At 66.7% G+C, this 57671-nt stretch carries 48 protein-coding genes (2 of these 48 only partly in view); 26 read left to right on the top strand and 22 right to left on the bottom strand.

What is annotated here, in order from left to right:
- Nucleotides 1-882: the 5' portion of a malate dehydrogenase gene (locus C8261_RS07100; RefSeq protein ID WP_107492952.1), read on the bottom strand. The gene continues 108 nt to the left of window position 1, outside the view; 882 of the gene's 990 nt are visible here — the first part of the coding sequence; the start codon lies at nt 880-882; the stop codon falls past the left edge of the window.
- 216 nt (nt 883-1098) lie between these two features.
- Here C8261_RS07100 and C8261_RS07095 point away from each other — a divergent pair, with 216 nt between their 5' ends.
- From C8261_RS07095 to zapE, 11 genes are all read left to right on the top strand, one after another.
- Nucleotides 1099-1827, top strand: a complete 729-nt coding sequence (locus C8261_RS07095; RefSeq protein WP_107492951.1) for a GntR family transcriptional regulator — start codon at nt 1099-1101, stop codon at nt 1825-1827.
- 106 nt (nt 1828-1933) lie between these two features.
- Nucleotides 1934-2320, top strand: coding sequence for a succinate dehydrogenase, cytochrome b556 subunit (gene sdhC, locus C8261_RS07090; protein ID WP_107492950.1), 387 nt, complete (start codon nt 1934-1936; stop codon nt 2318-2320).
- Complete coding sequence (gene sdhD, locus C8261_RS07085) at nt 2314-2661, top strand: succinate dehydrogenase, hydrophobic membrane anchor protein (protein WP_107492949.1); 348 nt, start codon at nt 2314-2316, stop codon at nt 2659-2661. The genes sdhC and sdhD overlap by 7 nt, the downstream gene beginning before the upstream one ends.
- A gap of 2 nt (nt 2662-2663) precedes the next feature.
- On the top strand, nt 2664-4457 hold the full coding sequence (gene sdhA / locus C8261_RS07080; protein ID WP_107492948.1) for a succinate dehydrogenase flavoprotein subunit: 1794 nt from the start codon (nt 2664-2666) through the stop codon (nt 4455-4457).
- A 19-nt stretch (nt 4458-4476) separates the two neighbouring features.
- Nucleotides 4477-5187 carry a succinate dehydrogenase iron-sulfur subunit gene (locus C8261_RS07075; protein WP_107492947.1) on the top strand — a complete coding sequence of 237 codons (711 nt, stop codon included), beginning with the start codon at nt 4477-4479 and terminating at the stop codon, nt 5185-5187.
- The gene (locus C8261_RS07070) at nt 5184-5420 is read left to right on the top strand and encodes an FAD assembly factor SdhE (RefSeq protein WP_107492946.1); all 237 of its coding nucleotides are present in this window, start codon (nt 5184-5186) and stop codon (nt 5418-5420) included. Before C8261_RS07075 ends, C8261_RS07070 begins: the two co-directional genes overlap by 4 nt.
- Before the next feature lie 94 nt (nt 5421-5514).
- Nucleotides 5515-6810, top strand: a complete 1296-nt coding sequence (gene gltA / locus C8261_RS07065; RefSeq protein ID WP_107492945.1) for a citrate synthase — start codon at nt 5515-5517, stop codon at nt 6808-6810.
- Between the two features lie 165 nt (nt 6811-6975).
- Nucleotides 6976-9828: a 2-oxoglutarate dehydrogenase E1 component gene (locus tag C8261_RS07060; protein WP_107492984.1), complete on the top strand. Its 2853-nt coding sequence runs from the start codon at nt 6976-6978 to the stop codon at nt 9826-9828.
- A 24-nt stretch (nt 9829-9852) separates the two neighbouring features.
- Nucleotides 9853-11043 (top strand): 2-oxoglutarate dehydrogenase complex dihydrolipoyllysine-residue succinyltransferase, encoded by a 1191-nt coding sequence (gene odhB / locus C8261_RS07055; protein ID WP_107492944.1) that lies wholly within the window; start codon nt 9853-9855, stop codon nt 11041-11043.
- Nucleotides 11044-11125: 82 nt separating this feature from the next.
- Nucleotides 11126-12550 (top strand): dihydrolipoyl dehydrogenase, encoded by a 1425-nt coding sequence (gene lpdA, locus C8261_RS07050; protein ID WP_107492943.1) that lies wholly within the window; start codon nt 11126-11128, stop codon nt 12548-12550.
- A gap of 97 nt (nt 12551-12647) precedes the next feature.
- Nucleotides 12648-13760 carry a cell division protein ZapE gene (gene zapE / locus C8261_RS07045; RefSeq protein ID WP_107492942.1) on the top strand — a complete coding sequence of 371 codons (1113 nt, stop codon included), beginning with the start codon at nt 12648-12650 and terminating at the stop codon, nt 13758-13760.
- 7 nt (nt 13761-13767) lie between these two features.
- On the opposite strand, the gene C8261_RS07040 is transcribed toward zapE, so the two are convergent.
- Complete coding sequence (locus C8261_RS07040; protein ID WP_107492941.1) at nt 13768-13965, bottom strand: putative motility protein; 198 nt, start codon at nt 13963-13965, stop codon at nt 13768-13770.
- A 44-nt stretch (nt 13966-14009) separates the two neighbouring features.
- Nucleotides 14010-15647, bottom strand: coding sequence for a methyl-accepting chemotaxis protein (locus C8261_RS07035; protein WP_107492940.1), 1638 nt, complete (start codon nt 15645-15647; stop codon nt 14010-14012).
- A gap of 327 nt (nt 15648-15974) precedes the next feature.
- Here C8261_RS07035 and C8261_RS17300 point away from each other — a divergent pair, with 327 nt between their 5' ends.
- The 6 genes from C8261_RS17300 to moaE all read left to right on the top strand — a co-directional run bounded on the left by C8261_RS17300 (nt 15975) and on the right by moaE (nt 22689).
- Nucleotides 15975-18059 (top strand): methyl-accepting chemotaxis protein, encoded by a 2085-nt coding sequence (locus C8261_RS17300; RefSeq protein WP_107492939.1) that lies wholly within the window; start codon nt 15975-15977, stop codon nt 18057-18059.
- Nucleotides 18060-18199: 140 nt separating this feature from the next.
- Entirely contained in the window at nt 18200-20149 is a 1950-nt protein-coding gene (locus C8261_RS07025; protein WP_107492938.1) for an ATP-dependent DNA helicase, read from the top strand.
- 69 nt (nt 20150-20218) lie between these two features.
- Nucleotides 20219-20716: a molybdopterin-guanine dinucleotide biosynthesis protein B gene (gene mobB, locus C8261_RS07020; protein ID WP_107492937.1), complete on the top strand. Its 498-nt coding sequence runs from the start codon at nt 20219-20221 to the stop codon at nt 20714-20716.
- Complete coding sequence (locus C8261_RS07015; protein ID WP_107492936.1) at nt 20713-21918, top strand: molybdopterin molybdotransferase MoeA; 1206 nt, start codon at nt 20713-20715, stop codon at nt 21916-21918. The genes mobB and C8261_RS07015 overlap by 4 nt, the downstream gene beginning before the upstream one ends.
- A 30-nt stretch (nt 21919-21948) precedes the next feature.
- Nucleotides 21949-22206, top strand: a complete 258-nt coding sequence (gene moaD / locus C8261_RS07010) for a molybdopterin converting factor subunit 1 (protein ID WP_181358874.1) — start codon at nt 21949-21951, stop codon at nt 22204-22206.
- Between the two features lie 3 nt (nt 22207-22209).
- Nucleotides 22210-22689, top strand: a complete 480-nt coding sequence (moaE, locus tag C8261_RS07005; RefSeq protein WP_107492935.1) for a molybdopterin synthase catalytic subunit MoaE — start codon at nt 22210-22212, stop codon at nt 22687-22689.
- A gap of 61 nt (nt 22690-22750) precedes the next feature.
- Here moaE and C8261_RS07000 read toward each other — a convergent pair whose 3' ends face one another.
- From C8261_RS07000 to C8261_RS06965, 8 genes are all read right to left on the bottom strand, one after another.
- Nucleotides 22751-23260, bottom strand: a complete 510-nt coding sequence (locus C8261_RS07000; RefSeq protein ID WP_107492934.1) for a phasin family protein — start codon at nt 23258-23260, stop codon at nt 22751-22753.
- Between the two features lie 214 nt (nt 23261-23474).
- Nucleotides 23475-25496 (bottom strand): acyl CoA:acetate/3-ketoacid CoA transferase, encoded by a 2022-nt coding sequence (locus C8261_RS06995; protein WP_107492933.1) that lies wholly within the window; start codon nt 25494-25496, stop codon nt 23475-23477.
- A gap of 26 nt (nt 25497-25522) precedes the next feature.
- Nucleotides 25523-25957, bottom strand: a complete 435-nt coding sequence (locus tag C8261_RS06990) for a hypothetical protein (protein ID WP_107492932.1) — start codon at nt 25955-25957, stop codon at nt 25523-25525.
- Between the two features lie 268 nt (nt 25958-26225).
- A complete protein-coding gene (locus C8261_RS06985) occupies nt 26226-27644 on the bottom strand; it encodes a sigma-54 interaction domain-containing protein (RefSeq protein ID WP_107492931.1) in 1419 nt (472 codons plus the stop codon).
- A 13-nt stretch (nt 27645-27657) separates the two neighbouring features.
- Nucleotides 27658-28008 (bottom strand): arsenate reductase (glutaredoxin), encoded by a 351-nt coding sequence (gene arsC, locus C8261_RS06980; protein ID WP_107492930.1) that lies wholly within the window; start codon nt 28006-28008, stop codon nt 27658-27660.
- 7 nt (nt 28009-28015) lie between these two features.
- On the bottom strand, nt 28016-28450 hold the full coding sequence (locus tag C8261_RS06975; protein ID WP_107492929.1) for a putative toxin-antitoxin system toxin component, PIN family: 435 nt from the start codon (nt 28448-28450) through the stop codon (nt 28016-28018).
- A complete protein-coding gene (locus tag C8261_RS06970) occupies nt 28447-28686 on the bottom strand; it encodes an AbrB/MazE/SpoVT family DNA-binding domain-containing protein (RefSeq protein WP_107492928.1) in 240 nt (79 codons plus the stop codon). The genes C8261_RS06975 and C8261_RS06970 overlap by 4 nt, the downstream gene beginning before the upstream one ends.
- A gap of 85 nt (nt 28687-28771) precedes the next feature.
- Nucleotides 28772-29059 carry a DUF1330 domain-containing protein gene (locus C8261_RS06965; protein WP_107492927.1) on the bottom strand — a complete coding sequence of 96 codons (288 nt, stop codon included), beginning with the start codon at nt 29057-29059 and terminating at the stop codon, nt 28772-28774.
- Nucleotides 29060-29240: 181 nt separating this feature from the next.
- On the opposite strand from C8261_RS06965, the gene clpB reads away from it, so the two are divergent.
- The gene (gene clpB, locus C8261_RS06960; protein ID WP_107492982.1) at nt 29241-31835 is read left to right on the top strand and encodes an ATP-dependent chaperone ClpB; all 2595 of its coding nucleotides are present in this window, start codon (nt 29241-29243) and stop codon (nt 31833-31835) included.
- A gap of 62 nt (nt 31836-31897) precedes the next feature.
- Here clpB and C8261_RS06955 read toward each other — a convergent pair whose 3' ends face one another.
- The 4 genes from C8261_RS06955 to C8261_RS06940 all read right to left on the bottom strand — a co-directional run bounded on the left by C8261_RS06955 (nt 31898) and on the right by C8261_RS06940 (nt 36115).
- The gene (locus C8261_RS06955) at nt 31898-32569 is read right to left on the bottom strand and encodes a DUF6498-containing protein (RefSeq protein ID WP_107492926.1); all 672 of its coding nucleotides are present in this window, start codon (nt 32567-32569) and stop codon (nt 31898-31900) included.
- Between the two features lie 41 nt (nt 32570-32610).
- Complete coding sequence (locus tag C8261_RS06950; RefSeq protein WP_181358873.1) at nt 32611-33123, bottom strand: GNAT family N-acetyltransferase; 513 nt, start codon at nt 33121-33123, stop codon at nt 32611-32613.
- Between the two features lie 47 nt (nt 33124-33170).
- Nucleotides 33171-33866: an alpha/beta fold hydrolase gene (locus tag C8261_RS06945; protein WP_107492924.1), complete on the bottom strand. Its 696-nt coding sequence runs from the start codon at nt 33864-33866 to the stop codon at nt 33171-33173.
- A 143-nt stretch (nt 33867-34009) separates the two neighbouring features.
- On the bottom strand, nt 34010-36115 hold the full coding sequence (locus C8261_RS06940; protein WP_107492923.1) for a TonB-dependent receptor family protein: 2106 nt from the start codon (nt 36113-36115) through the stop codon (nt 34010-34012).
- Nucleotides 36116-36286: 171 nt separating this feature from the next.
- On the opposite strand from C8261_RS06940, the gene C8261_RS06935 reads away from it, so the two are divergent.
- The 7 genes from C8261_RS06935 (at nt 36287) to C8261_RS06905 (ending at nt 44859) form a co-directional block, all read left to right on the top strand.
- Entirely contained in the window at nt 36287-37405 is a 1119-nt protein-coding gene (locus C8261_RS06935; RefSeq protein ID WP_107492922.1) for a GGDEF domain-containing protein, read from the top strand.
- Between the two features lie 228 nt (nt 37406-37633).
- The gene (locus tag C8261_RS06930; RefSeq protein WP_107492921.1) at nt 37634-38242 is read left to right on the top strand and encodes a DUF805 domain-containing protein; all 609 of its coding nucleotides are present in this window, start codon (nt 37634-37636) and stop codon (nt 38240-38242) included.
- A 352-nt stretch (nt 38243-38594) separates the two neighbouring features.
- Nucleotides 38595-39734: a PQQ-dependent sugar dehydrogenase gene (locus C8261_RS06925; protein WP_107492920.1), complete on the top strand. Its 1140-nt coding sequence runs from the start codon at nt 38595-38597 to the stop codon at nt 39732-39734.
- A gap of 159 nt (nt 39735-39893) precedes the next feature.
- On the top strand, nt 39894-40757 hold the full coding sequence (locus tag C8261_RS06920) for an HDOD domain-containing protein (RefSeq protein WP_107492919.1): 864 nt from the start codon (nt 39894-39896) through the stop codon (nt 40755-40757).
- Between the two features lie 13 nt (nt 40758-40770).
- Nucleotides 40771-42426 carry a DUF342 domain-containing protein gene (locus tag C8261_RS06915; protein WP_107492918.1) on the top strand — a complete coding sequence of 552 codons (1656 nt, stop codon included), beginning with the start codon at nt 40771-40773 and terminating at the stop codon, nt 42424-42426.
- A gap of 70 nt (nt 42427-42496) precedes the next feature.
- Nucleotides 42497-43852 carry a YjgN family protein gene (locus tag C8261_RS06910; RefSeq protein WP_235864859.1) on the top strand — a complete coding sequence of 452 codons (1356 nt, stop codon included), beginning with the start codon at nt 42497-42499 and terminating at the stop codon, nt 43850-43852.
- A complete protein-coding gene (locus C8261_RS06905) occupies nt 43852-44859 on the top strand; it encodes a M48 family metallopeptidase (RefSeq protein ID WP_107492917.1) in 1008 nt (335 codons plus the stop codon). Before C8261_RS06910 ends, C8261_RS06905 begins: the two co-directional genes overlap by 1 nt.
- 7 nt (nt 44860-44866) lie before the next feature.
- Here the strand turns inward: C8261_RS06905 and ettA are convergent, their stop codons facing one another.
- The 4 genes from ettA to C8261_RS06885 form a co-directional block, all read right to left on the bottom strand.
- Nucleotides 44867-46531, bottom strand: coding sequence for an energy-dependent translational throttle protein EttA (gene ettA / locus C8261_RS06900; RefSeq protein WP_107492916.1), 1665 nt, complete (start codon nt 46529-46531; stop codon nt 44867-44869).
- 98 nt (nt 46532-46629) lie between these two features.
- Nucleotides 46630-49251, bottom strand: a complete 2622-nt coding sequence (locus C8261_RS06895; RefSeq protein ID WP_235864858.1) for an EAL domain-containing protein — start codon at nt 49249-49251, stop codon at nt 46630-46632.
- Nucleotides 49248-50285, bottom strand: a complete 1038-nt coding sequence (locus tag C8261_RS06890; protein ID WP_107492915.1) for a cytochrome-c peroxidase — start codon at nt 50283-50285, stop codon at nt 49248-49250. Before C8261_RS06890 ends, C8261_RS06895 begins: the two co-directional genes overlap by 4 nt.
- A gap of 138 nt (nt 50286-50423) precedes the next feature.
- Nucleotides 50424-53066, bottom strand: a complete 2643-nt coding sequence (locus C8261_RS06885; protein ID WP_107492914.1) for a glycosyltransferase family 2 protein — start codon at nt 53064-53066, stop codon at nt 50424-50426.
- A gap of 231 nt (nt 53067-53297) precedes the next feature.
- Between C8261_RS06885 and C8261_RS06880 the strand changes: the two genes are divergently transcribed.
- A complete protein-coding gene (locus C8261_RS06880) occupies nt 53298-53762 on the top strand; it encodes a hypothetical protein (RefSeq protein WP_235864857.1) in 465 nt (154 codons plus the stop codon).
- On the opposite strand, the gene C8261_RS06875 is transcribed toward C8261_RS06880, so the two are convergent.
- From C8261_RS06875 to gcvP, 3 genes are all read right to left on the bottom strand, one after another.
- A complete protein-coding gene (locus tag C8261_RS06875; RefSeq protein WP_107492913.1) occupies nt 53673-55370 on the bottom strand; it encodes a glycoside hydrolase family 17 protein in 1698 nt (565 codons plus the stop codon). The genes C8261_RS06880 and C8261_RS06875 overlap by 90 nt on opposite strands.
- 191 nt (nt 55371-55561) lie before the next feature.
- Nucleotides 55562-55969 carry a bacteriohemerythrin gene (locus C8261_RS06870; protein ID WP_107492912.1) on the bottom strand — a complete coding sequence of 136 codons (408 nt, stop codon included), beginning with the start codon at nt 55967-55969 and terminating at the stop codon, nt 55562-55564.
- Nucleotides 55970-56233: 264 nt separating this feature from the next.
- Nucleotides 56234-57671, bottom strand: the end of a protein-coding gene (gene gcvP, locus C8261_RS06865) for an aminomethyl-transferring glycine dehydrogenase (protein WP_107492911.1). Its footprint extends 1451 nt past the window's final position; only the last 1438 of its 2889 coding nucleotides appear in the window; its start codon lies off the right edge, out of view; it ends in the stop codon at nt 56234-56236.

Below are 57671 nucleotides of genomic sequence, written 5' to 3'. Positions count from 1 at the left end.
GTACTGGCCATCCTTGCATTCGCAGGGGAAGCCGAAGACCACGCCTTCGGGGATGCCGTAGGAGCCGTCGGAGGGCACGCCCATGGTGACCCAGTCGCTGGAGCCAAGGACCCAGTCACGGACGTGGTCGATGGCGGCGTTGGCGGCCGAGGCGGCGGAGGACAGGCCGCGCGCTTCGATGATGGCGGCGCCGCGCTTGCCGACGGTGGGCAGGAAGACGTCGTTGTTCCAGGCGTGATCGTTGATCAGTGCCTTGACGCTGTCACCGTTGGATTCGCAGAAGCGGTAGTCGGCGTACATGGACGGGGAGTGGTTGCCCCACACCACCATCTTCTTCAGCGAGGACACCGCACGGCCGGACTTGGCCGCCAGTTGCGACAGCGCGCGGTTGTGGTCCAGGCGCAGCATGCCGTGGTAGTTGGCCGGGTTGGTGCGGCCAACCTTGATGGCGGCAGCGCGGGCGATGTAGGCGTTGGTGTTGCAGGGGTTGCCGACCACCAGCACGCGCACGTCTTCCTTGGCGTTCTCGGCGATGGCCTTGCCCTGCACGGTGAAGATGGCGCCGTTGGCGGTGAGCAGGTCGGCACGCTCCATGCCGGGGCCGCGCGGACGGGCACCGACCAGCAGGCAGACGTCGGCGTCCTTGAAGGCAACGTTGGGGTCATCGGTGGCGATCATGCCGGCGAGCAGCGGGAAGGCGCAGTCTTCCAGCTCCATCATCACGCCTTTGACGGCCTTCTGGGCCTGCGGCAGGTCGAGCAGTTGCAGGATCACCGGCTGGTCCTTGCCCAGCATTTCGCCACTGGCGATGCGGAACAGCAGGCTGTAGCCGATCTGGCCGGCGGCGCCGGTCACGGCGACGCGCATGGGGGCTTTGCTCATGTAGATACTCCCTCTGGTTAAGACGGTATGATGGATTCGCGGGTGCGCCTCGAAAAGCTCGCTACCGGCGCGCGCGGCGCACGCTGTCGCGACCGGTTGTGGGCAGCCTGGCGATGGTAGAAGCAAGCGTTCCAACTGTCAATTCGTATGATATGTCTTATATAAGACATAAGACATGACGTGGACGAGTTGGAATTTTTGTGTTGAAATACGTCGATGAGCCAGGAATCGCCCACCTTCAGCCCGCTTTACCGCCAGATCAAGAGCCTGATTCTGCAGGCCCTTGAGAGCGGTGAATGGCGCCCCGGGCAGGTCATCCCCAGTGAGCAGGAGCTCGCCGCGCGCTTCAATGTGTCGCAGGGGACGGTGCGCAAGGCCATCGACGAAATGGCCGCCGACAACCTGCTGGTGCGCAAGCAGGGCAAGGGCACCTATGTGGCCTCGCACAACGACCCGCGTGCGCTGTTCCGTTTCCTGCGCCTGGTGCCGATGGATGGCGACCTGTCGCATCCGCAGAGTCTGCCACTGGATTGCTGGCGTGCCAAGGCCGGTCAGGAGGCTTCGCGCATGCTCGGCATCGAGCCCGGCGCGCCGATCATCATCCTGCGCCGTCTGCTGAAGTTCGGCGAGAAGCCGGTGGTGGTCGATGAGATCTATCTTTCCGGCGAGATCTTCCATGGCCTCTCCATGGAGGTGCTGCAGGGCTGGAGCGGCTCGCTCTACAGCCTCTTCGAGACGCGTTACGGCCTGCGCATGATCCGCGCCCAGGAGCGCATCCGCGCGGTGGCGGCCGATCGCTCCACCGCCGAGGCGCTGAAGGTTGTCGAAGGCACGCCGCTGCTGTCGGTGGAGCGCGTCACCTATACCTATGGCGACAAGCCGGTGGAGTGGCGGCGCGGGCTGTATTCGACGGCCGAGCACTATTATCTGAACGAGTTGAATTGAGTCGAAGCGGTTGTTGCGGGGGTTATCGCCCTGCGGGGCGGATATAATCCCGGTCTTTTGGGAGTAGCGGCGGAACGTTCCGTCGCGCATGATGAGGGGAAACTTCATGTCAGAAGTGACTGTGCGCAAACAGAGGCCGAAGCATCTGGCCATACACGAAATCCGGTTGCCGCTGCCGGGCTTCGTTTCGATCCTTCACCGGATCAGCGGGGTAGGGCTGTTCCTGCTGCTGCCTTTCCTGCTTTACCTCTTCGACCTCAGTCTGTCGCAGGACGGTTTTGCCACCTTCAGTGAAGTGGTTGCCCATCCGCTGGCGAAGCTGATCCTGCTGGGTCTGCTGTGGGCCTATCTGCACCACTTCTGTGCCGGCATCCGCTTCCTGCTGCTCGACCTGCACAAGGGCATCGACCTGCAGCCGGCGCGCAATTCCGCCCGCCTCGTCCTGATCGTGAGCCTTGCGCTCACCGCTGTCATCGGAGTCGCACTATGGTAAATCGCATCCTCGTCGGCGCCCACTACGGCCTCAAGGACTGGATCGTCCAGCGCGCAACGGCCGTCTACATGGCCGTGTATACCCTTGTCTTCGCCGCCTGTGCGCTCGCCCTGCCGGAATTCAGCTTCGAATCCTGGTCCGCGCTGTTCGGCAATGGCGTGTTCAAGTTCCTCACCTTCCTGTTCTTCCTGGCGCTGTTCTATCACGCCTGGATCGGGGTGCGTGACCTCTGGATGGACTACGTCAAGCCGGTCGGCGTGCGCCTGACCCTGCATGTGGTTACGATCTTCCTGCTCGTCGGCTACGCCGGCTGGGCTGCCCAGATTCTGTGGAGGCTGTAAGCGTGAACGTCGCCAAGCGTACTTTTGATGCGGTCATCGTCGGTGCCGGTGGCGCCGGCCTGCGCGCCGCGCTGCAACTTTCCGAAGCCGGCCTGAAGACCGCCGTGCTCACCAAGGTCTTCCCGACCCGCTCGCATACCGTGGCAGCGCAGGGCGGGGTGGCTGCTTCCCTGGGCAACTCCACCGAGGACAACTGGCACTGGCACATGTACGACACCGTGAAGGGGTCGGACTGGCTGGGCGACCAGGATGCCATCGAGTTCATGTGCAAGAAGGCCAATGAAGTGGTCGTCGAGCTCGAACATTACGGCATGCCCTTCGACCGTACCGACAACGGCAAGATCTACCAGCGTCCGTTCGGCGGTCACTCGATGAACTACGGCCAGGCCCCGGTGATGCGCTCCTGCGCCGCCGCCGACCGTACCGGCCACGCCATGCTGCACGCGCTGTACCAGCGCAACGTGCGCGCCAACACCCAGTTCTTCGTCGAATGGATGGCGCTGGACCTGATCCGCGACGCCGACGGCGACGTGCTCGGCGTGACCGCGCTGGAAATGGAAACCGGTGAGATCTCCATCTTCCACGCCAAGGCGACCATCTTCGCCACCGGCGGTTCGGGCCGCATCTACTACAGCTCCACCAACGCCTTCATCAACACCGGTGACGGCGTGGGCATGGCGGCGCGTGCCGGCATCCCCCTGGAAGACATGGAGTTCTGGCAGTTCCACCCCACTGGCGTGGCCGGCGCGGGCGTGCTGATCACCGAAGGGGTGCGCGGCGAAGGCGGCATCCTGCGCAACGCCTCCGGCGAGCGCTTCATGGAACGCTACGCCCCGAACCTGAAGGATCTGGCCTCGCGCGACGTGGTTTCGCGTGCGATGACCACGGAGATCAACGAAGGGCGCGGCTGTGGTCCGGACAAGGATCACGTGCTGCTCGACATCACCCACCTGTCGCCCGAGAACATCATGAAGCGCCTGCCCGGCATTCGTGAGATCTCCATCCAGTTCGCCGGTGTGGACCCGATCAAGGCACCGATTCCGGTGGTGCCGACCTGCCACTACCAGATGGGCGGCATTCCGACCAACTACAAGGGCCAGGTCGTGGTGCCGAAGGACGGCAATCCGAACGCCCCGGTGTCCGGCTTCTACGCCGCCGGCGAATGCGCCTGCGCCTCGGTGCACGGCGCCAACCGCCTGGGCACCAACTCGCTGCTCGACCTGCTGGTGTTCGGCAAGTCCGCTGGCGAGACCGTGGTCGAGGACTTCCAGTCCGGTCAGCTCAAGCTCAAGCCGCTGCCGTCCGACGCCGCCGACGTGTCGCTGGCGCGCATCGCCCGCCTCGAAGGCCAGACCAATGGCGAGAGCGTGCATGAAGTGGGCCTGGAAATGCGCCGCACCATGCAGAAACATGCCGGCGTGTTCCGCTTCGACAACCTGCTCAAGGAAGGCGTGCAGAAGATCGCCGAAGTGGCCGAGCGCGCCAAGCACACCGAGATCAAGGACAAGTCCAAGGTGTGGAACACCGCGCGCGTCGAGGCGCTGGAACTGGACAACCTGATCGAAGTCGCGCGCGCCACCATGGTGTCCGCCGAAGCCCGCAAGGAGTCCCGTGGCGCCCACGTGCGCGACGACGCGCCGGATACCGCCGAGAACCCCAACGGCCGCGACGACGCCAACTGGCTCAAGCACACCCTGTGGTACAGCGAAGGCAACCGTCTGGACTACAAGCCGGTGAACCTGAAGCCGCTGTCCGACGACGTGGAACCCATCGCGCTCGCCAAGCGCACCTACTGAGCGCGGGAGTACAAGAGATATGAGCAAGCGTACCGTTCAATTCAAGATCTACCGCTACGATCCCGATCGCGACGAAAAGCCGTACATGCAGGACATCAGCGTTGAGCTGGAGGCTTCCGACAAGAAGCTGCTCGACGCCCTGGTGCGCCTGAAGTCCGTGGATGATTCGCTGTCCTTCCGCCGCTCCTGCCGTGAAGGCGTGTGCGGCTCGGACGCGATGAACATCAACGGCAAGAACGGCCTGGCCTGCCTCACCGACATCGACGGCCTGCCGCAGCCCATCGTGCTGCGTCCGCTGCCCGGCCTGCCGGTGATCCGCGACCTGATCGTGGACATGACGCAGTTCTTCAAGCAGTACCACTCGATCAAGCCCTACCTGGTCAACAACGACCCGGCACCGGAGCGTGAGCGCCTGCAGACGCCGGAGGACCGCGAGGAACTCAACGGCCTCTACGAGTGCATCCTGTGTGCGTGCTGCTCGACCTCCTGCCCGTCGTTCTGGTGGAACCCCGACAAGTTCGTCGGCCCCGCCGGTCTGCTGGCAGCCTACCGCTTCATCGCCGACACGCGCGACCAGGCCACCAACGAGCGCCTCGACAACCTCGAGGACCCGTACCGTCTGTTCCGCTGCCACACCATCATGAACTGCGTCGACGTCTGTCCGAAGGGTCTCAACCCGACCCGTGCCATCGGCAAGATCAAGGACGCCATGGTCAGGCGGGCTGTATGACGATCGATCGGGGGCGCGTACGCTGGCAGTGCAGGCGGGCTCTGCTGGAGCTCGACCTGGTGTTTGCGCGCTTCCTCGATCGCCACTTCGATCGTCTCAGTGACGATCAACTGGCGGACCTCGACGACCTGCTGCGCTGCGACGACTACGACATCTGGGGGATGGTCAATGGCAGCAAGCCGTGTGAGGAACAACGCTGGAAGGAAATGATCGCTCTGTTGCGCGAACCCTGACGCAACGGAAGTGATCATCGACAGGGAGTCAGGCCTGCCGGCAACAGGGCGGGCAAGCAGATAGTTAAACGGGCAAGGAAGAGGGACAAAACCTATGAGCACTGAACGCATTGCAACCCTGAACGTGGATGGCAAGACCGTCGAATTTCCGGTGATGACCGGGACCCATGGGCAGGATGTCATCGACATCCGTACCCTCGGCGCCAAGACGGGTCTGTTCACCTATGATTCGGGCTTCCTGTCGACGGCCAGCTGCAAGTCCGCGATCACCTTCATCGACGGTGACAAGGGCGAACTGCTGTACCGCGGCTATCCGATCGAGCAGCTTGCCGACAAGTGCAGCTTCCTCGAAGTGGCCTACCTGCTGAAGAACGGCGAGCTGCCCAATGCAGCTCAGAAGAAGGAGTTCGAGACCACCATCAAGAACCACACGATGGTGCACGACCAGCTTACCCGCTTCTTCAACGGCTTCCGCCGCGATGCCCATCCGATGGCCATCATGGTCGGCGTGGTCGGCGCCCTGTCGGCCTTCTACCACGAGGCGATGGACTTCTCCGATCAGGAGCATCGCAACATCTCGATCAACCGCCTGATCGCCAAGCTGCCCACCATCGTCGCGATGGCCTACAAGTACAACACCGGGCAGCCTTTCATGTATCCGCGCAACGACCTCGGCTACACCGCCAACTTCATGCACATGATGTTCGGCACGCCGTGCGAGGAGTACAAGCCCAACCCGGTGCTGGTGCGCGCGCTGGACGTGATCTTCACCCTGCACGCCGATCACGAGCAGAACGCCTCCACCTCCACGGTGCGTCTGGCCGGCTCCTCCGGCGCCAACCCCTTCGCCTGCATCTCCGCCGGCATCGCCTGCCTGTGGGGTCCGGCGCACGGTGGCGCCAACGAGGCCTGCCTCAACATGCTCGAAGAGATCGGTGACGTCTCGCGCGTCAATGAGTACATCGCCCGCGCCAAGGACAAGAACGACAGCTTCAAGCTGATGGGCTTCGGCCACCGCGTGTACAAGAACTTTGACCCGCGCGCCAAGCTGATGCGCAAGATCTGCCACGAAGTGCTGGGCGAACTGGGCCTGGAGAACGACCGCCTGTTCAAGCTCGCCATGGAGCTGGAAAAGATCGCGCTGGAAGATCCGTACTTCGTCGAGAAGAAGCTCTACCCCAACGTCGACTTCTACTCCGGCATCGTGCAGAAGGCCCTGGGCATCCCGACCTCCATGTTCACCTGCATCTTCGCGCTGGCGCGCACGGTGGGCTGGATCACCCAGTGGGAAGAAATGATCACCGATCCGGAATACAAGATCGGCCGTCCGCGCCAGTTGTACATCGGCGCCGCGTGCCGCGACGTTCCGGACCTGGGACAACGTCCGTAAGAGACGATGGAGAGGGGAGGGGGCCTCACACCGAGATAGCCGCCTGGATCGGGGTGGCCGCGCCTGCGCGGTCATCCCGTTTTTCCATCGGCGTGCCATCGCATGGCAGGCTGCCGCCGCATTGCCCTGAGCAGGGAAACAAAATCACCACAGGTGGCTTTCATCATGATGAAGCAACATCTATCCACTTCGCATCTGTTCGGCAGCAACGCGCCGTTCATCGAAGAGCTCTACGAGAACTATCTCGCCGATCCGGCCTCGGTGCCGGAGAACTGGCGCGGCTATTTCGACCAGTTGCAGAGCCAGGCCGGTGCCGCGGTGCGCGACGTCGCCCACGGACCGGTGATCGCCGCGTTCGAACAGATGGCCAAGCGCGGCCCGGTGCGCACCGTCGCCGCCGGTGACGACGACAAGCGCCAGGTCAGCACGCTGCAGCTGATCAATGCCTACCGCTTCCTCGGCAACCGCTGGGCCAACCTCGATCCGCTCAAGCGTACCGAGCGCCCGCAGATCGCCGAGCTGGAGCCGTCCTACTACGGCTTCACCGAAGCCGACCTCAACAAGCAGTTCAACGTCGGCTCCTTCCACGGCTTCTCCACCGATCACGCCACCCTGCGCGAGATCCTCGAAGCCCTGCGCCAGACCTACTGCGGTTCGATCGGTTCGGAGTACATGTACATCTCCGACATCCAGCAGAAGCGCTGGATCCAGAGCCGCCTGGAGAGCATCCGCGGCACCCCGCGCTTCTCGGTGGAAATGAAGAAGCGCATCCTCGAGCGCGCCACCGCCGCCGAGACCCTGGAGAAGTACCTCCACACCAAGTACGTCGGCCAGAAGCGTTTCTCGCTCGAAGGCGGTGAGTCGACCATCGTTGCGATGGATGAGCTGATCCGCGTCGCCGGTGGCCTGGGGGCGCAGGAGATCGTCATCGGCATGGCCCACCGCGGCCGTCTCAACGTGCTGGTGAACACCCTTGGCAAGTCGCCGTCGATGCTCTTCGCCGAGTTCGAAGGCCGCGCCGGTGGCAACCTCTCCGCCGGAGACGTGAAGTACCACATGGGCTTCTCGTCCGATGTGATGAGCCCGGGCGGCCCGGTGCACCTCACCCTGGCGTTCAACCCCTCCCACCTGGAGATCATCAACCCGGTGGTCGAAGGTTCGGTGTTCGCCCGTCAGGTGCGCCGCAAGGACAGCGAGAAGAACCAGGTGGTGCCGGTGCTGATCCACGGCGACTCCGCCGTTGCCGGCCAGGGCGTGAACCAGGAGATGCTCAACTTCTCCCAGACCCGCGGCTACGGTACCGGCGGCACGGTGCATATCGTCATCAACAACCAGATCGGTTTCACCACCTCCGACCCGCGCGACTACCGCTCCGGGCTGTACTGCACCGAGATCTTCAAGATGGTCGAGGCGCCGATCTTCCACGTCAATGGCGACGACCCGGAAGCGGTGGCCTTCGTTACCGCGCTGGCGGTGGAGTTCCGCCAGCAGTTCAAGAAGGACGTGGTGGTCGATATCGTCTGCTACCGCAAGCTCGGCCACAACGAGCAGGACGAGCCGATGGTCACCCAGCCGCTGATGTATCGCAAGATCGCCCAGCATCCGGGTACCCGCAAGCTCTACGCCGAACGCCTGGTCGCCGAAGGCTCGCTGGCTGCCGACGATCCCGAGCAGATGATCAAGGAGTACCGCGAGCATCTGGACAAGGGCGAACTGCTCTACAACCCGGTACTCTCCGGTCACAACCGCCAGTTCTCGGTGGACTGGACGCCCTTCCTCAACCAGCCCTACACCGACGAAGGCGAAACCGCCATTCCGCTGCAGGAGATCAAGCGGCTGTCGGAGCGTCTGACCACGCTGCCGGAAGGTTTCGCGCTGCACTCGCGGGTCAAGAAGATCGTCGATGACCGTGCGGCGATGGGTCGTGGTGAGGCGCCGATCGACTGGGGCATGGGCGAGAACCTTGCCTACGCCAGCCTGCTGGCGCAGGGCTACGGCGTGCGCATTTCCGGCGAGGACGTCGGCCGTGGCACCTTCTTCCACCGCCATGCGGTGTTCCATGACCAGAAGCGCGAACACTGGTCCGAAGGCAGCTACAAGCCACTGGCACACATCCAGGACGGTCAGGCGCTGTTCCAGTGCTTCGACTCGGTGCTTTCCGAAGAGGCCGTGCTGGCCTTCGAATACGGCTACGCGACCACCGAGCCCAACGAGCTGGTGGTGTGGGAAGCGCAGTTCGGCGACTTCGTGAACGGCGCCCAGGTCGTCCTCGACCAGTTCATCAGCTCCGGTGAGGCCAAGTGGGGCCGTCTGTGCGGTCTCACCCTGATGCTGCCGCACGGCTACGAAGGGCAGGGGCCGGAGCACTCCTCCGCGCGTCTGGAGCGCTTCATGAACATGGCGGCGGAAAACAACTGGCAGGTCTGCGTGCCCACCACGCCCAGCCAGATCTTCCACCTCCTGCGTCGCCAGATGATCCGCAAGGTGCGCAAGCCGCTGGTGATCATTACCCCGAAGTCGCTGCTGCGCCACAAGGAGGCGATCTCGTCGATGGACGAGCTGGCCTACGGCCAGTTCCGCACCGTCATCGGCGAAACCGAGCAGCTCGACCCCAAGAAGGTCAAGCGCGTGGTGCTGTGCCAGGGCAAGATCTACTACGAACTGCTCGCCCATCGCCGCGAGCAGGGCATCAAGGACACCGCGCTGGTGCGCATCGAGCAGCTCTACCCCTTCCCGGCGGAAGAGTTTGCGAAGGCCATCAACGAGTTCCCCAATGCCAAGGAAATCGTCTGGTGCCAGGAAGAGCCGCGCAACCAGGGGGCCTGGTACTGGCTGGCCTCGCGTCAGCACCTGGTCAATGTGCTCGGCCCGAAGCGCAAGCTGCTGCTGGTCAGCCGCCCGGCTGCGGCCTCGCCGGCGGTGGGCTACTACGCCAAGCACAACCAGCAGCAGAAGGAAGTCATCGAGCACGCTTTCGGCCCGATCACCGACACCACGCCGCAGAACCCCAATCAATAAAGACACACACCGGGAGAGATACACATGCTGATCGAAGTCAAGGTACCGCAACTGTCCGAGTCCGTCTCCGAAGCCACGCTGGTGTCGTGGCACAAGAAGGAGGGCGACGCCGTTTCGCGTGATGAGAACCTCATCGACATCGAGACCGACAAGGTCGTGCTGGAAACCCCCGCGCCGGCCGACGGCGTGCTGGTGAAGATCATCAAGGTCGATGGCGACACCGTCACCTCCGGTGAGCTGATTGCCCAGATCGACACCGAAGCCAAGGCCGCCAGTGGCGCCGCCAAGCCCGCCGAGCCGGTGCAGGCGGTGACCCCGCCGCCGGCGGCTGCCCCCGCTGCGGCTGCCGCAGCCGGCACCGCCAGCCCGGCGGCCCGCAAGATCCTCGACGAGAAGGGCATTGCCGCCGGCGACGTTGCCGGCAGCGGTCGTGGCGGTCGCGTCACCAAGGAAGACGCCGTTGCCGCACAGCCCAAGGCTGCCGCTGCCCCGGCGGTGATCGCCGCGGTCGGCGACCGTGCCGAAGAGCGCGTGCCGATGACCCGCCTGCGCGCCCGCATCGCCGAGCGCCTGCTGCAGTCGAAGAACGAGAACGCCATCCTGACCACCTTCAACGAGGTGAACATGGCGCCGGTGATGGCGCTGCGCAAGCAGTACGGCGAGAAGTTCGAGAAGGCGCACGGCGTGCGTCTGGGCTTCATGGGTTTCTTCGTCAAGGCCGCGGTGGCCGCGCTGAAGAAGTTCCCCATCCTCAACGCCTCGGTCGACGGCAATGACATCGTCTACCACGGCTACATCGACATCGGCATCGCGGTCGGTTCCCCGCGCGGCCTGGTGGTGCCCATCCTGCGCAACGCCGAGTCGATGTCGGTCGCCGAGATCGAACTGAAGATCGCCGAATTCGGCCAGAAGGCCAAGGATGGCAAGCTGTCGATGGAAGAGCTTTCCGGCGGCACCTTCTCGATCTCCAACGGTGGCGTGTTCGGCTCGATGATGTCCACCCCGATCATCAACCCGCCGCAGTCGGCGATCCTCGGCATCCATGCCACCAAGGATCGTCCGGTGGTGGAGAACGGCCAGATCGTCATCCGCCCGATCAACTACCTGGCGATGTCCTACGACCACCGCATCATCGACGGCCGCGAAGCCGTGCTGGGGCTGGTGACCATGAAGGAAGCGCTGGAAGATCCGGCCCGCCTGATCCTCGACGTCTGATAACGCCGGCGGGGCGCGCAGGCACGGGAGTGCGCTCCCGTGGGGGGGCGCGCCCCGTGAGTCCTTTTAGGGAGAGAGTTCAATGTCCAAGCAATTCGACGTCCTCGTCGTCGGCGGTGGCCCCGGTGGCTATGTCGCGGCCATCCGTGCGGCCCAGCTCGGTTTCAAGACCGCGTGCTGCGAATCCAATCCGTATGCCGATCCGAAGGGCGAGCCCCGCCTCGGCGGTACCTGCCTGAACGTTGGCTGCATTCCGTCGAAGGCGCTGCTGCATACCTCGCACGTCTTCGAGGAAGCCGCTCACGGCTTCGAGGCCCAGGGCATCAGCGTCGGCACGCCGAAGATCGACGTGGCCAAGATGATCGGCCGCAAGAACGGCATCGTCGACCAGCTCACCGGCGGCATCAAGGGGCTGTTCAAGAAGAACAAGGTCACCCAGCTCAACGGTCACGGCAGCTTCGTCAAGCAGGTCGCCGACGGCTGGGAGATGAAGGTCGGCGAGGAGACCGTGGTCGCCAAGCAGGTCATCGTCGCCACCGGCTCCAAGGCGCGCCATCTGGAAGGCATTCCGGTCGACAACAAGCTGGTCTGCGACAACGTCGGCGCGCTGGACATCGATGCCGTGCCGAAGAAGCTGGCGATCATCGGTGCCGGCGTGATCGGCCTCGAGATGGGCTCGGTGTGGCGCCGCCTGGGTGCGGACGTCACCATTCTGGAGGCCATGCCCGAGTTTCTCGCCGCTGCCGACCAGGACATCGCCAAGGAGGCGTTCAAGCTTCTCACCAAGCAGGGTCTGAAGATCAACCTGGGTGTGAAGATCGGCGACGTCAAGGTGGGCAAGAAGAGCGTGTCGCTGGCCTACACCGACAAGGACGGCGCCGAGCAGAAGCTGGATGCCGACCGCCTGATCGTCTCGGTGGGTCGCGTGCCCAACACCGACGGCCTGAACGCCGCAGCCGTGGGCCTGAAGCTCAATGAGCGCGGCATGATCGAGGTGGACGACCATTGCCGCACCAACCTGCCCGGCGTGTGGGCGGTGGGCGACGTGGTGCGCGGCCCGATGCTGGCGCACAAGGCCATGGAAGAGGCGGTGATGGTTGCCGAGGTGATGGCGGGCCAGGCCGGCCACTGCAACTTCGACACCGTGCCGTGGATCATCTACACCGCGCCGGAAATCGCCTGGGTCGGCAAGACCGAACAGCAGCTGAAGGCTGAAGGCGTGGCCTACAAGGCCGGCAAGATCCCCTTCGCCTTCAACGGCCGCGCCATGGGCATGGCCGCACCGGAAGGCTTCGTGAAGATGCTCGCCGACGCCAAGACCGATCGCATCCTCGGTGTGCACATCATCGGCGCCTCGGCCTCCGAGCTGGTCGCCGAAGCCGTGGTGACGATGGAGTTCGGCGGTGCCTCGGAAGACCTGGCGCGCATCTGCCACGGTCACCCGACCATGTCGGAAGCGGTGCACGAAGCCGCGCTGGCCTGCGACAAGCGCCCGCTGCACGCCTGATTCGCCCTTCGCGAACTGGCCGGGGAGAAGTTCCGGATGCCTGGGGCATCAGGGAGCTTCTCCCTTTTTCGTCCCTGACAGCCCATCATAGCCAACCATGCCCCACCGTATCCTGAACGTTCCCGAACGCGGCATGCTCGACGCCTACGAGGCGCAGCTCGCCGCGCGCGGTTTCCAGTCCGATCCCGCGCAGCGCGCCGCGGCGCAGCGCCTGCAGCAGCTGTATGCCGAGCTGCTGGGCTTCAAGGCGGCACGGCGCAGCCGTCTGCACAAGATCTTCGTGCGTCCGCAGATGCCGCGCAGCGTCTATTTCTGGGGTGGAGTGGGGCGCGGCAAGAGCTTCCTGATGGACTGCTTCTTCGACGCCGTACCGTACCGGCGCAAGCGTCGGGTGCACTTCCATGCCTTCATGCAGGAAGTGCAGAACGACCTCAAGAACCACAATCACGAACCCGATCCGCTGCAGAAGGTCGCCGACCGCATCGCCGCCGAGGCGCGCCTGCTGTGCTTCGATGAGTTCCACGTCTCCGACATCGCCGATGCGATGATCCTCGGGCGCCTGCTCGAAGCGCTCTTCGCCCGCGGCGTGATCCTGGTGATGACCACCAACTACCCGCCCGACGGTCTCTACCCGAACGGGCTGATGCGGATCAATTTCCTGCCGACGATAGAGATGATCAAGCGTCGCTTCGACGTCATCGAGGTCGACGACGGTACCGATTACCGCCTGCGCACGCTGGAGAAGATCGAGATCTACCTGGTGCCGCACGACGATGCCGCGCAGGCCAAGATGCTCGACGATTTCCGTCGCCTTGCCGGCGGCGAGGGCGAGGGCGGCGACATCGAGGTGCTTGAACGCCGCCTGCCGGTGGTGCGCCGTGCGCCGGGGGTAATCTGGTTCGATTTCGCCACCCTGTGTGGTGGCCCGCGTTCACAGAACGACTATCTGGAGATCGCCCGCGAGCACCACACCGTGCTGCTCTCCGCGGTGCCGAAGATGAGTGCCGGGCAGGCTTCCGAAGCGCGCCGCTTCACCTGGCTGATCGACGTCCTCTACGACCACCGCGTCAAGCTGGTGATGAGCGCCGCCGTGGACGCCCCCGAGCTGTACGTCGAGGGCCACAACGCGCACGAGTTCGTGCGCACCGTCAGCCGCCTGATCGAGATGCGCACGCGCGACTACCTGGCCGAACCCCACCGCGTGGATTGAGGCCCGTTCAGGCCTTGACGTCGATGTTCTGCCCCAGATGGGGCGGGTTGGCGGGGGCCGGCGGCTGGGGCAGGGCGGCGAGCAGCTGCGCCGCGCTGGCGGCCTGCTGGTCGAGCGCCTTGCGCAGCACGCGCAGGCTCACCGCGTCACCGGTACGTGCCTGGCTGAGGTCGCTGGCAATGCTGGCGATGGTCGATACATCCATGACGGACTCCGGCTGAAACGGTTGTCAGGGCAGGGTGCTGGCGCTCAGCGCGCCAGGCGGAAGCGGCCCACGGTGTTCTCCAGTGCTTCGCCGAGGGCGTGCAGTTCGTCCGCGCGGGCGAGCGAATCGCTCGTTGCGGTGTGGTTCTGTTCGCTCATCTGGGCAATGCGCTCGATGCTCTGGGCAATGTCGGTACTCGCCGAGCGTTGCTCGCGCAGCGCGGCATTGATCGATGCCACCGCCTCGCGCACGTGGTGCGAGCCTTCTTCCAGCGATGCCACCGCCTCGCGTGCGCGGCCGGCGCTCTCCGCGCCCTTGTCGGCCAGTTCGCGGCCCTCGTCCATGCTGGCCACGGCCTGGTGGGTGCTGGCCTGCACGCGCTGGATCATTGCGGTGATTTCGTGGGTGGATTGCGCCGTGCGTTCGGCGAGCTTGCGCACCTCATCGGCGACCACGGCAAAACCGCGGCCCTGTTCGCCGGCGCGCGCAGCTTCGATGGCGGCGTTGAGGGCGAGCAGGTTGGTCTGCTCGGCAACGCCCTGGATGACCTTGACAATGTCGGAGATGCCCTCGGCGCTGGCGCCGAGGTCGGCCATCACTTCGGTCGAGGCGGCCATGCGCTCGGCGATCTTGCCGATCGTGGAGGCCGCTTCGTTGATCACCGCGACGCTGCTCTGCACGTGTTCGGTGGTGTTCTCGGTGAGGCGGTCGGCATCGTCGGCATGCTCGGAGACCTGCGAGATGCTTACCGTCATCTCCTCCACGGCAGCGGCAATCGCGCTGCCGGCCTCGCTCTGCTGCAGCGAGGCGTCGGCAATCTGCTTTTCGTTGGCGCGCAGGGTCTCGATGGCGCTGGCAACGCTGTGGGCATGACGGCGGATCTCGCCGATGGTGCCGATGAGGCCCTCCTGCATGGAGCGCATCGCACCGAGCAGGCTGTCATTGTCGCCGTCGCGCACTTCCACCGCCTGGTCGAGCTGGCCGGCAGCGATGCGGCGGGCAACCTCGGCGGCGTAGGAGGGTTCGCCACCGAGCTGGCGGATGAGGTCGCGGATGACGTACAGCGAGGCGCCGACGCAGGCCACCAGGGCGATGGCGGCAAGCACCAGGGCAATGGTGTAGGCGCGCTCGAGTCCTGCCACCACCTCATCCTTGACCTCCGCGGAGAGGCCGCCGAGGTACTCGATCTGTTCCATCAGCGCACCGCGCATCTCGCGCCAGGTCGGGGTTTCGTCGCGGTTGAGGACCTGGCGCGCGCCATCGAGATCGCCGGCGCGCACGTGCTGCAGCACGCGTGCCTGGTGTGCCGGCCAGCGTGCATGAATGTCGGTAATCTTCGCCGTGGTGGCACTGCCGCCCTTGAGCACGTGGGCGCTGGCCTTGACACGCTCGATGACCTCGTTGAAGCCCGCCTGGGCGCGCTCGAAGTTGGTGTAGGCCTGCGGATTGGCCGGATCGAGGAGGATGTTGCGCAGCGCCTGGCCCATCTGCAGGCCCTGCGCATAGGCGTTGGTGACGTCGCGTTCGACCGCCAGTTCATCGTCGATGAAGTCGAGCAGTTTCTGCTCGCCACGCTGCATCTGCCACAACGAGCCGGCAATGGCGGCAATGAACAGGCCGCAGGTGACAATGACCAGGAAGCTGAGTTGGGCGCGGACTGAAGTGCGTCGGGTGGTGGCCATGAGATGGATCCTCGTCGTTTCTTATTGGGTGCCGGTCGATCTCCCTGCGCCTCTCCCTCCAGAGCATGCTGCGGGACGACCCTTACTGCTTTAACGGCAGTCTGACCATAACTTTAGCCCCAGATCGATACGGCTGGCATTAAGTATTTCCTGAATTGAGCAGCAGGGTGTCGATCGGCACCCGCAAACCCCCGGAAATGAGCCCGAATGGGGGGCTTGATTCACAGTTTGATCTATGCCCACAGATATAGACTGTGATGCATCCGGCAGTGTCTTTGCCGGAGCGCTGCGGCGGCGACGCCGTTTTACACCAGGGTGAGCGATCAAATGAAGAACAACCAGCCCGTGACCACGACCGAGGTGCCCTTTCCGCGTGGGCAGTACCTGGTCTCGCGTACCGACCTGAAGGGGCGCATCGTCGATGCCAACGATGCCTTCATCACTCTGAGCGGCTTCACCCGCGAGGAGCTGATCGGCCAGAGCCACAACATCGTCCGCCATCCGGACATGCCGCCGGCGGCCTTCGAGGACATGTGGCGGACCCTGAAGTCCGGCAAGCCGTGGCGGGGAATGGTCAAGAACCGCTGCAAGAACGGCGATTACTACTGGGTCAATGCCCTTGTCGTGCCGGTCACGCGCAACGGCCAGGGCGAGGGCTACATGTCGGTGCGCGCCGAACCCAGCCGCCAGCAGGTGGCGCAGGCGGAAGCCCTGTATGCGGCGATGCGCGCCGGCAAGGCAAGCATGCCGAGGGCCAGGCGCTCGTTCGCCGACCTCTCCCTGCGCACCCGCCTGGTCGCCGTGGTGGCGCTGGCGGCGCTGGCGGTGGCGGTGGTGCTGTGGCAGGGGCTGGCCGGGATGGCGCAGGCGAACCGCGCGCTGCATGAGGTCTATGAAGCCAAGCTGGTGCCCGCCAACCTTGCCAACGAGGTGGTCTACCTGCTCGGCGACAACCGTTCGCAGATCGCCCTCGCGCTGCAGCATGAGCCCAGCAACCCCTTTGTCAACATGCACGATCACCCGGTGGGGCTGCACGTCGAGGCGACCCTGCGCAACCGCGAACGCATCAACGAACTCATCCGCCGCATCGAGGCGATGCCGCTGAGTGTGCGCGAGCGTGAGCTGATGGCGGTGTTTGGCGAGGTGCGCGAGCGTTTTTCCCGCGAAGGGGTGAATGCCGCCCGCGAAGCCATTGCGCGCGACAACTATCTGCTCGCCAACCAGCTGCTGCTGCAGAAGATCAATCCCATCTACGGCGAGATGATCGCCGCCTCGCGGGCCCTCATGGGCGAGCTGGAAAGCTCGGCGGCAGCGAGCTTTGCCGCCGCCGAGGCGCGCTACGACGCGACGCTGCGTAACAATCTCCTGATCGGTGGGGGGATGATCGCGGCGGTGCTGCTGATCGCCTTCTTCACCATCTCGCGCATGGGCAAGGATCTGCAGGCCTTGCGCACTTCGCTCGGGCGCATTGCCGAAGGCGACCTCAGCGAGGAATTCACCGGCTGCCGCGGCGACGAACTCGGCGCCCTGGCATGTACGCTGGCGGTGACGCAGACGCGCATGAAGGTGATGCTCGACCGCGTGCTGCGGGCCAGCCAGATGATCGAGGCGCAGGTGACCACGGTGCGCGCCGACATGGCCCAGGTGGCCGAGCAGTCCAGCCGCCAGCAGACCCAGGTGGAAAGCGTTGCCGCGGCCACCGAGGAGTTCAGCGAGTCGGTGCAGGAGGTCTCTGCCAGTGTCCAGAACGCCGCCAACTCCGCTGCCGAGTCGCGTGCGCTGGTAAAGACCACCAGCGCCTCGATCGAGCACAGCATGGCGGCCACCGGCAAGGTGGTGGGGGTGGTGCAGGAGGCCAGCGGCGCCATCCATGAACTGGAGGAAAGCGTTGCCAGCATCGGCGACATCACCCGCAGCATTCAGGAGATTGCCGAGCAGACCAACCTGCTTGCCCTCAACGCCGCCATCGAGGCTGCGCGCGCCGGCGAAATGGGGCGCGGCTTTGCCGTCGTCGCCGACGAGGTGCGCAAGCTGGCCGAGCGCACCGCATCGAGCACCTCCACCATCACCGGGCGCGTGGCGCAGATCCAGAGCGTCACCACCCGCGCGGTGGGTTCGATGAATACCGCGGTGAGCGAGGTGGAGTCCGGCATGGCGCTGATGCAGCACAGTGCCGATGGCCTGGAGGAGGTGGTGGTGGTCAGCGACCGCGTTGCCGAGGAGGCCGGGCACATCGCCGAGGCGGCCAACCAGCAGGCCACGGCGAGTACCGAGGTGGCGCGCAGCATGGAGGAGGTGGCGGCGATGGTGGAGCGCAATGTTGCCGCTGCCGCGCAGGCCTCCCAGGCCTGTGACGCCCTGGCCCAGGGCGCCCAGGGGCTGCGCGCGCTGGTCGGCGAGTTCAAGGTGTAGAAGCGGCAAGGGCTCCCCGCGGTGGTAGGATGGCGCCTGCGCTTTCCTGCCCCGCACCGCCATGGGTCTGCCGATCCACGCTGAACTTCTGTCCGTTCCGTCCGTTTCGCCCACGGCCCCGCTGATTTCCGGTGAGGTCGATGGCTGACGTCGACCACGCCTTTGCCCCCGACGGTCCGCTCGCCCAGGCCATTCCGGCGTTTGCCGCGCGACCGCAGCAGATCGACATGGCGCAGCGCATTGCCGCGGCCTTGCGCGACAACCGCGTGCTGGTTGCCGAAGCCGGCACCGGCACCGGCAAGACCTTCGCCTACCTCGTTCCGGCATTGCTCGGTGGCGGCAAGGTGATCATCTCCACCGGCACCAAGACGCTGCAGGATCAGCTTTTCAACCGTGATCTGCCGGTGGTGCGCGCCGCCCTCAAGGTGCCGGTCAGCATCGCCCTGTTGAAGGGGCGGGCAAATTACGTGTGCCCCTACCACCTCGCCCGCAATGCCGCCGACGGGCGCTTCCAGAGCGCCCAGGATGCCGCCGACCTGCGCGCCATCGCGCGCTTCGCGCAGACTACGCAGAGCGGCGACAAGGCCGAATGCACGGTCGTGCGCGAGGACTCCGCGGCCTGGCTGGCGGCGACCTCGACGCGCGACAACTGCCTCGGGCAGGAATGCCCGGAGGTCAAGGACTGCTTCGTGATGGCCGCCCGCCGCGCGGCGATGGATGCCGACGTGGTGGTGGTCAATCACCATCTCTTCTTCGCCGACGTGATGCTCCGCGACGAGGGCATGGGCGAACTGCTGCCGGCCTGCAACGCGGTGATCTTCGATGAAGCCCACCAGTTGCCGGAGACCGCCAGCCTGTTCTTCGGCGAGAGCGTGTCCACCGGGCAGGTGCTCGATCTGGCGCGCGACACGCGCTCCGAGACGGTCGCTGCCGCACCCGACTGCCGCGCCCTGATCGACGCCACGCGCACCCTGGAGAAGGCTGCCCGCGACCTGCGCCTGGCCTTTGGCGCGGAGTCTGCGCGCCTTGCCGCGGCGCAGGCGGAAAGCGAACCCGAGTTCCTGCCGCGCGTCGATGCGTTGATGGCGAGTGTCGAAGAACTGCACGCCGTGCTCGAAACCCAGGCTGAACGCTCCGAAGGGCTGGCCAACTGCCTGCGGCGCAGCGAGGAGATGCGCCAGCGCCTGGCGCAGTGGCGCACCCCCGCCGACAGCGAACTGATCCGCTGGGTCGAGGTGTTCAGCCAGTCGCTGGCCCTCAATGCCACCCCGCTGCACGTCTCGGCGGTGTTCCGCCGCCAGCTCGAGGGCCATCTGCGCGCCTGGGTGTTCACTTCCGCAACGCTGGCGGTGGGGCAGGATTTCGGCCACTACTGCCGCGAGCTCGGCCTCGCCTGGCTGGAGCCGGAGCCGCTCACCGCAGTGTGGGGCAGCCCCTTCGACTACGCCGAGCAGGCGCTGCTCTATGCCCCCCAGGGCATGCCCAATCCGAACGCTCCCGACTACAGCGAGGCCGTCGCCCGCCGGGCGCTGCCGCTGATCCGCGCCGCGCGCGGGCGTACCTTCGTGCTGTGCACCTCGCTGCGGGCAATGCGTCGCATCCATGAACTGCTCGTCGATGGCCTCAACGCCGCCGGCGAGACGCTGCCCGTGCTGCTGCAGGGGGAGGGCTCGCGCAGCGAGCTGCTGGAGCGTTTCCGCCGCCTTGGCAATGCCGTGCTGGTGGCCAGCCAGAGTTTCTGGGAAGGCGTGGACGTCCCGGGTGACGCCCTTTCGCTGGTGGTCATCGACAAGCTGCCCTTTGCGCCGCCCGACGATCCGGTGCTCGCGGCGCGTGTCGAGCATATGCAGAAGAGCGGTCAGAATCCCTTCATGCACTATCAGCTGCCGCGCACGGTGATCAGCATGAAGCAGGGGGCCGGGCGCCTCATCCGCAGCGAGCGCGACCGCGGCGTGCTGTGCATCTGCGATCCGCGCATGATCGACAAGCCCTATGGCAAGGTGGTGTGGCGCAGCCTGCCGCCGATGCGGCGCTCGCGGGTGGAAGCCGAAGCGGTGGACTTCCTCGCCGCGCTGCCGCCGCCGCGCTGACCGCGGTCAAGTTCAACCGCCGCGCGGCTGTAGTATCCTGCAGCACTTTCCAGGCAGCACAGACAGGCGATGAACGTATTTGGCTTTGCCGGCTGGTCCGGCGCCGGCAAGACCACGCTGGTGGAGAAGCTCATTCCGCTGTTCACCCGGCGCGGTCTTTCGGTGTCGGTGATCAAGCATGCCCACCATGGTTTCGATCTCGACAAGCCGGGCAAGGACTCCTGGCGCCACCGCAAAGCCGGCGCCACCCAGGTGCTGATGCTGTCCAATGACCGCTGGGTGCTGATGCACGAGTTGCGCGGCGCGCCCGAGCCGACGCTGGAGGAGCAGTTGCGCGTGCTGCAACCGACCGACCTGGTGCTCATCGAAGGCTACAAGGCCGCCGCGGTGCCCAAGATCGAGGTTCACCGCGCCGTCAATGGCAAGCCCCTGCTGTACCCGGACAACCCCCACATCGTCGCGGTGGCCAGCGACGTGCCGCTGCCCGACTCGCCGCTGCCGCGCCTCGACCTCGACGATACCCCGGCGGTGGCTGCTTTCATCCTCGATTACCTGGAGTGCAGATGAACGACAACCTGCTGTCCTTCGATGACGCGCTGGCCCGCCTGCTTGCCGCGGTGCGGCCGCTGCGCGAGATCGAACTCGTCGATACCCTCGCCGCCGGCGGTCGTGTGCTGGCCAGCGCGCAGCATTCGCCGATCAGTCTGCCGCCGCTCGACAATGCGGCGATGGATGGCTATGCCGTGCGCAGCGCCGATATCGCCGCACCCGGCACCGAGCTGCCGGTGAGCCAGCGCATCGCCGCCGGCAGCGTCGGCAGCGCGCTGCAACCCGGTACCGCGGCGCGCATCTTCACCGGCGCGGCACTGCCCGCGGGCGCCGATGCGGTGGTGATGCAGGAGCGCTGCAGCCATCACGGCGAGCATGTGCGCGTCGATCATTGCCCGGCGGTGGGCGAGCACGTGCGCCGCGCTGGCGAGGACATCGCCGCCGGCCGTCAGCTGCTGCCTGCCGGGGTGCGTCTGCGGGCGCCCGAAGTGGCGCTGGCGGCGGCGGTCGGCCTGGCCCAGTTGCCGGTGCTGCGGCGCCTGCGGGTGGCGCTGATGTGTACCGGCAACGAACTGGTGATGCCCGGCGACCCCCTGCCGCCGGGCGGCATCTATAACTCCAACCGCTTCCTGCTGCGCAGCCTGCTCAACGCCCTGGGTTGCGAGTGTACCGACTTCGGCATCGTCCCCGACAGGCTCGACGCCACCCGTGAGGCCCTGCGCCGGGCGGCCGAGGGCCACGACCTGATCCTCACCAGCGGTGGCGTTTCGGTGGGCGAGGAGGATCACGTCAAACCCGCCGTGGAGGCCGAAGGAGCGCTGGCGCTGTGGAAGATCGCCATGAAACCGGGCAAGCCGCTGGCCTTCGGCAACGTCCATGCGGCCGCATTCATTGGCTTGCCGGGCAATCCGGTGTCCAGTTTCGTGACCTTCCTGGTGATGGTGCGCCCCTTCATCCTCGCCAGCCAGGGGGTTGCCGAGGCGGTGCCGCAGCGCCTGCGCCTGCACGCCGATTTCGAGTGGACGCGTCCCGACCGCCGCCGCGAATTCCTGCGCGCGCGCGTCAACGCCGAAGGCACGGTGAACCTGTTCGACAGACAGGGCGCTGCGGCACTGCAGTCTACGGTGTGGGCCAATGGCCTGGTCGATGTTGCGCCGGGCACGGAGATCCGCCGCGGCGATGTGGTCGATTTCCTGCCCTATGGCGAACTGCTGGGCTGAGGCCCGTTGTGGAAGCTTGCCGGAGTGATCATGGCTGAAGTGAAGATTCTCTATTTTGCCGGCCTGCGTGAGGCCCTCGGTTGCCCCGGTGAACGCCTCGCGCTCCCTGCCGGCGTGGATACCGTCGGTGCGCTGCGCACCCATCTCGCCGCGCGCGGCGAACGCTGGGCGGCGCTGGATGCCGGACGCAACGTCCGCGCGGCGGTGAATCAGCGCATGGCGGCGGCGGATACGCCGCTCGACGGCGCCGATGAAGTGGCCTTCTTTCCCCCGGTGACCGGAGGCTGAGCGATGACGGTGAGTGTGCAGGAAGCTGATTTCGACGTCGGCGCCGAGCTTGCGGCGCTCTCCGCCGGGCGCCGCGATGTCGGCGCGCTGGCGAGCTTCGTCGGCCTGGTGCGCGACGACGGCGGCGCCGACGGGGTGTCGGCAATGACCCTGGAGCACTACCCGGGCATGACCGAGGCGGCGCTGCAGGAGATTGTCGACGAGGCGGCGCAACGCTGGACGCTGCTCGCCGTTCGGGTCATCCACCGCCATGGTCGCCTGCTGCCGGGCGAGCGCATCGTCTTCGTCGGCGTCGCCGCCGCCCACCGCGGCGAGAGCTTCGCCGCGTGCGAGTTCATCATGGACTATCTGAAGACCCGCGCGCCTTTCTGGAAGTACGAGGAAGGCGCCCAGGGCGGGCGCTGGGTGGATGCGCGCGACAGCGACGGCAGCGCCGCGGCGCGCTGGGAGCAGGGCTGGGACGAAGTCGAAGGGCGCCGCTGAGTGCATGAAAAACGGCGCCCGTGGGCGCCGTGTGCTTTTTCAGCGGGAATGATATCCGCGCTTACTTGCGGCCCTTGGGGGCATTGAAGGTGCTGAAGGCCTGAAAGGCTTCGGAGGATGCGCGGGTCATCTGCTCGAAGGCCGCACGGGTGGTGTCCATGGCGGTCTGGATGGCGGTCATGGCGTTCTGGTCGGTGATCGGCATGCCCTTGAACATCTTCTGCATGGCGTCGAAAACGTCATTGCTGCCGGTGGTCAGCTGTTCGCCGACCAGCTTGCCGACTTCGTTCTGGGTGCGGGCGGTGATTTCGGCGATCTCGCGGGCGCAGGCCAGCATCTTCTCGGTGGTGTGCTGGGCAAACTGGGTACGCAGATCCATCAGGTCCTTGGGGTCCTTGACCGCGGACATGGCCTTGGCATTCTGCACGCCATCCTCGAACAGGGTCTTGGCGGTAGTGACCTGCAGCTCCATGATGCGCTGCGAGTTCTCGATGGAAAGCTGCGCCAGGCGCATCGCTGCTTCGAGGTTCTTCTTTTGCAGTTCGTTCATCTGGTCTTGCTTGGTTGCCATGTGATTATCTCCACAAGCGCGGTTGATGGTTAGCGAGGCAATATGGACTCCGTCCGGGATGGCCCGTCGCCTGCAGGCGACACGCCACCTCTCCCTCCAGCCTCTTCGACTAACATAGCACACGGCGATGCCGTGCTGTTGTCGACCAGGCGGTCGGGAGATCTGCGCGCTGGGGAATGTTGCGTTGCAGCAACAGTGGGCGGCGTCCGGCCTCCTATTCGCGCTCCAGATCCTGCAGGCGGGCCAGGGCGCTGGCCGGGTCGGCGAAGATCTGCGGGTTGATGTCGTGGCCGGAGAGCGCGTCGGTCAGGCGGGCGCGCTGGAAGGTGCTGGTGGTATAGCGGGTAACGCTGGAATAGAAGCGCTCGACCACGCCGCGCACCATCTCGGCATAGGGTTCCCAGAGTTCCGGGGTGATGGAGAAGTTGTCGTAATTGACAATCGCCGGCACGCGCTCTTCCAGCGGAGCCAGGTAGCGTTCGATGAGTTGCCCGATGTGGGCAATCTGTTCGCGGCTGCGGATCACCAGCCCTTCGAAGTTCACGTAGAACACGCCGTGGTTGGCATCGTAGAAGAGGCGCTGTTCGAGCGGCAGGGCGAGCAGGCTGGCGCGCAGTTCCATCGCTTCGTCACGGAAGATGCGCTCGTCCATGGTCGCCAGTTGCGGCGAGATGGCCGGACGGAAATCCATGTGGGCGAGGATGTCGCGTTCGAGGTCGATGCCCGGGGCGATCTCGGTGAGTTCGAGGCCTTCTTCGCCGAGGCGGAACACGCAGCGCTCGGTGATGTAGAGCACCGGCTGCCGGCGGCGGCGGGCGTAGTCGCCGCTGAAGGTGCGGTGTTCCACCGCTGCGACGAACTTGCGCGTGCCGCCTTCGCGCTCGATGGCGAGCTGGCCGTCCTTCAGCGCCAGCTGCAGGTCGCCGGCGGTGAAGGTGCCGACAAAGACCACCTTCTTGGCGTTCTGGCTGATGTTGATGAAGCCACCCGCGCCGGCCAGGCGCGGACCGAAGCGGCTGACATTGAGGTTGCCCTCGCGGTCGGCCTGGGCGAGGCCGAGGAAGGCGACGTCGAGCCCGCCGCCGTCGTAGAAATCGAACTGGTAGGGCTGGTCGATGATGGCGTCGGTGTTCACCGCGGCGCCAAAGTTGAGCCCGGAGGCGGGGACGCCGCCGATCACCCCGGGCTCGGCGGTGAGGGTGAGAAGGTCGATGATCTTCTCTTCGGCAGCCACCGCCGCCACCCCCTCGGGCATGCCGATGCCCAGATTCACCACGCTGTTGGCGGCCAGTTCCAGCGCGGCGCGGCGGGCGATGATCTTGCGTTCGCTCATCGGCATCGGCGCCAGCGCCGAGGTGGGAATGCGGATTTCGCCGGAGAAGGCGGGGTTGTACTGTTCGACGAAGGTCTGCATGTGGTGCTCGGGGCGCTCGGCGACCACCACGCAATCCACCAGCACGCCGGGAATCTTCACCTGGCGCGGGCTGAGGCTGCCGCGTTCGGCAACGCGCTCGACCTGCACGATGACGATGCCGCCGGAGTTGTGTGCAGCCATGGCGATGGCCAGCGCCTCCAGGGTGAGTGCTTCCTTCTCCATGGTGACGTTGCCGTCGGTATCGGCGGTGGTGCCGCGGATGATGCCGACGTTGATCGGCAGGGCCTTGTAGAACAGGTATTCCTCGCCGCCGATCTCCATCAGGCTGACCAGTTCTTCGGTGGTGCGGGCGTTGATCCTGCCGCCACCGTGGCGCGGATCGACGAAGGTCCCCAGACCGACGCGCGACAGCGTGCCGGGCTTGCCCGCGGCGATGTCGCGGAACAGATGGGTGATCACCCCCTGCGGCAGGTTGTAGGCCTCGATGCGGTCTTCGATGGCGAGTTTCTGCAGCGCCGGCACCAGCCCCCAGTGGCCGCCGATGACCCGGCGCACCAGGCCTTCGTGACCGAGGTGGTTGAGCCCGCGGCCCTTGCCGTCGCCCTGGCCGGCGGCGTAGATCAGGGTGAGGTCGCGCGGGCGCTCGAAGGGGCCGGGGTTGGGGTCGAGGTACAGCGCCTCCAGCGCGCAGGCGATGCCTTCTGCAAAGCCGATGCCGACGAAGCCGCTGGTGGCCACGGTGTCGCCCGGGCGGATCAGGCGCACCGCATCGGCGGCGCTCACCACCTTGCTGCGGCGCGGCAGGCCGCCGCTGGCGAGAACCGGGTGGCTGACCTGGGGAAAGCGGGGGGGCGTCGTCATCGCGGGGTCTCCTGGGCGGGGCGGCGTTACAGCCACTCCGGACTGTCTTCGAGAGCGATCAGGGTGCAGCCCAGTTGCGCGGCCAGCCCGGGCAGGCGGCGGCAGGGGGCGTGTTCGGGCAGGTCGCTGCAGCGCCCGGCGATGACCAGATCGACGCCGTGGGCCTTGACGCAGGCATGAAAGGCATCGTGCAGGGTTTCGTGCCCGGCAACCCAGGCCACTGCGGGGTCGATCTGCAGGCGGGCAAGCAGGCCATCGACGAGGATGCTGGCGCAGGGGTCGTCGGGTGCCCCCTCCACCGGCAGGTGCAGCACGCTCACGCGCTCGCCACGGCTGCGCGCCAGAGCGAGCAGGCGGCGGTGGAAGGCATCGGTGGTGGTGGCAAAATCGGTCGCCAGCAGGACGTGGCGGAAGGGCCGCGCAGCGGCGGACTCCGCGAGCCTCAGCGCCGGCGCGTTCATGCCGGGCGGACGTCTGCGGTGGGCAGCGTCGGATCAGTGGTCATCGGTCTCCTCCTTGTGCATTTGCGCCCGGTGCGGGCGGGCTGCGGCTCTGCGTCCGCTGCCGGGCACGGGTTGCAATTACCGTGCGCGCTTATGCAAGTTGCTGATTAAAAAGTAAAACCGTAATTGATTGGACTATTCTTGAGTACAATCGTCTCGGAATTGAGACAAGAGGGGGCGGGAGAGCCGGAATCACAGAGGATTGCAGCATGTCCATGAACGTAGACTAGTCTCTGTTTTGAGACTTTAGCCCGTGTGCGGTCATCTTCTTGTACAGCGTGGCGCGCCCGATGCCGAGCCGGCGCGCGGCTTCCGGCACCTTGCCGGCGCACGCGGCGAGCGCATCGAGGATCAGCCCGCGCTCGAACTCCGCCAATGCCGCGTCCAGCGGGCGGGGGGCTGGCGTGTCCGCCGCGGCGGGCAGGGTCGGGACCAGGATATGGGCGAAGTTGGCGGCGCTGAGGCGTGCTTCGTCTGAGAGCATGGACACCTGCTCCAGCACGTTGCGCAATTCGCGGATGTTGCCGCGCCAGGCGCAGCGGCGGAACAGCGCCACGGCATCGGCGTCGAGCTCGCGCTGTGGCAGACCGGTGCGCCGTGCACTGTCCTCCAGAATGTGCTCGCACAGCGCCTCGATGTCGGCCAGACGTTCGCGCAGTGGCGGCAGGTTGAGCGGCAGCACGTTGAGGCGGTAGAAGAGGTCGGCGCGGAAACGCCCGTCGGCCACGCGTGCGGCCAGATCCACGCTGGTGGCGGCGATGATGCGCACGTCCACCTGGATCACGCGGTCGGAACCCAGCGGCTCCACCTCCTGCTCCTGCAGCACGCGCAGCAGCTTGGCCTGCAGCGGCAGCGGCATGTCGCCCACTTCGTCGAGGAACAGCGTGCCGCCGTCGGCGGCCTGGAACTTGCCCAGCCGACCCTTGCGGTCGGCGCCGGTGTAGGCGCCCGCGGTGGTGCCGAAGAACTCGGCTTCCAGCAGGGATTCGGGGATGGCGGCGACGTTCACGCCGATGAAGGGGCGGTCGGCGCGCGGCGAGGCGGCATGGATGGCGTGGGCGATCAGCTCCTTGCCGGTGCCGGTTTCGCCGAGCAGCAGCACCGGCGACTCCAGCGTCGCCGCGCGGCGCGCCTGGCGCTTGATCTCCATCGCCGCCGGGCTGGTGCCGACGAAGTTGGAGAAGGTGTACTTCGCCCGGCGTTCCTCGGCCAGACGCTTGCGGGTCTGGGCGAGCTCCTGCTGCAGGCGGCCCAGGCGCGCGTAGAACGGTTTGAGCGGCTGGAGCTGGTCGTAGAGCGCGAATCCCACCGCGCCGATCACCTGGCCGCTGTCGTCCTTGAGCGGGATGCGGGTGACCACGAAGGATTCGCTGCCCACCTCCAGGATGTCGAGCAGGATGGGCTGGCCGCTCCTCACCACCTCGCGCATCAGCGAACTGGGGATGATCTCCTCGACCTCGCGGCCGATCGCCTCCTCGGCGTGCGCCAGGCCGAAGCGCTGCGCATAGCGCTCGTTGATCCACACGATGCGCGCCGCGCCGTCCACCACGATGGTGCCCTCGCACAGGCTGTCGAAGCTCTCGAACAGCGACTGCATCGCCCGGCGGCGGATGTCCTCGTAGTCGAAGGGCGCGCTGCGCGGCATCGCGGGCGGCCCCTTACAGCAGTTCCAGCACGCGCTCGGGCGGGCGGGCCATCACGGCGCGCCCGCCCACCACCACGATGGGACGCTCGATCAGGATGGGGTGGGCGAGCATGGCCTCCAGCCAGTCCTGGTCGCTCATCGCGCGGCCGGCGTATTTGGTCTTGACGATGGCTTCGCCCTTGCGCACCAATTCCTCGGCGCGCAGGCCCAGCTTGGCGAGCAGGGCGGTCAGCGTGGCGCGGTCGGGCGGGGTCTTGAGGTACTCGATCACTTCGGTCGTGATGCCCTTTTCGGCCAGGATGGCGCAGGCGGAGCGGCTCTTGGAGCAGCGCGGGTTGTGGTAGATGCGGACAGGGGCGGTCATGGTCGGCTCATTCCTCGGCAGATGTGCAATGGCGGGTCAGGAAGGTATCGGCTGTCAGGATGGGACAGGGCAGGGGGCCGTCGAGGACCAGCAGGTCGCGGTCCCCGCTAACCAGGCAGTCTGCGCGGCCGGCGACTGCCAGTTGCAGGAAGGGTTCATCGAAACAGTCGCGGCATGGCGGTGTTGCGGGCGGCGGCGAAGGGATGCGGACGGTCTCGCACCACGGCAGGTAGTCGGCCAGCAGGTCCTGCTGTTCATCCGCGCTCAGGCGGAACTTCGGGTAGGCCAGTACGCGCATCAGTTCTGCGGTGGTGGGGCGGGAAACCAGCGCGATGAAGCGCCCGGCCTGCCAGGCATGACGCAGTGCGCTCAGGCGCCCGTTGGCGAACACCAGCGCGGAGAGCACCAGGTTGGTGTCCAGCACCACGCGCGGCGGCCTCATTGAGCGGCCCGGTCGCTTTCTTCGCGCGCCCAGCTCACGGCGTCCTGGATGTCCTGCTCGTCGAGTTCCAGCGCCGCCAGCTTGGCGCGCACGGCGTCGGCGCGCTGGATGCGCACCGGGGTGAGGATGATCTGCCCGTCACGCGTCTCGATGTCGAAATACTCCACCGGGCCGATGGCCTTGGTCACGCTCTTGGGCAGGGTGAGCTGGTTCTTTGCGGTCATCTTGGCGAGCATGTCCGCCTCCGGTAGATGGTAAGGATTCCTTACTATAGGTCTGTCGCCCCTGCCCGGGCAAGCGGGCGCAGTGCAAGCGGCCGAATCAGGCCGTGTGGCAGGTCAGCACCAGATCGGCGGCCGCCTCGCGCAGCGGGATCAGCGCCTGGTAGGCCGGGGATGCGTACCAGGCCTGCGCGGCTTCCAGCGTGGGGAAGCGGATCACCACCACGTCGGCGTGCGCGTGCTCGCCGGCCAGCACCGCGGCCAGGCTGCCGCGCATCACCAGTTCGGCATTCCAGGGCTGCAGCGTGGCCGGCACCTTGTTGCGGTACTCGGCCCACTTGTCCTCGTCCTTCACGGTGATGTGGCCAATCACGTAAGCGTTTGCCATGTGCTTCCTGCGCTTGGGAGCGTTGTCGGGAGCACACAGTGTAGCGACTAACGGGGCCTGGTGAAGGGTGCTTCCGAACTGCATTGCGCGCGATTCGGGCAGTGGTGGAGTGTCGTCCTCTTGAACGCACCGAAACCCGCCCCACATAGGAGGCAGTCAAATCTTCCGGGGAATGCCCGCCATGCGCTTCGAAAAACTCACTACCAAGTTCCAGCAGGCCATTGCCGATGCGCAGAGCATCGCGGTGGGCAACGACCAGCAGTTCATCGAGCCTCTGCACCTGCTGGCCGCGATGATCGGCCAGGACGACGGCAGTACCGTGTCGCTGTTGCAGCGCGCGGGGGTGAATGTGCCGCCGCTGAAGGCCGCGCTGCAGCGCGCCATCGAGCGCCTGCCCAAGGTGGAAGGCCACGGTGGCGAGGTGCAGGTGGGGCGCGACCTCAACAACCTGCTCAACCTCACCGACAAGGAAGCGCAGAAGCGTGGCGACCAGTTCATCGCCAGCGAGATGTTCCTGCTCGCGCTTGCCGACGAGGGTGGCAAGAGCGGGGGCGAGGCCGGCCGCCTGCTCAAGGAGCACGGCCTCACCCGCAAGGCGCTGGAAGCCGCGGTGCTGGCCGTGCGCGGCGGGCAGCATGTGGACAGCCAGGAGGCCGAAGGCCAGCGCGAGGCGCTGAAGAAGTACTGCATGGATCTGACCGAGCGCGCCCGCCAGGGCAAGCTCGACCCGGTGATCGGGCGCGACGACGAGATCCGCCGTGCCATCCAGATCCTGCAGCGCCGCACCAAGAACAACCCGGTGCTGATCGGCGAACCGGGCGTGGGCAAGACCGCCATCGTCGAAGGTCTGGCCCAGCGCATCGTCAATGACGAGGTGCCGGAAACCCTGAAGGGCAAGAAGGTGCTGTCGCTCGACATGGCCGCGCTGCTGGCCGGCGCCAAGTACCGCGGTGAGTTCGAGGAACGCCTGAAGGCGGTGCTGAAGGACATTGCCCAGGACGAAGGGCGCATCATCCTGTTCATCGACGAGATCCATACCATGGTGGGCGCCGGCAAGGCCGAAGGCGCAATGGACGCCGGCAACATGCTCAAGCCCGCGCTGGCGCGCGGCGAGCTGCACTGCATCGGCGCCACCACGCTGGACGAATACCGCAAGTACATCGAGAAGGACGCCGCGCTGGAGCGCCGCTTCCAGAAGGTGCTGGTGGACGAGCCCACGGTGGAATCGACCATCGCCATCCTGCGCGGCCTGCAGGAGAAGTACGAGATCCACCACGGCGTGGACATCACCGACCCGGCCATCGTTGCCGCCGCGGAACTCAGCCACCGCTACATCACCGACCGCTTCCTGCCCGACAAGGCCATCGACCTCATCGACGAGGCCGCCGCGCGCATCAAGATGGAGATCGACTCCAAGCCGGAGGTGATGGACAAGCTCGACCGCCGCATGATCCAGCTCAAGATCGAGCGCGAGGCGGTGAAGAAGGAAAAGGACGAAGCCTCGCAGAAGCGTTTGCAGCTGATCGAGGAAGAACTCGCCAAGCTGCAGCGCGAGTACAACGATCTGGAAGAGGTGTGGAAGGCGGAGAAGGCCAAGGTTGCCGGTTCTGCCCACATCAAGGAAGAGATCGACGCACTGCGCGCGCAGATGGCCGAGTTCCAGCGCAAGGGCCAGCTCGACAAGGTTGCCGAGCTGCAGTACGGCAAGCTGCCGCAACTGGAAGGCCAGCTCAGGATGGCCGAACAGGCCGGTGAAAGCGCCACCCCCAACAAGCTGCTGCGCACCCAGGTCGGCGCCGAGGAAATTGCCGAAGTCGTCTCGCGCGCCACCGGCATTCCGGTGAGCAAGATGATGCAGGGCGAGCGCGACAAGCTCTTGAAGATGGAAGAGCGCCTGCACGGCCGCGTGGTCGGGCAGGACGAGGCGGTGCGCCTGGTGTCGGATGCCATCCGCCGCTCGCGCGCCGGGCTCTCCGACGAGAACCGTCCCTACGGCTCCTTCCTGTTCCTCGGCCCCACCGGCGTGGGCAAGACCGAGCTGTGCAAGACGCTGGCGGAGTTCCTCTTCGATTCGGAAGAGCACCTCATCCGCATCGACATGAGCGAGTTCATGGAGAAGCACTCGGTGGCCCGCCTGATCGGCGCGCCCCCGGGCTACGTTGGCTACGAGGAAGGCGGCTATCTCACCGAGCAGGTGCGCCGCAAGCCCTACAGTGTGATTCTCTTCGACGAGGTCGAAAAGGCCCACCCGGACGTCTTCAACGTGCTGCTGCAGGTGCTCGACGACGGCCGCATGACCGACGGGCAGGGCCGCACCGTGGACTTCAAGAACACCGTCATCGTCATGACCAGCAACCTGGGCAGCCAGATGATCCAGCAGATGGCCGGCGACGACTACGGCGTGATCAAGCTCGCGGTGATGGCCGAGGTGAAGACCTACTTCCGCCCCGAGTTCATCAACCGCATCGACGAACTGGTGGTGTTCCACGCGCTCGACGAAAAGCACATTGCCGGCATTGCCCGCATCCAGCTGCAGTACCTGGAAAAGCGCCTGGCACGTCTGGAGATGAGCATGGAGGTGAGCGACGCGGCGCTGGCGGAAATCGCCGAGGCGGGCTTCGATCCGGTGTTCGGCGCGCGGCCGCTGAAGCGCGCCATCCAGGAGCGCATCGAAAACCCGCTCGCCAAGGCCATCCTGGAGGGGCAGTTTGCCGCCAAGGATCGCATCAGGGTCGATGCGGCAGGCGGAAAGCTGAGCTTTACGCGGGGCGGATAAGCACGCTGCCGGTGCAGCGCCCCCGGCTGCGGCCGGGGTTTCCTTTTCCGCGCGGCCGTCCGCTACGCGGTTTTCCCCGCCTGCAGCCAGCGATGTTCCACCTTGTGCATGGCCACGTCGGCGACCGTCTTCAGGGTCGCGAACAGCGCCAGTGCTGCCCCGCCGCCGAGGACGGCACCAAAGATGATGGTCAGGTGCATCGGAATCACCCGCAGGTAAGGCAGGAACATCAGCGTGCCGATGTTCGGCTTGCGCTGCAGGTCGGCTTGCACGTGCTCGCGGTGCGAACCGCGGTGGCTGAGCCAGAAACCCACGCCCAGAGCGAGGTAGATCAGCATGTCGAGCCCTCCGGTGTGGCCGATGTGCATCATGCTGACCTCGCCGGTATTGGTGTTGGTCACTGGTACATGGCCGCTCGGGTCCGCCGCGGCGGCGAAGGCGAGCAGGAAGAACAGGTAGAAGAAATGGAAGCCGCCATAGTGCAGGGCGAAGAAGTTGGCGGTCTGGCGCTGCGTCTGCACCGTCGGGGCGACGGCGCGGTTGTTGACCTTGAAGCCCTCGGTGCAGAAGTCCTGCAGCGCCAGGATGCGCCGGCGCGCATAGAAACCGATGATCACGCTCTGCATCCAGTAGGGCCAGAGCAGCTGGCCCAGCCCCCAGTCCGCCCAGAGTGCGGCGATGATGGTGGCAATGTTGGTGGCGATGATGGGAAACAGGCTGCGGTCGTGGGTCATGGCAATGCCTCGGTAACTGTGAGTGTTCGCACTGTGAGGCGTCACCCGGCTGAGGGCTGGCCAGGGTTGTCCAGATGCCGGGTCAGATAGCGGTAGTCCTCGCCCAGTTCGAAGAAGTCGCGGTAGGGCTGCAGGCCCACTCTGGCATATGCGGCCAGGGCGTGTGAGTTGCCAAGGGCGGTGGCCACGCCGACCAGCTTGACGCCTTCCCGGCGCAGGCGTTCGAACAGCAACTCAAGGGCCAGCGGCCCAAGGCCCTGTCCCCGCATGCCCGCTTCGCCGATCACGATGTCGATATCGACCAGATCCGCCGGCAGATCGTCCAGACCCGCGTCGGCCAGCTCCCTGCGTGTGGGTATCTGCCAGCACAGCAGACCCACCGCTACGCCGTCGACGTGAATGAGCGCGGCATGGTCGGCAGGATGCCCGGCCAGTGCCGCCTGCACTTGCGCCGACTCGCCCCACCAGCGTGACACCTCAGGGTCGCGGAGCCAGCGTTCGATGAGCGGCATGTCGTGCGTGGGGCGGAAGGGCTGGAGTTCTATGCTGGGCATCTGGGGCCTCCGGGGGGCGGCTGCTCTGAGAGGTCTGTCCAAACTCATTATCCGGCGGTGTGCTCATCGATGAATCCGGAAACCCGTGCGGCGGCCTGCAAGGGCAAGGCCTGAAGGAGAAAGTGCGGCGCGCTGAGTTCGACCACCTGTGTCTGTGGTGCATGGCTCATCACCAGTTCAGACGAGGCACGTGGCACGACGCGATCATCGGCGGCGCGCAGATAGAGAACGGGAATGCGCACCCTGGCCAGCGCATCGGTCATGTCAGCCGCCAGCACGGTGCCGAGCCGCTTGCGCACCACCGCAGGCGATACCGATGCGAGGGTGCTGGCAAGGGCGTCCACACCTGCGGGCGACTTGAAGCGGCCAAGCACGAAGCAGGCGATCAGACCGACCGGCAGCAGAGAAACCGGCAGGATGGAGATGAATGGGCGCAAGGCTGCCAGCATGGGCTGGGGGTTGCGGGCGAACGAACAGCACAGGATCAGTCCACGCATGTGCGGTGGAGGACGCGCCGCGATGGAGATGCCGATTGGGCCGGAAAACGATTCTGCGAGCAGGAAGAAGGGTTCGTCAGCGGGCAGGAAGCTGCGCGCCACGGATTCCAGCTCGGCGTAGTCGAGCGTCCTGTCGCTTGGGTAGGAGGCTGTAATGACCTTGATGTCCGGTCCGCATGCCGTAGCGAAATCCCTGAGCAGCAGGCCTGTTCCATCAAGACCGGGGAGCAAGACCAAGGTGACCATGGGTGTGTCCGGTTGCTGGCTTGGGCTGCCGCCCGTGCGTGGATCAATGCGTCCTGAGGCTGCAGCAGGCGCCGTTGTCAGCACCTGACGATACCGCAACATGAATCCATGGTGCCAGCGCCGTGGAGTTCGTTGCTTCTGCGTCAGAAGCCGTAGCTGGCGTGCACGCCTGCGTACCAGCTGCGGGTGGGGCCGGGTTCGTAGTAGCGGCCGTTGCCGTCGCCGACGATCGCCGCGGCGACGTGCTTGCGGTCGAAGACGTTGTCCAGGCGCAGCATCTGGCCGAAGCTCCAGCCGCCGTGCTGCTGTTCGGCGGTCAGGCGCAGGTTGACCAGGGTGTGGGCCGGTGCGGCGCGTGCGGTGTTGCTGTCTTCCACGTAGACCTTGCTGCGGTAGTTGGCTTCCACTGCGGCGCTGAGCCCGTCGCGCGGCGTCCAGGCGAGTTCGGCGTAGGCGCTGGTGGCGGGGATGCCGGGGATGCGCTTGCCTGCGGGGATGGTGGTGCCGCGGCTGTCGAAGGCCTGGTCGTAGGTGGCGCGCAGGCGGGTGAGGGCGAAGCGGCCGCGCCACTGCGGGTTGAACTCGGTATCCAGCGCAAGCTCCACGCCCTGGCGCAGGGTGCGGGCGGCGTTGTGGAACACGGTGCGCCCGCCCACGGCGGCCAGCACCACCAGTTCGTCTGCGGTGGTGATGCGGAACAGCGCGGCGTTGAGGCGGGTGGAGGCGCCGATGAAGGCCTTGGCGCCGATTTCCAGTTGCTTGCTGCGCGAGGGCTGCAGGTCGAAGTTGAAGCCGTCGGTGCCGGTGGTGCCGGAGTAGGACAGTTCGTTGAGCGTGGGGGTCTCGAAGCCGCGCGCCACGCTGGCGTAGAGGTTGAGCGCCGGGTCGGGGCGCCACACGATGCCCAGCGCCGGGGTGCTGCGGCGGAAGCTCACGCTGCCGCTGTCGTCCGGGTTGGTGGCGGTGATGTAGCGGTCATCGACGTCGAACCTCACCCGGCTGTGGCGCAGGCCCGCCTGCAGCACCCACTTTTCGGTTTCCCAGCTGGCCTGCACGTAGGGGTCCAGGCTGGTGACGGTGTCCACTTCCTTGCGCCGCAGCGCGCCCTTGACCCCCAGCGTGGTGCCGACGAAGTTCTCGTAGCCACGGCGCTTGTCGCGCGCACGGTCGTAGTCGGCGCCGCCGGTCAGGGTGAGGACGCCGCTGCCCAGGTCCAGGGTGTGGATCCAGCGTGCGTTGAGGCCGTGGAAATCGCGCTCGAAGTCGATCACCCCGCCGGAATGGCGCGGGTTGGCCTGCACCGCGGTGGGGATGGACTGGAACTGCACCACGCTGCGCTGCCCGCCATAGACGGTGATCTGCAGGCGGCCGGCGCCGATGCGCTGGTCCCAGGTGGCGCCGGCCTGGCGGTGCGAGATGTCCTTGCGGGCGTTGAAGAGGCGCGCCGGGTCTTCCACTGCGCGCGGATCGCGCCGCCAGCTGTCCCAGCTCAGGCCCTGCGGGTCTTTGGTGCCGTCCTGGCGCAGCGCGTTGGCCACCAGGCTGAGCTTGCCGTCCTCGTTGGGGCGCAGGGTGAGCTTGGCGAAGGCCTGGTCGCGGGTGGTGGCGCTGTGGTCGCGGTAGCCGTCGGTGTCGAAGCGCGAGGCGTCCAGCACGTAGCCGATACCGCGCGCCTCGCCTTCCGCGCCCAGACCGGCCTTGCGCGTGCCCCAGGACCCGGCGGTGTAGTGGCCGCTCAGGCTGGGTGCGCCCTGGCCGTCGCGCGAGAAGAGCTGGATCACGCCGCCGGCGTGGTTGCCGTAGGTGGTGGCGAAGGGGCCGCGCAGCACCTCGATGCGTTCGGCGGTATCCAGGTTGAAGGTGGCGGCCTGGCCCTGGCCGTCCGGGTTGCTGGCCGGGATGCCGTCGGCGACCAGCTTCACGCCGCGCACCCCGAAGGCGGCGCGCGCGCCGAAGCCACGCACCGAGATCTGCAGGTCCTGAGCGTAGTTCTGGCGGTTCTGCACCACCAGCCCGGGCACCCCGGCGAGTGCTTCGGAGACATTCACGCCCAGCTTGCCGGCGCGCTGCGCGGACAGCTCGATGAGGTCCACCGAGTAGGGCAGGTCGAAGCTCTCGGCCTCCGCGCGGCTGCCGCTGACCACCACCGGATTGAGGGTGGGGTCGGCCGGTTGTGCCTGCGCTGCGGCGGGGGCTGCCAGCAGTGTGGCAAGCAGCATGGCAGGCGACGGGCGGGTCAGTGGGGACATGGGGGATGGCAAGGGTTATGCGCCGGTATGATGAAGCACGCCCGGCGAGGTTCCGTGCAGTGTGCCGCAAAGGGCGTAGCCATGCGCTTGTCGCTGATTTTTCCAATGCGCTAACATGGCCGATTGCCGGTGCCGCGCTTCCTGTCTTGCGCGCGCCGCTCGGGGAGGGGCATGGAAGATCAAGGTGGCGCGAGCGTGCGCCTGCATCAGCTCGGCTTGTACGTCGACAACCATCTGCACGACCGCTATCTGGCGCCGCCGCTGACGGTGGTGGTGGCGACGCTGCTGACCCTGTGGGTGCCGTGGTGGCAGGCTCTGCTGTGGGCGGCGGTGGAGCTGGTGGTGATTGCCGTCTACGTCAATGTCTATCTGCGTTTTCGCCGTGCTGCGGCGGTGGCGCAGGATGAGGTGCGCTGGGCGCGGCGGATTGCGCTGGCGCACGGCGCGCACATGGCGATGTGGTCGTCCATCGTGGTGTGGGCCTACCAGCCCGGCAATCTGGCCAACCTGATGTTCGTCATGCTGGTGCATGTGGGCCTGATCTCGCTGACCGTGGTGATGAGCAATCCGCACCGGCGCCTGCTGTTTTCCGACCTGATCGCGCCCGCGCTGGCGCTGGTGGGGCCGCCGCTGCTCGATGGCACGCTGTTCAGCCTCGGGCTGACAGTACTGGGGGGGCTGTACATTGCGCTGATGCTGATGGTGGGTCTGAAGATCCACGCCAGCACCACTGAGGCGCTGGTCCTGCGCCAGCGCAACGACGCGCTCATCGAGGAGCTGGAACAGCAGGTCAGGCGCGATGCCCTGACCGGTCTGGCCAACCGGCGCTGCTTCATCGACAGCGGCCAGGCCGAGCTGCAGCGCGCGGTGCGTTATCGCCATGCGCTGGCCCTGTTGATGGTCGATATCGATCACTTCAAGCCGATCAACGACAGCTATGGTCATCTTGCCGGCGACGAGGTGCTCAAGGCGGTGGCGGCGGTGTGTGCGGCGACGGTGCGCAGCAATGACTGCCTGGCGCGCCTGGGGGGCGAGGAGTTCGCCGTGCTGATGCCGGAGACGGCGCTCGACGAGGCTTGCGCGGCGGCCGAACGCCTGCGCGCGGCAGTGGCCCGGTTGTGCTGCGAGCTGCCCGAAGGGGTGGTAAAGCCGACGGTGAGCATCGGCGTGGCGATCACCGCAGATGGCGACGAGACCCTTTCGTCGCTGATGCGCCGCGGTGACCGCGCGATGTACGCGGCCAAGGCGCAGGGGCGCAACTGTGTGGTTGTCGCGCCTGCGCTGGACTGAAGCTTGATGATTCCCCTTGCGGCGAAGGGGGAGCTTTGCGCCGCCTGGCCTCGATCAACGGCCACCGGGAGCGAACGCGAGGATGCTGTGCGTTGATGTGCGCAGGTGAGTGCTGCCGTTTGGCATGATTCGCTGTATGCGGTGATACACTTTGTCAGGAAACGGGAATATTCATTTAGCGTAATCGGGTGTGCCGCAGGCGTCTCGTGTGTCGTTGCCGGGCCCTGGATGGACGCCGCCGACGACAGCTTCTTGGGGAAGGAAATGCAGGATACTCAGTCAGTGAATCCGTACGCGGCGCCGGCCGTGGACGTGGGGGGCGCCGCAGCCGGCGACGAGCGTGCAAGCGAGTTCCGCCTTCGCTTGTTTTCTGCGCAAGGGCGTATTGGCCGGGTGCGCTACCTTGGCTATTCCATTGGCCTGACTCTGCTGCTTTACCTCGTGGGCGCACTCGTCGTCGGCCTGGCTTATATGGTGCTGGGACAGGACGGCGGTAATGCGCTGGCGGGTCTTGCTGTCATCGTGGGCTACGTTCTGCTGCTGGTGATCCAGATCATGCTCACCATCAAGCGGGCGCACGACTTCGACAGTACCGGCTGGATGTCGCTGCTGTTGTTCGTGCCGCTGATCAACTTGCTGTTTCTGTTCGTTCCCGGTACCAAAGGCAGCAACCGCTTCGGTCAGCGTACTGCGCCGAACAGCATCGGCGTGATCCTGCTGGCCTGCATTCTGCCGCTGGTGTTCGTCGTCGGCGTGCTCGCGGCCGTCGCCATTCCCGCCTATCAGGATTACGTGCAGCGTGCCAACGCTGCCGCTCAGGCCGAACAGCTCAACTGAGCCTGTAAATGGCAGTCCGCCAGGGCGGCTGTCCACGTCCCCGCTTGAGCAGACTGACTACGATCAGCATCATCAGCGCACGCTGCGAAGCGGTACCGCCCTGAGTCCGCAGCGCCGCCAGTCGGGATCGGCGGTGGCCGGGAGCATGGCTGATGCTGGTGCCGGCACTTGTCTAACTCGGGTGTTTGCGTGGAGACAGCGTGCCCATGCGCCTGTAGTGCCTTGTGCATGGCACTGCCTGCGCGCCGGGGGACGCCGGGCGCTTTGAACTTCAGCGCCGCGCCCGCGGTCTGCCGGACAGGGGAGCCGCCTGGAGCGGCCAGCGCAGTGCCGGATCGGCAAGGAGGGGGCGATGACGGGGGTTCTCGGACGGGGCGTGATGACGCTGTTGCTGGCGGCCGGCGCGGCGCTGGCGTGGGCACAGACGGAGGTGGGGCGTTTCGAATCGTCGGCAGGGCCGTTGCGCGTCGTCGAACTGGCGCGCGGGCTGGATACGCCGTGGGGGCTGGCCTTCCTGCCCGATGGGCGCATGCTGGTCAGCGAGCGTCCGGGGCGGCTGCGCATTGTCGCGGCCGACGGCAGCCTGTCGGCGCCGCTCGCAGGCGTGCCGGCAGTGCATGCGCGTTCGCAGGGTGGCTTGCTGGACGTCGTGCTGGGGCCCGATTTCGAACGTGACCGGCGCATCTACTTCGCCTATGCCGAGCCGCACGGGCGTGGGGCGCGCACTGCGGTGGCGCGTGCGGTGCTTGATGCCGATGCGTTGCGCCTGAGCGCGGTGGAGCGCATCTTCGCCCAGAGCGAAAGCCCCGGCGGCGGACACCACTGGGGGGCGCGGCTGGTGTTCGGCAACGATGGCATGCTCTACGTCACTCTCGGGGACCGCTTCAATCACCGTCAGCGCGCGCAGGATCTCGACAGCCACCTCGGCAAGGTGGTGCGCATCGCCCCCGACGGCAGCGTGCCGGCGGACAATCCCTTTGTGGGCCGGGCGGGGGTGCTGGCGGAGATCTGGTCGTACGGCCATCGCAACGTCCAGGGCGCGGCGCTGCATCCGCGCAGCGGGCAACTGTGGACCCACGAGCACGGTCCGCAGGGCGGCGACGAGGTCAACCTCACGCTTGCCGGTCACAACTATGGCTGGCCGGTGATCACCCATGGCCGCGAGTACGTTACCGGGTGGCGCATCGGCGAAGGCAGTGCGCGTGACGACGTGACGCCGCCGCTGCTGCAATGGACGCCGTCGATTGCGCCCTCCGGGATGGCCTTCTACACCGGCAGCGAGTTTCCCGTCTGGCAGGGCAGCCTGTTCGTCGGCGCGCTGCGTGGGGCGATGCTGGTACGCCTGAGCCTCGACGGCGAGAAGGTGGTCGGCGAGGAGCGTCTGCTGGGCGAGCTCGGTCACCGCATCCGCGATGTGCGCCAGGGCCCGGACGGCCGTCTCTACCTGCTCGACGAGAGCGCCGGCCGTATACTCCGCGTGCAGCGCCCGTGATTGCTGCGCCTATGCGGCCAGAATTGGCCTTCTTCCCGCGGGCGCGCTACACTTTCTATCTAAAGATATAGAGCGGCGTGCCGATGCAGTGTCGGCTGGCACAGCTTGCCGCGATCTGCCGGCTGGTGTGCGGTGGCGCGGAGCACAGGAGGAGACGACATGAGCGCGGACTTCGAGGCGCAAGCCAAGGCCTTTGCCGACCAGATCGAGGCCGAACTGGCCGATGGCCGGCTCAACTTTCCGGTGTCGATGGAGGTGTCGCTGCGCATCAAGCGCCTTGCCGACGATCCCGCGACGACGCTGGACCAGATCACCACCGTAGTGCAGGCCGAACCGGTGCTCAGTGCCAAGACGCTGCGCATGGCCAATACCGTGGCGCTCAATCCCTATGGCGCGCAGATCGACACGGTGCGCGACGCGGTGCGTCGCATCGGCCTGCTGAGCCTGCGCAGCCTGGCTTTTGCGGTGGCTTCCGAGCAGCTTGCCGCCGATCACCGCTCGCCCAACATGCGCACCCTGGCGGCCGGGCTGTGGATGCGCTCGGTGGACATTGCCGCATGGAGCTTCGCGCTGGCGCGGCAGACCCGGGTGGCCAATCCCGATGCGGCGATGCTCGCCGGCATGATGACCCACATCGGCCAGTTCTTCCTCATCGCACGGGCGTCCGACTACCCGGAGATGGAGCGCAACATAGACCGTTTCGCGCTCTTCGTCGAGGGCTGGCAGCAGCGTGTCGGCGTTGCCGTGCTGGAGGCTTTCGACCTGCCGGAGAACATCTGCGACAGCTTCGATCCGGCGCAAGCTTATTACGGCCAGTGGCCGCCCACCGATCTCCATCAGCTGGTGCATCTGGCCGCGCAGGTGTCCGAGCAGCCCAACCCCTTCGACGGCCTGCTCGGGCGCACGGTCCGGCGCGGGCGCGCGGCGGTGGTGGACATGGGCGTCGACGAGGCCGCGCTGGGCACCCTGCTCGACGCCTCGCATGCCGAACGCGATCTCATCCTCAGCGCGGTGCGCGGCTGAGGGCGCGACGATCATGGACGACAGCAGCGCTGCCGGAGAGCACCCGCGCGCCGGACTCGGCCTGAGTTTTGCCGAGGACGAGCACGGTGTCCTGCTGGCGGCCTGCAAGCCTGACCCGCTTGCCGAAGCGATCGATGAAGCGTGGCTGCATGCGCGTCTGGCCGAGCAGGGCTATGGCAGCCTGCGCTTCCAGCCCGAAGCGATCACCCTGCTGCTGGGCTGCTACAACGCCGGTGAGGCGGTCGAGGCGCTGAAGCTCGGCGAGCGCGTCGATGCGCGCGCCGAGGTGGGTATTTCCGGCGATGGGCTGTATGCCACGCTGACCATCCATCCACCGCAGGGCGGCCAGCGCCTGAGCCGTTCGCAGGTCCTCGAACGCCTGACCGAGATCGGCGTCAGCGAAGGGGTGCTGCTCGACGCCATCGCTACCGCGGTGGACGCCGGTGAGGCTGAAGCGGCGGTCATCGCGCGCGGGCGGGCGCCGCGGCACGGTGACGACGGCCGCCTGGTGTCGGCGCTGCCCGAGGTGCGCAGCCGGGTGCCGCGCCTGACCGAGAGCGGGCAGGTCGATTACCGCGACCTGGGCGAGATCCAGGTGGTGCATCCCGGCCAGGTGCTGATGCGCCGGCTGCCGCCCACGGCCGGTGAGAACGGGATCAATGTGCGTGGGCAGGTGCTGCCCGCCCGTCCCGGCAAGGACGTCATGTTCGCCGCGCAACTGCAGGGCGCTCAGTGCCAGCCCGACGACCCCGACGTACTGGTGGCCACCGTTGCCGGCCAGCCGGTGGTGGTCAAGGGCGGGGTGATCGTCGAGCCGGTGTTCGCGGTGGCGGCGGTCAACATGGCCAGCGGCAACATCCGCTTCGACGGCAGCGTCAAGGTGGGCGGTGACGTCGCCGCCGGCATGCGCATCGAAGCCAGTGGCGACATCGAGATCGGCGGTACCGCCGAACCATGCACGCTCGTTGCCGGCGGCAACATCGTCGTCAAGGGGGGCGTGCTCGGCGGGCTGGGGCGCAAGGAACTGGCCGACAGCGTGATCCGCTGCGCCGGCTGCTTCTCGGCCAACTATGCCCAGCAGGCGCGCATCGAGGCCGGCGACTCGATCTTCATCGATGACATGGCGATGCAGTGCGAGCTCTCCGCCGGCAAGCACATCCGCGTCGGCGATCAGCGGCGCGGGCACATCATCGGCGGGCGGGCGCTGGCCATGCTGTCGATCACCGGCAAGGTGCTGGGCTCGCCCAACCGCATTGCCACGGCTTTCGAGATCGGTGTCAGCCCCGACACCAACCGGCGCATCCAGCAGCTGGCGAGCGCGCGCGACGAGCGCGAGCAGCAGTTGCTCGACATCAGCCGCCTGCTGGTCTTTGCCGATCGCAACCCCACCCGCGTCGATCCGCGCATGGTGGAGCGCGCCTGCGCCACGGCCACCCGTCTGAACGATGAAATCAAGGCCCTGCGTGAGGAAGAGCAGCAGCTCAATGCGCTGATCGAACTCTCCAGTCAGGCCCGCGTGCTTGCCGAGCAGCGCATCCACGAAGGCGTGAGCGTGCTCTACGGCGTCCAGCGCTACCGCGTGAATGGCGAGCACGGCCCCGGAGTGATCATGCCCGGAGAGGGCGGTCTGGTGCTCGGTGACGGCGATTCTGCGGAGACTACGGCCTGACAAGTGCAGGATGGCGCTGATATCATCGCGTCATTTTCGCGCCTGGGGGCGCATCCAGAGGGTCGGGCAGATGGCTGAAGCCGTGTATACGCTGGTTTTCCAGGGCGAGTTGCTGGAAGGGTTCGAACGCGAGCAGGTGATGCAGTCGTTTGCCGAACTCTTCGGGCTCAAGGTCGAGGACGTTGCCCGCGTCTTCGGCAGTTCGCGCGTGGTGCTCAAGCGCAATCTCCGTGAAAGCGCGGCCCACGCCTATCGTGAGCGCCTCGCCGGCATCGGCATGGCTGTGCGCCTGGACGAAAGCGCAGCGCCTGCTGCTGCGCCGGCGGCTGCGGCGGTGTCCAGCCACGCCCCCACCGTGCTCGCGCTGGAAACACCGGCCGCGCCACCCGCGCCGGCTGCAGCGCCGGCGCCTGCACAGGCCGCGGCAGCAGAGCGCGAGGATGCCGGGGTGCGTCAGGTGCCGTTCGAGTTCTCTGGCCAGGGTTTCGAGTTCTTCCGCATCTGGATCGTCAACCTCCTCCTCACCATCGTCACCCTGGGCATCTATTCGGCCTGGGCCAAGGTGCGCACCCAGCGCTACTTCTATGGCAACACCCGTCTCGATGGTGCCAGTTTCGAATATCTCGCCAGTCCGCTGAGCATCCTCAAGGGGCGCCTGGTCGCCTTTGCGATGCTGCTGGTGTACCTGCTCGCCAGCGAGTTCGTACCCTTGCTGGAGGCGCTGCTGATGTTGTGCTTCATCGCCATCATGCCGTGGGTCATCGTCCGCGGCCTCGCCTTCCGCAACCACTACTCGGCGTGGCGCGGTGTGCGTTTCGGCTTTGACGGCCGCGTCGGCGAGTCCTACAAGGTCTTCCTGTTGTGGCCGCTGCTCGGCATGCTGACGCTGGGCCTGCTGTTTCCGTACGCCTTCTACCGCCAGCAGCGCTTCATCATCGAGAACACCCGTTACGGTGTCGTGCCGTTCACCTTCGGCGCGGGTGCGGGCAGCTTCTACAAGCTCTTCGGCATCGTCATCGGCTTCGTCCTGCTCGGTGCGATCATTGCCGGCGTGCTCGGTTCGCTGATCTTTGCTCCGCTCTCCATCATCCTCATGATCGGCGTCTATCTGGTGGCGATGGCGTTGTTCGCAGTCCGCCTCACCAACCTGCGCTTCAACAATACCGCCATCGACTGCCACGCCACCGCTGCCGGTTACACCCTCGGCTCCTACACCGCGCTGATGCTCACCAACACCGTGGCCATCGTGCTCACCCTCGGGCTCTTCTATCCGTGGGCGAAGGTGCGCAGCGCGCGCTATGCGGCAGCCCACATCGCCCTCGATGCCGATGGCGATCTCGACCGCTTCGCCGCCGACCAGAGTGCCGCGGTGAGCGCGGTGGGTGGCGAGATCGGCGATCTCTTCGACGTCGACATGGGCTTCTGATGAGCATCGCCGGGCACTTCCTTGCCGGCAGCAGTTCGCGCCGGGTCGCCGCTTCCCTGCAGTGCGAGGACGGGCAGGTGAGGGTGCTGGGCGAGGATGGGGCAGTGCTGGCGGCGGCGCTGTGCGGCGCCGTGGAGATTTCCTCGCGGCTGGGCAATACTCCGCGCTTCGTCCGCTTTGCCGACGGCACGGCCTTCGAGACCGCCGACAACGACGCTGTCGACCGCCTGTTGCCGGCGCACGGGGCAGGGCTGTTGCACCACCTCGAATCGCGCCTGCGCTACGTGCTGATCGGCGTGCTGGTGACGGTGGTCTTCGTCTGGGCGAGTGTGCAGTGGGGGGTGCCGATGGCCGCACGCACCATCGCCGCGATGCTGCCGGCCAGCGTCCATGTGCATGCCGACCGCCTGGTGCTGGAACTGATCGACCGTCAGATGATGACGCCGAGCGCCCTCGACCCTGCCGAACAGCAGCGCCTGCAGGCCCTCTTCGCGCCTTTTGCCGCAGCGGTCGATGACGAGCGCCCGATCCGTGTGCTGTTCCGTCTTGCCGGCGAGGACATTGGCGCCAATGCGCTGGCCCTGCCCGGCGGCACCATCGTGTTTACCGACCAGCTGGTCGCGCTGGCGCGCAACGACGACGAACTGCTCGGCGTGCTCGCCCATGAGATCGGCCACGTCGCCCACCGCCATGCGATGAGGCGTTCCATACAGGCATCGATGATGGGGGTGCTGGCGGCAATCGTGGTCGGCGACATCTCCGCGGTATCGTCAGCGGTCACCGCGCTGCCGCTGATCCTCACAGAGCTGGGCTATTCACGCGCCTTCGAGCGCGAGGCCGATTCCTACGCGGTGGACATGATGCGCCGGCACGGCATCGATCCGCGCCATCTGGCCAACATCCTGCAGCGCCTCGACCCTTCGCAGGGCGGGGGGGGCAGCTACCTGTCCACCCACCCCCCGACACCCGAGCGCGTGCGCGCCATCCACGAGCGCGCCGCGCAGTAGGTCCGCCTCAGCGCGTGATCGGCTTGTAGCGGATGCGCTTCGGGCGGGCAGCATCCTCGCCCAGGCGCTTCCTCTTGTCTTCCTCGTATTCCTGGTAGTTGCCGGCGAAGAAGGTCCATTGCGAATCGCCTTCGGCGGCCAGGATGTGGGTGCAGATGCGGTCGAGGAACCAGCGGTCGTGCGAGATGATCAGCGCGCAGCCGGCGAATTCCAGCAGCGCGTCTTCGAGCGCACGCAGGGTCTCCACGTCGAGGTCGTTGGACGGTTCGTCGAGCAGCAGCACGTTGCCGCCCTGGATCAGGGTCTTGGCCAGGTGCAGGCGCCCGCGCTCGCCGCCGGAGAGGTTGCCGACGATCTTCTGCTGGTCGCCGCCCTTGAAGTTGAAGCGGCCGATGTAGGCGCGGCTGGGCATCTCGAAGCGGCCCACGGTGAGCACGTCGGCGCCGTCGGCGATGGCTTCGAACACCGTCTTGTCGTTGGCCAGGCCCTCGCGGCTCTGGTCCACCGCGGCGAGCTTGACCGTGGAACCGATCACCACCTCGCCGGCGTCCGGCGTGTCGCGCCCTTCGATCATCTTGAACAGCGTCGACTTGCCGGCGCCGTTGGGGCCGATGACGCCGACGATGGCGCCCGGCGGGATGGCGAAGTTTACGTTGTCCATCAGCAGCTTGTCGCCGAAGGCCTTGGACACGTTGTGGAACTCGATGACCTTGTCGCCCAGGCGCTCGCCGGGCGGGATGAAGATCTCCTGGGTCTCGTTGCGGCGCTGGTATTCGACGCTGGCCATCTCCTCGTAGCGCGCCAGACGGGCCTTGGACTTGGCCTGGCGGGCCTTGGGGTTGGAGCGCGCCCATTCCAGCTCGGTCTTCATCGCCTTCATGTGGGCGGCTTCCTGCTTGGCTTCCTGCGCCAGGCGGTCGCCCTTCTGTTCCAGCCAGGAGGAGTAGTTGCCCTTCCAGGGGATGCCGTGGCCGCGGTCCAGTTCGAGGATCCACTCGGCGGCGTTGTCGAGGAAGTAGCGGTCGTGGGTGACGGCCACCACGGTACCGGGGAAGCGGGTGAGGAACTGTTCCAGCCAGTCGACCGATTCGGCGTCGAGGTGGTTGGTGGGCTCGTCGAGCAGCAGCATGTCGGGGCGCGACAGCAGCAGCTTGCACAGCGCCACGCGGCGCTTTTCGCCGCCGGAGAGATTGCCGATGACGGCGTCCCAGGGCGGCAGGCGCAGCGCGTCGGCGGCGATCTCCATCTGCGTTTCGATGTCGCCGCCGGCGGTGGACAGGATGTTCTCGTACTTCGCCTGCTCCTCGGCGAGCTTGTCGAAGTCGGCGTCCGGTTCGGCGTAGGCGGCGTAGATCTCTTCGAGCTTCTGGCGCGCTTCGACGATCTCGCCGAGGCCGGATTCGACCTCTTCCTTCACCGTTTTTGCTGCATCCAGTTCGGGCTCCTGGGCGAGGTAGCCGATGCGCACGCCGGGCTGCCATTGCACCTCACCGTCGTACTCCTTGTCCACGCCGGCCATGATGCGCAGCACGGTGGACTTGCCCGAGCCGTTGAGGCCGAGGAGGCCGATCTTGGCGCCGGGGAAGAAGGAAAGGGAGATGTCCTTGATGATCTGGCGCTTCGGGGGAACGATCTTGTTCACCCGCAGCATCGACATTACGTATTGAGCCATGAGGAGTCGTCGGGCCGGGTTGCAAAGTGGGCAAGGATACCATTGCCGCAGGGCACGGTCGCAGAGTCTCCGCGGCCGTCGCCGAGGGGCGCTGTGGCCTACCGGGGGTGGAGGCGGCGGGTGAAGTCGGCGACCGGCTCGGGGCGGCCAAAGAGGTAGCCCTGGAACTGGTCGCAGTGGTGGCGGGCGAGGAAGTCGCGCTGGTAGTCGTTCTCCACGCCTTCGGCGACCACCTGCTGGCCGAGGCTGTGGGCGAGGGCGATGACGGCTGCGGCAATGGTGCCTTCGGCGCCGTCGCTGCGGATGTCGTTGACGAAGCTGCGGTCGATCTTCAGTACGTCGACCTCGAAGAGCTTCAGGTAGGCCAGCGAGGAGTAACCCGAGCCGAAGTCGTCGATTGCCAGTCGTACCCCCATTGCGCGCAGGCGGGCGAGCACCTCGATGGTGTGGTCGACGTCGCGCATCAGCATGGTTTCGGTGAGTTCGAGTTCCAGCATGCCGGCGGGCAGGCGATGGCTGCTGAGGGCATCGTGGACGAGGGCGACGAGATCCTGTTGGGCGAGCTGCTGGGCGGAAAGGTTGACCGCCACCGGCGGCGGCTGCAGTCCGGCGTCCAGCCATGCGCGCATCTGCCGGCAGGCGCTGCGCAGCACCCATTCACCGATCGGCACGATGAGGCCGGACTCCTCGGCTGCGGGAACGAAACGCCCCGGGGCGAGCAGGCCGAGCTCGGGGTGACGCCAGCGCAGCAGCGCCTCGGCGCCTGCGAGCTGTCCGCTGCGGCCGTCCACCTTGGGCTGGTAGAACAGCACCAGCTCGTCGCGGTCGAGGGCGCCGCGGAGCTGGTTCTCAAGCAGCAGCTCGCCCAGCGAGGCGGTGTTGAGTTCGGCGGAATAGAACTGGAAGGCGTTGCGGCCGTCGGCCTTGGCGCCGTACATGGCGGCGTCGGCGTTGCGCAGCAGCATCGAGGCGCTCTGGCCGTCTTCCGGATAGAGGGCAATGCCGATGCTGGCGGTGACGGTGAGTTCGTGTTCGCCGAGGCGGTAGGGCTCACCGAGGGCGGCCAGCAGCTTGCGCGCCAGGACGGCGGCATCCTGGGCGTTGTCGAGTTCGGGCAGCACGACGACGAACTCGTCGCCGCCGTGGCGGGCCACGGTGTCGGTTTCGCGCACGGCACGCTGGCAGCGGCGGGCGACCTGGGTGAGCAGGGCGTCGCCGACTTCATGGCCGAGGGTGTCGTTGATCGGCTTGAAGCGGTCGAGGTCGATGAACAGCACGGCGGCGTGGCGCTCGCGGCGGCGCGACTGCAGGATGGCCTGGTCGAGGCGGTCCTGCAGCAGGGTGCGGTTGGGTAGATTGGTGAGGGCGTCGTGGTGGGCGAGGTGGTGGATGCGTGCTTCGGCGGCCTTGCGGTCGGTGATGTCCGAGAAGATGCCGATGTAGTGCGAGGGAGTGTCGCCGCTGCTGTTGGGAACGGCGGTGATCGACAGCCATTCGGGGAAGATCTCGCCGTCGCGGCGGCGATTCCAGATCTCGCCCTGCCACTGCCCGTCGCGGTTGAGGGTTGCCCACATGTCGCGGTAGAAGGCTTCGTCCTGGCGTCCGGAACCGAGCACCGCCGGTGTCTGCCCGCCGACCTCCTCGAGGGTGTAGCCGGTGATGAAGGTGAAGGCGGGATTGACGGCGATGATGCGCGCGTCGGCATCGGTGATGGTCATGCCCTCGCTGGCATTGGTGAACACCGTGGCGTAGAGGTTGAGTTCCTCCTGGGTGCGCCTGAGGGTGTCGAAGCGTTCCTTGAGGTCGTGGTTGGCACGCGCCAGCTCGCGCGAGGCGCGTTGCAGGCGCTGCATGGCCAGGGCGACGTAGCCGGCCATTACCAGTGCCAGCACGTAAAGTACCAGGCGGTAGTTGTGGGCAGTGGCGGCGGCGTGTTCGTAGGCGGTGGCGTAGTGCAGGCTGACGCGCTCGCCGAGGGCGGCGCTGGGAGCGCCGAGGATCTCGCGCGTCAGCGTGTCGACGGCGGGCTTGCGCTCGATGATCACGCGCGCGTGCAGGAGCAGGTTGCGCAGGCGTTCGCGACGTGCCTCTGCCATCTCCGGCAGCGTTGCCTCCAGGGCTTCGAGCTGGCGCCACAGGGCGGTGTCGAACTCCGCATTGCTGCTGTGAGCGTGGGTGAGGATGCCGCGCACCAGGATGCCTACCGGGCGACTGTCGGCGAGAGTCACCTGCGGGTCGGCAATGTAGCGGTTGGTGGCTTCGGGCAGGAAGGCCAGGGAGTTGCGCAGCACCGCGTTCTCGCGCTTGAACAGTTCGATGCGGCGCGTCTTCTCGGTCTGCACCGCGCGCAACTGGTCGATGTCCTCGCGCAGACGATCGAGGCTCGTGGCGGGCAGGAAATCGGGCAACTGTTCCAGCGCATGAGTGGCGCGCAGCACCTCGGCGGCGGTGGCGACGATGGTGTCGAAGTCGGTCTGCAGGCCGACGCGGTTGGCCAGCACGGCGGCATTGAGTTCGGCATCCGCCTGACGCAGCAGACGCAGTTCGCGCTCGTACTGCTGGTGGGCGCGGGCGTTGATGGCATCGGCCTTGAAGAACAGCCAGCTCAGCAGGATCGCTACTGCGGCGACGCCTGCCAGCAGCCACAGCAACCTGGAAGGACGGTTGGCGAGCATCTGGGTGGCCGCGCTGGGCTGGGCGAGCGGGAGGCGGGCGGTCATCGTGCACCTCCGCCGCCGGGGGCCTTGCCGGTCAGCGTGTGCAGGAAGGCGACGATCAGGCGTACGTCCTCGTCGGAGAGGGTGCGTCCGAGCTGGTAGCGCCCCATGATGGAGACGGCGTCCTCCAGGGTGTCGGCACCGGCGTCGTGGAAGTAGGGCGCGGTGAGGGCGACGTTGCGCAGGCTTGGCACCTTGAAGACGTGACGGTCGGCTTCGTCGCCAGTGACGTTGAAGCGTCCGAGGTCGGCGGTGGTGATGTTGCCGCGGTCGGCAAAGTAGTCGCCGAGGACGCCAAAACGCTGGAAGAAATTGCCGCCGATATTGACGCCCTGGTGGCAACTGGAGCAGCCGAGGTTCTTGAAGCGCGCGTAGCCTTCGCGCTCCTCGGCGTTGAGGGCCTTGGTGTCGCCGCGCAGGTAGCGGTCGAAGGGGGCGTCGGGGGTGGTCAGGGTACGCTCGAAGCGGGCAATGGCGTCGGAGATGGTTTCCGGGGTGATGCCCTGCGGATAGGCGTTGGCAAAGGCCGCGCGATAGTCCTCGCGCCGCGACAGCTTGGCGATCACCTCGCTCCAGGTGGAGGCCATCTCGATGGGGTTGTGGATGGGGCCGGCGACCTGGGCTTCGAGGGTCGGCGCACGGCCGTCCCAGAACTGCATGAAGCTGAACGCGGCGTTGAGGACGGTCGGCGTGTTGATCACGCCGATGGCGCCATCCACGCCCGGCGAGAACGGCAGGCCGTCCACGCCGCCGTTGTCCAGGCGGTGACAGGACGCACAGGAAATGCTGTTGTCGCGCGACAGCATGCGTTCGTGAAAGAGCATTTCGCCGAGGCGGACGCGGGCGTCACCGGACTCGGGGGGGCGGGCGGGGAGCGGCGCAATGGGCTCGTGGCGCAGTACCGCGTCGGCCACCGGCACGACCGCTGCCGTGTCAGGCAGCGGCGGCGGCGCATCCCGCCAGGTCAGGATGACCAGCGTGGTGGCAAAGGCCGAGAGCAGGCCAATGATGGCCAGATGGGGCGTCCTGCGGTTCACGGGTCGATGCTAGCCTGAGGGTGACTGCCGGAATTGAGGTGCATCAAGGAAATCGCGTGGGGGGGGCGAATTCTAACGATTTTGTTGCACCACAGGTTTGCAGGACGCCCCAATTCGGGTCGTCCTGCGGCCTGCCTCTCAACCCTGCAATGCAGGGGTCTTGCCGTCATCGGGATGGGGATGGGGGAGCTTGCGTTCCGGCATGTAGGCGGCGATCTGGCAGGCGATGGAGGCCAGGTAGGGGATGCACTGCAGGGCGAGGATGCCAACCCACAGGCGGGTTTCGAGCTGGGTGCCGTCCTGCGCCCACAGCATCGCAGCGATACCCAGCAGCAGGGCCACCAGCATGCCGATCTCTTCACGGATGGGGCCGAAGAAGGCCAGCGCGCCCTTGGCCTTCCAGCCCTTGGGGGTGACCACGAAGGTGCCGTGCTTCTTCCACAGCCCGGCGAATACGCCGCGCGCAATGGCGTGCGCCAGCCCTACCGAGAGGATGGAGGCGCCGAGGATGTCGCGCCACGGGCAGTCCATGGTGCGCCGGTAGAGGATGGGGCCGAGCGCGGCCTTGAAGGCCATGAAGGCCAGCACCGGCAGCGCCAGCGCGGTCACCGGCAGGCCGAAGGCCTGCGGGAAGAGCAGCATGCCCAGGGTCCATGCCAGGCTGGCGAAGGCGAACACCAGTTGCAGGGCGTCGCCCAGCCAGGCGAACCAGCCGGTGAGGAAGTGGTAGCGCTGGGCGAGGTTGAGCCGGCTGCGCCCGACCATGTGCGGGATGTGGTGCTTGAGGATCTGCATCGCACCGAAGGCCCAGCGGAAGCGCTGGCTCTTGATCGCGGCGAAGTCCGAGGGGGTGAGGCCGCGGCCGTAGATGTGGTCCACGTAGCGGGTGTCGTAGCCCTTCTCGATCAGGCGCAGGCCCAGTTCGGTGTCTTCGCAGATGCACCACTCGGACCAGCCGCCGACCTCTTCCAGCGCCAGACGGCGCACCAGGGTCATGGTGCCGTGCTGGATCAGCGCGTTGCGCTCGTTGCGGTGGTGCATGCCGATACGGAAGAAGCCGTCGAACTCCCAGTTGCACATGCGCCGGAAAGGCTGGGTCTCCCAGTCGCGGTGGGCCTGCGGGGCCTGCACCACGGCGACGTCGGGTTTGTCGAAATGCGGGATCAGGCCGGCCAGCCAGTCCGGATCGACGACGTAGTCGGCATCCACCACGCCGACCACTTCGGCGCGCGGGTCGGTGACTTCCAGTCCGTAGTTCAGTGCGCCGGCCTTGAAGCCGGGCCAGTCCATCAGGTGGAAGAAGCGGAAGCGCGGACCGAGCTCGGCGCAGCGCGCTTCCAGCGGTTTCCACTTGGCCTCGTCGCGGGTGTTGTTGTCGAGGATGAGTACCTCGAAATTCTCGTAGTTGAGTTGCGCCAGACTGTCGATGGTGGCGATCACCATCTCCGGCGGTTCGTTGTGGCAGGCCAGGTGGATGGAGACGAAGGGCTGCTGTTCCGGCGCGTGCGGCGGCAAGGGCATGAAGCGGCGCTGCCAGCGGCGCTTGAACAGCACTTCGCCGAACTCGAAGCCGTGCGACAGCAGCACGGCGGCGGTGAGCACGGTGGCGGCGAGCAGCAGCGTCAGGCCGACGAGATCGCGCTGGCTGAGGTAGTAGTCGACGGGGACGTTGAGGCCGATGATCAGCGTAGACACGCAGGCCTGGATCAGCGCTGCCAGGAAGAGCCGCCCGAAAAGGCTCCAGCCGGGCAGGAAGAAGGCCGCCAGGGCCATCGGCAGGAAGGCCAGTACTGCGGCGTTGGCCGCCTTGCGTTGCCAGTGCGGATCGCGCACGACCATGCCTTCGAAGACGCTCTTGGGCTGGCGTTCGGCGTTGTAGAGGCCCCAGTAGGGGCCGGCCCAGCCTTCGACCTCGACCTTCCAGGGCTGATCGATGGCCTCCATGATGAAGTAGTCCAGGCGTGGGGTGCGCGGATGGGTCAGGAAGTCATGGATGAAGCGGGTCTGGCTGACCTGCGAGGCTTCCGCCGAGCTTGAGCCATCGAAGTTGTCGATGCGCGGGCCGCGGCTGGGCCAGCCGATTTCGCCGATCACGATGCGCTTGCCCGGGAAGCGCCGGGCGAGCTCGTCGTAGCGCATCAGGGCGTACTCCACCGCATTCTCGGCGGGGATGCCCTCGTGGTAGGGCAGCAGGTGGACGGTGATGAAGTCGACGTGTGCGGCCAGTTCCGGGTGCTTCAGCCAGACATGCCACGGCTCGGCGGTTGACACCGGTTGCAGCAGGGCCTGGCGGGCGCGGTCGAGGTAGGGGATGAGCGTGTCGACATCGAGCTCGCCGCGCAGCAGCACTTCGTTGCCGACCATCACCCGCTCGATGTGGCGCATGCTGCGGGCGGCTTCGATCAGCGCCGCCAGTTCCAGCTCGTTGTCTTCGAGACTGGCCGAGATCCACGCGCCGGCGGTCACCAGCAGGTCGAGTTCGCCGCTAACGCGCAGTTGGGCCGGCATGTCGCGCACGCTGTAGGTGCGGATCGCGTCCGTGGTGGTGGCGAGCAGGCGGAGATCGGCGGCGATGGCGCTGTCGTCGGGATACTCCCCGCGCAGCGGACTCTGGTCGCGCTGGAAGGCGGTGTAGGCGTAACCCTTGATGCGCTGGGTGTTGCCGGCCAGCTCATCGACATGGTTGAGCTGCTGCCAGAACAGGTACTGGAGGGCACCGACCGCGGCGGCGATGAGACAGGCGACGGTGATGCGGTAGAGCATTGCTGCGGTGCTTCTCATGGGGTCTCTGCAGGGGTGCGGCTGAGCAACAGGTGAGGGGCTGTGTGCCCTTGGGGCGGGTTGTTCTGGTATCAGACTTTCGACATAGTGCGCCGGAGGCTGGAGCGCGCCCGCAGTCTACGCCATTCCGCGCCTCGTGGTACGCTGCTTCGGCATTGATTTGAAACAGGAAGTTGGTCGGCGGCGAGGCCCTTGACGGGCAAGGGAAATATCGTGACAAATGGTAATGTTTTGCCCAAATGTGTCGCCCTGAAACGGGCGCTGGCCGTTCTCGCCAGTGCCGCACTGGCCTTCCTGCTGCGCTACGCGGTGCTGGAGGCAGGGTTGTTGCCGCGCGACTGCGGCGGCAGCCTGGCCGAAGGGGTGGACGGTCTGTGCGCTGTGAAGTGGCTGCTGGTGCAATCCTTCATCGATCAGCGCCTGGGCTGGCTGAGCCTGGCATGCGCGCTGCTCGCCGTGCTTGCCGCCATCGGCGCGCATGGCCGCCCCGTGCCGGCTGCCGCCCGCGTGTTGGCGTGGCTGGCCATCCATGCAGGCGTCTGGGGGCTGGTGCTGTACAGCTTCGAGCCCGCTGCGGTGGGCTTCATGCTGGCGCTGCTGTTGTTGTCACGCGCCGCGCCGGCGCAGCGCGGGGGCGGCGAGGGCGAGGGCGCAGAGCAGCCAGGCGCAGGCCTGCGGGTTGAGCGGCTCGGTTGACCAGCGCAGCAGCGCGGCGGCGGCGATCACCGCAGCACAGATGCGCTCCTCGCGGCCGTTGTCGGCCAGCCACCAGGCGGCGATGCCGGCGTAAAGGGCCGGCAGGGCATACAGCCAGAGCGGGAAGTCGCGGTAACGCGGATCGAACGCGAGCAGCAGTGCGGCCACTGCGGCAGCAAAGAGCAGCGCTGCACGCAGCACGCTGAAGGCGCGCAGGGCGGCGGTGGCGGGATGTTGCATTGCCGACCACAAGTTGGCGAAGGCCGGTGCCCGGCCCGTGCCTGACCAGTGCGCCAGTGTCACCGGCAGCAGCGCGCCGAGCAGCGCCACGGTGCCCAGCACGGCCCATTCGAGGCCGCTGCGGTAGGCCTGCAGGGCGTGTTCGCCGTGCAGCACGACAATCATGCCGCCTGCCGCGCCGCCACTGGCAGCGGCCAGGCGGCGGGTTGCACCGCTTGTGGCCAGCCCGCATTTCTCACACAGGCACGTCACGAGGGTGCCGAGGCGCCGCGAGCGAGTACGGCGTGCCACGGCGAGCGTATCGGCACCCGCAGTAGCGACGGTGTGAGACATGGGGGCTAGCACCAGGCAGAGCAGGGCGCCGACGACTGCGGCGAATGCAGGGGCGAGGACGCTGTTGCGTTCGGCGACCGCGCCGGCGAGCGGAAACTTGGCTTCCAGTTGTGCCGTGAGCATGCCCCAGTGGCCACCGACGGTGCCTTCGAGGCGGCGCTTCCAGGGTTGGTCGATGGCCTCGATGAGGTTGTAATGCCAGCCTTCGAGGTGGGCGCGGTGTACGAACTCGCGGATGAAGCGCGCCTGGTTGACCTGTGCAGGCCGTGCCGCCTGACGCTGGCGGCCGGCGCTGGGCCAGCCGGTCTCGCCGATCATCACCGGTTTGTCGAAGGCCGCGCGGACCTCCGCGAGCACGCTGCCGACGTGATCGACGGCGTCGTCGATGCCTACCGGGTGATCCTCCCAGAAGGGCAGGATGTGCACGGTGACGCGATCCACCGCAGCGGCAAGTTCGCGGTTCTGCAGCCAGAATTCCCAGACGTCGGCGTAGGTCACCGGCACCTGCGCGCGTGTGCGGGCGTCATCGAGCAAGGCACGCATTTCCGCCGCCGTGCGCTCGCGGCGCAGCAGTACCTCGTTGCCGACGATGAGTACATCGACCACGTCAGGATGGGCATTGGCGAGCGCGATGGCGGTATCGAGCTGGGCGGCGTTGCGTGCCGCATCGGCGCCGATCCACGCCCCGAGCAGCACCTTCAGGCCATGTTCGCGGGCTACTTCGGGAACCTGCTCCAGCCCCTGGTCGACCGAGTAGGTGCGCACGCAGGCACTGATGCGCGCCAGTTCGGCGAGGTCGGCGGCGATCTGCGCGCGTGAAATGCGCAGGTCGGCATCGAAGGGTGTCTGGCCGGGGAGACGGAAGGGGGCGTAGGAGACGCACTGCAGCCGTTCGCCATCCTCCAGGTGAAGGTCGTGCATGGCGACCGGACGCATCTGCCAGCCCAGATAGGCAAGCAGGCCAAGCAGGGCAAGGAGATTGAGGGTCAGCAGGGCGCGCCAGTGCGCGCCGGGCGAGTCTGTCGTGGGTTGCACCGTTGATCGGCCGGTCAGTGTGAGGCCGCGATTCTACGCCCGGCGGCGGTCGTCACGCACGACGACGACAGGGATCAACAGACCAGCCCGGGCTCCAGCCGTGAGGGTGGAGCCCGGCAAGGGATGCGCAGCCGGGCAGGGCAGGGTCGAGGGCGCTGCCGGTGTTCCGCCGCTGGCCGGCGTGCGCCGTCTCAGCGCAGGCCGGCGTTGAGCATAGGCTCGCTGTAGGTACGGTCAACGTGGGGGATGTGCTTGACCAGCCAGTCCTTGAGGAACTGCGTGGTCTCCGTGGTGATCTCGGCCTGACCGGACTGGAACTTGGCGTACAGCCCGGTACAGGTGGCAATCAGGTTGTCGTGCTCGGCCTTGTGAGCTGCGCTGTTGGCGTAGCCGCACTTGCCGAAGTTCTCCTCTTCGGAGAGGAAGTGGGCTTGAACCGTGCTCAGCAACTGCTCCAGCTTTGCGCGGGTCTGGGCGCGGTCGCCACCTTGCACCGCGGCGTGGAGGGCATTGAGGCCGTCGAAGATGGCCTGGTGCTCCTTGTCGTGGGTGTCAACGTTGGTGGCGAACTGTTCTTTGGTCCATGTGATGAGACTCATGCGGGGAAGCTCCATTCGGGCGCGTCGATGAGGACGGCAATGTTGGTCGGAATCGTGCCGTGGCCACAGCGGCAGCCATCGTAAAGCAATCCGTAAAATGCAAATGGCATTGAAAAGATTTGCTTACGAATTTCTGCGGAATTCCCCCGGGGCCTGTTCTCATCCGCCAGCGCGAATGAGAACAGGCCCTAATGTCATTGTGCGCAGGTGCTGGTGCGCTCAGGGGTGCGCCTTGAGTTTGCCAGCACCTGGAAGTGCTGCGCTTCAGTACTCCCCCATCGGCACGCAGGCGCAGAACAGGTTGCGGTCGCCATACACGTCGTCGATGCGCCCGACGCTCGGCCAGAACTTGTTCTCGGCCACCCAGGGCAGCGGGAAGGCGGCTTCCTCGCGGCTGTAGGCGTGGTTCCATGCGGCGGCGGAGACCTCGAACTGGGTGTGCGGGGCGTTCTTCAGCGGGTTGTCCTCGGCCGGCAGCTCGCCGCGTTCGATGCGGGCGATTTCCTCGCGGATCGCCACCATCGCGGCGATGAAGCGGTCCAGCTCGGCCAGGTCTTCCGACTCGGTCGGCTCCACCATGATGGTGCCGGGTACCGGGAAGGACATGGTCGGGGCGTGGAAGCCGTAGTCCATCAGGCGCTTGGCGATGTCCACCTCGCTCACCCCGGTGGCCGCCTTGAGCGGGCGGATGTCGAGGATGCACTCGTGCGCCACCCGGCCCTTGCCGCCGGTGTACAGCACCGGGTAGTGCGGCGCGAGCTTCGTCGCCACGTAGTTGGCGTTGAGGATGGCCACCTCGGTGGCGCGCTTGAGGCCTTCGCCGCCCATCATGGCGATGTACATCCATGAGATCGGCAGAATGCTGGCCGAGCCGAACGGTGCGGCGGACACCGCGCCCTGGCCCTTGTTGGCGCGATCCGGGGCGCCGGTGGGCGACACCACGTGGTCGGCCATGAAGGGGGCAAGATGCGCCTTCAGGCCGATCGGGCCCATGCCCGGGCCGCCGCCGCCGTGCGGGATGCAGAAGGTCTTGTGCAGGTTCATGTGCGAGACGTCCGCGCCGATGGTGGCCGGCGAGGTGAGGCCGACCTGGGCGTTGAGGTTGGCGCCGTCCATGTACACCTGGCCGCCGTGGGCGTGCACCGCGGCGCAGATTTCGCGGATGTTCTCCTCGAACACGCCATGCGTGGACGGGTAGGTGATCATCAGCGCGGCCAGGCGCTCGCCATGCTGCGCGGCCTTGGCCTTGAGGTCGTCGAGGTCGACGTTGCCGTTGTCGTCGCAATTGACCGCCACCACCTCCATGCCGCACATCTGTGCGGTGGCCGGGTTGGTGCCGTGGGCGGACTTGGGGATCAGGCAGACGGTGCGCTGGGCTTCGCCGCGCGCGGCGTGGTAGCGCAGGATGGCCACCAGGCCGGCGTATTCACCCTGCGCGCCGGAGTTGGGCTGCATGCAGATGGCGTCGAAGCCGGTAACCGCCTTGAGGTAGTCGGCCAGCCCGTCGATCATCTCGATGTAGCCCTGGGCCTGCTCGCGCGGCGCGAAGGGGTGCAGGTTGGCGAACGCCGGCCAGGTTACCGGGATCATCTCGCTGGTGGCGTTGAGCTTCATGGTGCAACTGCCCAGCGAGATCATCGAATGGTCGAGCGCGAGGTCGCGGTTCTGCAGCTTCTTGAGGTAGCGCAGCATCTCGTGCTCG

This window comes from Pseudothauera lacus (assembly GCF_003034845.1).
Classification (GTDB): domain Bacteria; phylum Pseudomonadota; class Gammaproteobacteria; order Burkholderiales; family Rhodocyclaceae; genus Pseudothauera; species Pseudothauera lacus.
Note: the sequence above shows the minus strand (reverse complement) of the source record. Positions and strands in the feature narration are given on the sequence as shown.

Coding starts and splice junctions, on each gene's coding strand:
- C8261_RS07095 (WP_107492951.1), top strand. CDS start 1,099: ATGAGCCAGGAATCGCCCACCTTCAGCCCGCTTTACCGCCAGATCAAG.
- sdhC (WP_107492950.1), top strand. CDS start 1,934: ATGTCAGAAGTGACTGTGCGCAAACAGAGGCCGAAGCATCTGGCCATA.
- sdhD (WP_107492949.1), top strand. CDS start 2,314: ATGGTAAATCGCATCCTCGTCGGCGCCCACTACGGCCTCAAGGACTGG.
- C8261_RS07075 (WP_107492947.1), top strand. CDS start 4,477: ATGAGCAAGCGTACCGTTCAATTCAAGATCTACCGCTACGATCCCGAT.
- C8261_RS07070 (WP_107492946.1), top strand. CDS start 5,184: ATGACGATCGATCGGGGGCGCGTACGCTGGCAGTGCAGGCGGGCTCTG.
- gltA (WP_107492945.1), top strand. CDS start 5,515: ATGAGCACTGAACGCATTGCAACCCTGAACGTGGATGGCAAGACCGTC.
- C8261_RS07060 (WP_107492984.1), top strand. CDS start 6,976: ATGATGAAGCAACATCTATCCACTTCGCATCTGTTCGGCAGCAACGCG.
- odhB (WP_107492944.1), top strand. CDS start 9,853: ATGCTGATCGAAGTCAAGGTACCGCAACTGTCCGAGTCCGTCTCCGAA.
- lpdA (WP_107492943.1), top strand. CDS start 11,126: ATGTCCAAGCAATTCGACGTCCTCGTCGTCGGCGGTGGCCCCGGTGGC.
- zapE (WP_107492942.1), top strand. CDS start 12,648: ATGCCCCACCGTATCCTGAACGTTCCCGAACGCGGCATGCTCGACGCC.
- C8261_RS07040 (WP_107492941.1), bottom strand. CDS start 13,965: ATGGATGTATCGACCATCGCCAGCATTGCCAGCGACCTCAGCCAGGCA.
- C8261_RS07035 (WP_107492940.1), bottom strand. CDS start 15,647: ATGGCCACCACCCGACGCACTTCAGTCCGCGCCCAACTCAGCTTCCTG.
- C8261_RS17300 (WP_107492939.1), top strand. CDS start 15,975: ATGAAGAACAACCAGCCCGTGACCACGACCGAGGTGCCCTTTCCGCGT.
- C8261_RS07025 (WP_107492938.1), top strand. CDS start 18,200: ATGGCTGACGTCGACCACGCCTTTGCCCCCGACGGTCCGCTCGCCCAG.
- mobB (WP_107492937.1), top strand. CDS start 20,219: ATGAACGTATTTGGCTTTGCCGGCTGGTCCGGCGCCGGCAAGACCACG.
- C8261_RS07015 (WP_107492936.1), top strand. CDS start 20,713: ATGAACGACAACCTGCTGTCCTTCGATGACGCGCTGGCCCGCCTGCTT.
- moaD (WP_181358874.1), top strand. CDS start 21,949: ATGGCTGAAGTGAAGATTCTCTATTTTGCCGGCCTGCGTGAGGCCCTC.
- moaE (WP_107492935.1), top strand. CDS start 22,210: ATGACGGTGAGTGTGCAGGAAGCTGATTTCGACGTCGGCGCCGAGCTT.
- C8261_RS07000 (WP_107492934.1), bottom strand. CDS start 23,260: ATGGCAACCAAGCAAGACCAGATGAACGAACTGCAAAAGAAGAACCTC.
- C8261_RS06995 (WP_107492933.1), bottom strand. CDS start 25,496: ATGACGACGCCCCCCCGCTTTCCCCAGGTCAGCCACCCGGTTCTCGCC.
- C8261_RS06990 (WP_107492932.1), bottom strand. CDS start 25,957: ATGAACGCGCCGGCGCTGAGGCTCGCGGAGTCCGCCGCTGCGCGGCCC.
- C8261_RS06985 (WP_107492931.1), bottom strand. CDS start 27,644: ATGCCGCGCAGCGCGCCCTTCGACTACGAGGACATCCGCCGCCGGGCG.
- arsC (WP_107492930.1), bottom strand. CDS start 28,008: ATGACCGCCCCTGTCCGCATCTACCACAACCCGCGCTGCTCCAAGAGC.
- C8261_RS06975 (WP_107492929.1), bottom strand. CDS start 28,450: ATGAGGCCGCCGCGCGTGGTGCTGGACACCAACCTGGTGCTCTCCGCG.
- C8261_RS06970 (WP_107492928.1), bottom strand. CDS start 28,686: ATGCTCGCCAAGATGACCGCAAAGAACCAGCTCACCCTGCCCAAGAGC.
- C8261_RS06965 (WP_107492927.1), bottom strand. CDS start 29,059: ATGGCAAACGCTTACGTGATTGGCCACATCACCGTGAAGGACGAGGAC.
- clpB (WP_107492982.1), top strand. CDS start 29,241: ATGCGCTTCGAAAAACTCACTACCAAGTTCCAGCAGGCCATTGCCGAT.
- C8261_RS06955 (WP_107492926.1), bottom strand. CDS start 32,569: ATGACCCACGACCGCAGCCTGTTTCCCATCATCGCCACCAACATTGCC.
- C8261_RS06950 (WP_181358873.1), bottom strand. CDS start 33,123: ATGCCCAGCATAGAACTCCAGCCCTTCCGCCCCACGCACGACATGCCG.
- C8261_RS06945 (WP_107492924.1), bottom strand. CDS start 33,866: ATGGTCACCTTGGTCTTGCTCCCCGGTCTTGATGGAACAGGCCTGCTG.
- C8261_RS06940 (WP_107492923.1), bottom strand. CDS start 36,115: ATGTCCCCACTGACCCGCCCGTCGCCTGCCATGCTGCTTGCCACACTG.
- C8261_RS06935 (WP_107492922.1), top strand. CDS start 36,287: ATGGAAGATCAAGGTGGCGCGAGCGTGCGCCTGCATCAGCTCGGCTTG.
- C8261_RS06930 (WP_107492921.1), top strand. CDS start 37,634: ATGGACGCCGCCGACGACAGCTTCTTGGGGAAGGAAATGCAGGATACT.
- C8261_RS06925 (WP_107492920.1), top strand. CDS start 38,595: ATGACGGGGGTTCTCGGACGGGGCGTGATGACGCTGTTGCTGGCGGCC.
- C8261_RS06920 (WP_107492919.1), top strand. CDS start 39,894: ATGAGCGCGGACTTCGAGGCGCAAGCCAAGGCCTTTGCCGACCAGATC.
- C8261_RS06915 (WP_107492918.1), top strand. CDS start 40,771: ATGGACGACAGCAGCGCTGCCGGAGAGCACCCGCGCGCCGGACTCGGC.
- C8261_RS06910 (WP_235864859.1), top strand. CDS start 42,497: ATGGCTGAAGCCGTGTATACGCTGGTTTTCCAGGGCGAGTTGCTGGAA.
- C8261_RS06905 (WP_107492917.1), top strand. CDS start 43,852: ATGAGCATCGCCGGGCACTTCCTTGCCGGCAGCAGTTCGCGCCGGGTC.
- ettA (WP_107492916.1), bottom strand. CDS start 46,531: ATGGCTCAATACGTAATGTCGATGCTGCGGGTGAACAAGATCGTTCCC.
- C8261_RS06895 (WP_235864858.1), bottom strand. CDS start 49,251: ATGACCGCCCGCCTCCCGCTCGCCCAGCCCAGCGCGGCCACCCAGATG.
- C8261_RS06885 (WP_107492914.1), bottom strand. CDS start 53,066: ATGAGAAGCACCGCAGCAATGCTCTACCGCATCACCGTCGCCTGTCTC.
- C8261_RS06870 (WP_107492912.1), bottom strand. CDS start 55,969: ATGAGTCTCATCACATGGACCAAAGAACAGTTCGCCACCAACGTTGAC.